The 46,898-nt window shown below is 34.0% G+C and carries 51 protein-coding genes and 16 pseudogenes; 10 read left to right on the top strand and 57 right to left on the bottom strand.

Features of this window, described 5'->3' with window-relative positions; all coding sequences use genetic code 11:
- Both U860_RS0125985 and U860_RS37065 read right to left on the bottom strand, forming a co-directional pair.
- Positions 1–195: pseudogene (locus tag U860_RS0125985) on the bottom strand (alveolysin); the annotation flags it as partial.
- Between the two features lie 49 nt (positions 196–244).
- Positions 245–428: pseudogene (locus U860_RS37065) on the bottom strand (hypothetical protein).
- 107 nt (positions 429–535) lie between these two features.
- Between U860_RS37065 and U860_RS34265 the strand changes: the two are divergent.
- Positions 536–806, top strand: a pseudogene (locus tag U860_RS34265) (DDE-type integrase/transposase/recombinase); the annotation flags it as partial.
- A 240-nt stretch (positions 807–1,046) separates the two neighbouring features.
- Here the strand turns inward: U860_RS34265 and U860_RS0125975 are convergent.
- Positions 1,047–1,799, bottom strand: a complete 753-nt coding sequence (locus U860_RS0125975; protein WP_025150813.1) for a DUF4362 domain-containing protein — start codon at positions 1,797–1,799, stop codon at positions 1,047–1,049.
- A 368-nt stretch (positions 1,800–2,167) separates the two neighbouring features.
- Here U860_RS0125975 and U860_RS0125970 point away from each other — a divergent pair.
- A pseudogene (locus tag U860_RS0125970) lies at positions 2,168–2,725 on the top strand (IS6 family transposase); the annotation flags it as partial.
- A gap of 263 nt (positions 2,726–2,988) precedes the next feature.
- Positions 2,989–3,168 carry a hypothetical protein gene (locus U860_RS0125965; RefSeq protein WP_025150812.1) on the top strand — a complete coding sequence of 60 codons (180 nt, stop codon included), beginning with the start codon at positions 2,989–2,991 and terminating at the stop codon, positions 3,166–3,168.
- A 134-nt stretch (positions 3,169–3,302) separates the two neighbouring features.
- On the opposite strand, the gene U860_RS0125960 is transcribed toward U860_RS0125965, so the two are convergent.
- A complete protein-coding gene (locus tag U860_RS0125960) occupies positions 3,303–3,566 on the bottom strand; it encodes a DUF3937 family protein (RefSeq protein ID WP_081806917.1) in 264 nt (87 codons plus the stop codon).
- A gap of 301 nt (positions 3,567–3,867) precedes the next feature.
- Here U860_RS0125960 and U860_RS0125955 point away from each other — a divergent pair, with 301 nt between their 5' ends.
- Positions 3,868–4,071, top strand: coding sequence for a DUF1657 domain-containing protein (locus U860_RS0125955; RefSeq protein ID WP_025150810.1), 204 nt, complete (start codon positions 3,868–3,870; stop codon positions 4,069–4,071).
- A gap of 413 nt (positions 4,072–4,484) precedes the next feature.
- On the opposite strand, the pseudogene U860_RS34260 reads toward U860_RS0125955, so the two are convergent.
- The 25 genes and pseudogenes from U860_RS34260 to U860_RS0125840 all read right to left on the bottom strand — a co-directional run.
- A pseudogene (locus U860_RS34260) lies at positions 4,485–4,882 on the bottom strand (phospholipase D-like domain-containing protein); the annotation flags it as partial.
- A complete protein-coding gene (locus U860_RS0125945) occupies positions 4,840–5,916 on the bottom strand; it encodes a P-loop NTPase (protein ID WP_025150808.1) in 1,077 nt (358 codons plus the stop codon). The gene U860_RS0125945 and the pseudogene U860_RS34260, both read right to left, overlap by 43 nt.
- Positions 5,917–5,936: 20 nt before the next feature.
- Entirely contained in the window at positions 5,937–6,425 is a 489-nt protein-coding gene (gene moaC, locus U860_RS0125940) for a cyclic pyranopterin monophosphate synthase MoaC (protein WP_025150807.1), read from the bottom strand.
- A 48-nt stretch (positions 6,426–6,473) separates the two neighbouring features.
- A complete protein-coding gene (moaD, locus tag U860_RS0125935) occupies positions 6,474–6,710 on the bottom strand; it encodes a molybdopterin converting factor subunit 1 (protein ID WP_025150806.1) in 237 nt (78 codons plus the stop codon).
- A gap of 4 nt (positions 6,711–6,714) precedes the next feature.
- On the bottom strand, positions 6,715–7,179 hold the full coding sequence (locus U860_RS0125930) for a molybdenum cofactor biosynthesis protein MoaE (protein ID WP_025150805.1): 465 nt from the start codon (positions 7,177–7,179) through the stop codon (positions 6,715–6,717).
- On the bottom strand, positions 7,160–8,473 hold the full coding sequence (gene glp / locus U860_RS0125925; RefSeq protein WP_025150804.1) for a gephyrin-like molybdotransferase Glp: 1,314 nt from the start codon (positions 8,471–8,473) through the stop codon (positions 7,160–7,162). Before glp ends, U860_RS0125930 begins: the two co-directional genes overlap by 20 nt.
- Positions 8,474–8,492: 19 nt before the next feature.
- Positions 8,493–9,509, bottom strand: coding sequence for a molybdopterin-synthase adenylyltransferase MoeB (locus tag U860_RS0125920; protein ID WP_025150803.1), 1,017 nt, complete (start codon positions 9,507–9,509; stop codon positions 8,493–8,495).
- A 43-nt stretch (positions 9,510–9,552) separates the two neighbouring features.
- A complete protein-coding gene (locus U860_RS0125915; protein ID WP_025150802.1) occupies positions 9,553–10,347 on the bottom strand; it encodes a formate/nitrite transporter family protein in 795 nt (264 codons plus the stop codon).
- Positions 10,348–10,554: 207 nt separating this feature from the next.
- Positions 10,555–11,571, bottom strand: coding sequence for a GTP 3',8-cyclase MoaA (gene moaA / locus U860_RS0125910; RefSeq protein WP_025150801.1), 1,017 nt, complete (start codon positions 11,569–11,571; stop codon positions 10,555–10,557).
- A 20-nt stretch (positions 11,572–11,591) separates the two neighbouring features.
- Positions 11,592–12,389, bottom strand: coding sequence for a formate dehydrogenase accessory sulfurtransferase FdhD (gene fdhD / locus U860_RS0125905; protein ID WP_025150800.1), 798 nt, complete (start codon positions 12,387–12,389; stop codon positions 11,592–11,594).
- 16 nt (positions 12,390–12,405) lie between these two features.
- Positions 12,406–12,750 carry a DUF2294 domain-containing protein gene (locus U860_RS0125900; protein WP_000041502.1) on the bottom strand — a complete coding sequence of 115 codons (345 nt, stop codon included), beginning with the start codon at positions 12,748–12,750 and terminating at the stop codon, positions 12,406–12,408.
- A gap of 175 nt (positions 12,751–12,925) precedes the next feature.
- Positions 12,926–13,408 carry a DUF1641 domain-containing protein gene (locus U860_RS0125895; RefSeq protein ID WP_025150799.1) on the bottom strand — a complete coding sequence of 161 codons (483 nt, stop codon included), beginning with the start codon at positions 13,406–13,408 and terminating at the stop codon, positions 12,926–12,928.
- Between the two features lie 15 nt (positions 13,409–13,423).
- Complete coding sequence (gene fdhF / locus U860_RS0125890) at positions 13,424–16,363, bottom strand: formate dehydrogenase subunit alpha (RefSeq protein WP_025150798.1); 2,940 nt, start codon at positions 16,361–16,363, stop codon at positions 13,424–13,426.
- Positions 16,332–16,524, bottom strand: a pseudogene (locus U860_RS0125885) (hypothetical protein). The gene fdhF and the pseudogene U860_RS0125885 overlap by 32 nt, the downstream one beginning before the upstream one ends.
- Positions 16,525–17,134: 610 nt before the next feature.
- The gene (locus U860_RS0125880) at positions 17,135–18,382 is read right to left on the bottom strand and encodes a DUF4153 domain-containing protein (protein WP_025150797.1); all 1,248 of its coding nucleotides are present in this window, start codon (positions 18,380–18,382) and stop codon (positions 17,135–17,137) included.
- Positions 18,383–18,429: 47 nt separating this feature from the next.
- Positions 18,430–18,560 (bottom strand): annotated as a pseudogene (locus U860_RS34250) (helix-turn-helix domain-containing protein).
- A gap of 11 nt (positions 18,561–18,571) precedes the next feature.
- Positions 18,572–19,054, bottom strand: coding sequence for a DUF2975 domain-containing protein (locus U860_RS0125875; RefSeq protein WP_025150796.1), 483 nt, complete (start codon positions 19,052–19,054; stop codon positions 18,572–18,574).
- 583 nt (positions 19,055–19,637) lie between these two features.
- A pseudogene (locus U860_RS34245) lies at positions 19,638–19,718 on the bottom strand (RNA chaperone Hfq); the annotation flags it as partial.
- 53 nt (positions 19,719–19,771) lie between these two features.
- The gene (locus U860_RS32025) at positions 19,772–20,248 is read right to left on the bottom strand and encodes an SMI1/KNR4 family protein (protein WP_240184495.1); all 477 of its coding nucleotides are present in this window, start codon (positions 20,246–20,248) and stop codon (positions 19,772–19,774) included.
- Positions 20,249–20,297: 49 nt separating this feature from the next.
- Entirely contained in the window at positions 20,298–20,465 is a 168-nt protein-coding gene (locus U860_RS35400; protein WP_115610357.1) for an HNH endonuclease, read from the bottom strand.
- Between the two features lie 632 nt (positions 20,466–21,097).
- Positions 21,098–21,553 carry an immunity protein YezG family protein gene (locus U860_RS0125860; RefSeq protein ID WP_025150795.1) on the bottom strand — a complete coding sequence of 152 codons (456 nt, stop codon included), beginning with the start codon at positions 21,551–21,553 and terminating at the stop codon, positions 21,098–21,100.
- 21 nt (positions 21,554–21,574) lie between these two features.
- Positions 21,575–21,928 carry a DNA/RNA non-specific endonuclease gene (locus U860_RS34240; RefSeq protein ID WP_240184497.1) on the bottom strand — a complete coding sequence of 118 codons (354 nt, stop codon included), beginning with the start codon at positions 21,926–21,928 and terminating at the stop codon, positions 21,575–21,577.
- 230 nt (positions 21,929–22,158) lie between these two features.
- Entirely contained in the window at positions 22,159–22,404 is a 246-nt protein-coding gene (locus tag U860_RS0125850) for a hypothetical protein (protein WP_025150794.1), read from the bottom strand.
- A 192-nt stretch (positions 22,405–22,596) separates the two neighbouring features.
- Positions 22,597–23,046: a glycohydrolase toxin TNT-related protein gene (locus U860_RS0125845; RefSeq protein WP_025150793.1), complete on the bottom strand. Its 450-nt coding sequence runs from the start codon at positions 23,044–23,046 to the stop codon at positions 22,597–22,599.
- 61 nt (positions 23,047–23,107) lie between these two features.
- A complete protein-coding gene (locus U860_RS0125840) occupies positions 23,108–23,359 on the bottom strand; it encodes a hypothetical protein (protein WP_025150792.1) in 252 nt (83 codons plus the stop codon).
- Positions 23,360–23,435: 76 nt separating this feature from the next.
- Here U860_RS0125840 and U860_RS0125835 point away from each other — a divergent pair.
- The 4 genes and pseudogenes from U860_RS0125835 to U860_RS0125815 form a co-directional block, all read left to right on the top strand.
- Positions 23,436–23,765, top strand: a pseudogene (locus U860_RS0125835) (MFS transporter); the annotation flags it as partial.
- 563 nt (positions 23,766–24,328) lie between these two features.
- Positions 24,329–26,032: a molecular chaperone HscC gene (locus tag U860_RS0125825; RefSeq protein ID WP_025150790.1), complete on the top strand. Its 1,704-nt coding sequence runs from the start codon at positions 24,329–24,331 to the stop codon at positions 26,030–26,032.
- Positions 26,029–27,327, top strand: a complete 1,299-nt coding sequence (locus U860_RS0125820) for a J domain-containing protein (protein WP_025150789.1) — start codon at positions 26,029–26,031, stop codon at positions 27,325–27,327. The genes U860_RS0125825 and U860_RS0125820 overlap by 4 nt, the downstream gene beginning before the upstream one ends.
- A 12-nt stretch (positions 27,328–27,339) precedes the next feature.
- Positions 27,340–28,020 (top strand): DUF1266 domain-containing protein, encoded by a 681-nt coding sequence (locus U860_RS0125815; RefSeq protein ID WP_025150788.1) that lies wholly within the window; start codon positions 27,340–27,342, stop codon positions 28,018–28,020.
- Positions 28,021–28,209: 189 nt separating this feature from the next.
- Here the strand turns inward: U860_RS0125815 and tnpB are convergent, their stop codons facing one another.
- Positions 28,210–29,331 carry an IS200/IS605 family element RNA-guided endonuclease TnpB gene (gene tnpB / locus U860_RS0125810; RefSeq protein WP_025150787.1) on the bottom strand — a complete coding sequence of 374 codons (1,122 nt, stop codon included), beginning with the start codon at positions 29,329–29,331 and terminating at the stop codon, positions 28,210–28,212.
- A 225-nt stretch (positions 29,332–29,556) separates the two neighbouring features.
- On the opposite strand from tnpB, the pseudogene U860_RS34235 reads away from it, so the two are divergent.
- Positions 29,557–29,840, top strand: a pseudogene (locus tag U860_RS34235) (DDE-type integrase/transposase/recombinase); the annotation flags it as partial.
- Here U860_RS34235 and U860_RS0125805 read toward each other — a convergent pair.
- The 22 genes and pseudogenes from U860_RS0125805 to U860_RS37055 form a co-directional block, all read right to left on the bottom strand.
- On the bottom strand, positions 29,788–30,114 hold the full coding sequence (locus U860_RS0125805; RefSeq protein ID WP_025150786.1) for a hypothetical protein: 327 nt from the start codon (positions 30,112–30,114) through the stop codon (positions 29,788–29,790). The pseudogene U860_RS34235 and the gene U860_RS0125805 overlap by 53 nt on opposite strands.
- A gap of 290 nt (positions 30,115–30,404) precedes the next feature.
- Positions 30,405–30,602: a hypothetical protein gene (locus tag U860_RS32495; protein ID WP_025150785.1), complete on the bottom strand. Its 198-nt coding sequence runs from the start codon at positions 30,600–30,602 to the stop codon at positions 30,405–30,407.
- Between the two features lie 370 nt (positions 30,603–30,972).
- Entirely contained in the window at positions 30,973–31,788 is an 816-nt protein-coding gene (locus U860_RS0125795; protein ID WP_205206368.1) for a hypothetical protein, read from the bottom strand.
- Positions 31,789–31,830: 42 nt separating this feature from the next.
- Positions 31,831–32,313: a hypothetical protein gene (locus U860_RS0125785; RefSeq protein WP_025150784.1), complete on the bottom strand. Its 483-nt coding sequence runs from the start codon at positions 32,311–32,313 to the stop codon at positions 31,831–31,833.
- A gap of 19 nt (positions 32,314–32,332) precedes the next feature.
- On the bottom strand, positions 32,333–32,554 hold the full coding sequence (locus U860_RS0125780) for a hypothetical protein (protein WP_025150783.1): 222 nt from the start codon (positions 32,552–32,554) through the stop codon (positions 32,333–32,335).
- A 101-nt stretch (positions 32,555–32,655) separates the two neighbouring features.
- Positions 32,656–33,471, bottom strand: a pseudogene (locus U860_RS32010) (DUF3952 domain-containing protein).
- A 602-nt stretch (positions 33,472–34,073) separates the two neighbouring features.
- Positions 34,074–34,544 carry a hypothetical protein gene (locus U860_RS0125770; RefSeq protein ID WP_025150782.1) on the bottom strand — a complete coding sequence of 157 codons (471 nt, stop codon included), beginning with the start codon at positions 34,542–34,544 and terminating at the stop codon, positions 34,074–34,076.
- 15 nt (positions 34,545–34,559) lie between these two features.
- Positions 34,560–34,739 carry a hypothetical protein gene (locus tag U860_RS0125765; protein WP_025150781.1) on the bottom strand — a complete coding sequence of 60 codons (180 nt, stop codon included), beginning with the start codon at positions 34,737–34,739 and terminating at the stop codon, positions 34,560–34,562.
- A complete protein-coding gene (locus U860_RS0125760; RefSeq protein ID WP_025150780.1) occupies positions 34,730–34,960 on the bottom strand; it encodes a hypothetical protein in 231 nt (76 codons plus the stop codon). Before U860_RS0125760 ends, U860_RS0125765 begins: the two co-directional genes overlap by 10 nt.
- Before the next feature lie 304 nt (positions 34,961–35,264).
- On the bottom strand, positions 35,265–35,735 hold the full coding sequence (locus tag U860_RS0125755) for an SMI1/KNR4 family protein (protein WP_025150779.1): 471 nt from the start codon (positions 35,733–35,735) through the stop codon (positions 35,265–35,267).
- Between the two features lie 912 nt (positions 35,736–36,647).
- The gene (gene imm48 / locus U860_RS0125745) at positions 36,648–37,049 is read right to left on the bottom strand and encodes an Imm48 family immunity protein (RefSeq protein WP_025150778.1); all 402 of its coding nucleotides are present in this window, start codon (positions 37,047–37,049) and stop codon (positions 36,648–36,650) included.
- Positions 37,050–37,065: 16 nt separating this feature from the next.
- Entirely contained in the window at positions 37,066–37,542 is a 477-nt protein-coding gene (locus tag U860_RS0125740; protein WP_025150777.1) for a hypothetical protein, read from the bottom strand.
- A gap of 13 nt (positions 37,543–37,555) precedes the next feature.
- A complete protein-coding gene (locus U860_RS32005) occupies positions 37,556–37,909 on the bottom strand; it encodes a type IV secretion protein Rhs (RefSeq protein ID WP_240184493.1) in 354 nt (117 codons plus the stop codon).
- Between the two features lie 487 nt (positions 37,910–38,396).
- Positions 38,397–38,852, bottom strand: a complete 456-nt coding sequence (locus U860_RS0125730) for an immunity protein YezG family protein (RefSeq protein WP_025150776.1) — start codon at positions 38,850–38,852, stop codon at positions 38,397–38,399.
- A complete protein-coding gene (locus U860_RS0125725; RefSeq protein WP_275887070.1) occupies positions 38,849–39,559 on the bottom strand; it encodes a DNA/RNA non-specific endonuclease in 711 nt (236 codons plus the stop codon). The genes U860_RS0125730 and U860_RS0125725 overlap by 4 nt, the downstream gene beginning before the upstream one ends.
- A gap of 270 nt (positions 39,560–39,829) precedes the next feature.
- On the bottom strand, positions 39,830–40,321 hold the full coding sequence (locus tag U860_RS0125720; protein ID WP_025150774.1) for an immunity protein YezG family protein: 492 nt from the start codon (positions 40,319–40,321) through the stop codon (positions 39,830–39,832).
- Between the two features lie 4 nt (positions 40,322–40,325).
- Positions 40,326–40,598, bottom strand: a pseudogene (locus tag U860_RS0125715) (DNA/RNA non-specific endonuclease); the annotation flags it as partial.
- A 29-nt stretch (positions 40,599–40,627) separates the two neighbouring features.
- A pseudogene (locus U860_RS37060) lies at positions 40,628–40,855 on the bottom strand (hypothetical protein).
- 222 nt (positions 40,856–41,077) lie between these two features.
- Entirely contained in the window at positions 41,078–41,560 is a 483-nt protein-coding gene (locus U860_RS0125710) for an antitoxin YezG family protein (protein WP_025150773.1), read from the bottom strand.
- Positions 41,553–42,227: a DNA/RNA non-specific endonuclease gene (locus U860_RS0125705; RefSeq protein ID WP_025150772.1), complete on the bottom strand. Its 675-nt coding sequence runs from the start codon at positions 42,225–42,227 to the stop codon at positions 41,553–41,555. The genes U860_RS0125710 and U860_RS0125705 overlap by 8 nt, the downstream gene beginning before the upstream one ends.
- Before the next feature lie 293 nt (positions 42,228–42,520).
- On the bottom strand, positions 42,521–43,171 hold the full coding sequence (locus U860_RS0125700) for an SMI1/KNR4 family protein (RefSeq protein ID WP_025150771.1): 651 nt from the start codon (positions 43,169–43,171) through the stop codon (positions 42,521–42,523).
- Positions 43,168–43,311, bottom strand: a pseudogene (locus tag U860_RS37055) (hypothetical protein); the annotation flags it as partial. The gene U860_RS0125700 and the pseudogene U860_RS37055, both read right to left, overlap by 4 nt.
- Between U860_RS37055 and U860_RS34215 the strand changes: the two are divergent.
- A pseudogene (locus tag U860_RS34215) lies at positions 43,305–43,394 on the top strand (IS3 family transposase); the annotation flags it as partial. The pseudogenes U860_RS37055 and U860_RS34215 overlap by 7 nt on opposite strands.
- Before the next feature lie 58 nt (positions 43,395–43,452).
- On the opposite strand, the gene cdiI reads toward U860_RS34215, so the two are convergent.
- From cdiI to U860_RS36075, 5 genes and pseudogenes are all read right to left on the bottom strand, one after another.
- On the bottom strand, positions 43,453–43,839 hold the full coding sequence (gene cdiI / locus U860_RS0125690) for a ribonuclease toxin immunity protein CdiI (RefSeq protein WP_025150770.1): 387 nt from the start codon (positions 43,837–43,839) through the stop codon (positions 43,453–43,455).
- 1 nt (position 43,840) lies between these two features.
- Positions 43,841–44,509 (bottom strand): CdiA family toxin C-terminal domain-containing protein, encoded by a 669-nt coding sequence (locus U860_RS0125685; RefSeq protein WP_240184491.1) that lies wholly within the window; start codon positions 44,507–44,509, stop codon positions 43,841–43,843.
- Between the two features lie 248 nt (positions 44,510–44,757).
- Entirely contained in the window at positions 44,758–45,153 is a 396-nt protein-coding gene (locus tag U860_RS0125680; protein WP_025150768.1) for a hypothetical protein, read from the bottom strand.
- A gap of 992 nt (positions 45,154–46,145) precedes the next feature.
- The gene (locus U860_RS0125675; protein WP_025150767.1) at positions 46,146–46,490 is read right to left on the bottom strand and encodes a hypothetical protein; all 345 of its coding nucleotides are present in this window, start codon (positions 46,488–46,490) and stop codon (positions 46,146–46,148) included.
- A gap of 45 nt (positions 46,491–46,535) precedes the next feature.
- Positions 46,536–46,898 (bottom strand): annotated as a pseudogene (locus tag U860_RS36075) (hypothetical protein); the annotation flags it as partial.

The following is a 46,898-nucleotide window of genomic DNA, read 5'->3' as shown; positions in this document are numbered from 1 at the left end:
AACCTCTTGATTATTATACTTTAGATTTGCTATACCAGTGTCAATGTTAATAGCTTTTTTTGTTGCATCAGCTGAATTACTTGTATGTGTTTCAGCGAAAGAAATAGAAGAATAATTAAAAGTGCATAAGCCAATTGATAAACATGCTAGTAATTTTATTCCTTTGTTATTTTTCTTAATTTTCAAAAAAATCAACCCATTCCTTTTTCGATATGATATTTTAAATGATTGCCAAATAATAAACTTACATAAATACTTTTAAAAGTTCTTGAACGAATGGAATTACTCCACCTACAAATTTCAAAACTGCCATTGCGATTTCCATATTATTCCCTCCTCTTTTCGTATTAAGATGTGGTAAATTTTAATACTTTCATTATAGTAATTACTTATATTTATAGCAATATATTTTATATGCAATATTGCATATAAGAATGTAGCAAGGGTTCTGGTGCAAAAATCCCAAGACTCTTGCAAATAATCTCCTAATCTTGGACATACTGATACTAGTACTCTAAAAAAGGATGTGATTGGTATGGAAAAGCAAAATCTATTCAACTGGAAACATTATCAACCGGATATTATTTTATTAACCGTGAGATGGTACCTACGGTACAACCTCAGTTTTCGTGATTTAGTCGAAATGATGGAAGAACGTGGGCTATCCCTTGCTCATACAACAATCATGCGATGGGTAATTAGATAAGCGCGTACGACGTCATCTTAAATCAGCCACTGATTCTTAGCGAGCCGATGAGACGTATGTGAAAGTCAAAGGTCAATGGATGTACCTATATCATGCTGTTGTTTGATTAAAAAAATGTTTTAGACTATAGAAAAAAGTATTAGACTATTAAAAAATAGTTGTAGACTGAAAATATGCTTTCTGTACTTGAAGAAGAATGTGTTGGACGACTGGTGGAGTTCGAAGGATTGCAGAGTATAAGAAAACCGCCTGTGATGGCGGTCAATTTTTAACGTAGTAATGGCGTTCATGTAATCATCTAAAAAGTGCATCTTAACGAGGCGCATTAAAATATGTTGTTTTAATTTAACGCTTTTATGATGTTATCTACAAATATTTTATCGATTTCATGTCCTTGGTTTGTTTGTTCTGAATCCATAATTATTCCTTGTGATTTCTCTTTGTCAATCCACAAATAGTATGTTTGAATTGTTCCACTTAAAAAGTGAACATTTACTTTGAAATTTGGCTTTTGTGTACTAGATGCATTTGAAGGTGTATCAAAGTTTGTAGTTTCGATAGCGCTTACGAATGCTCCAACATCAAATTGCTTTACGAATATGTAGGTCTTATCTCCCTCAACTTCAATAAATTCAACAGATTTATTTTCTATGGAGTTTACTCCTTCACCATCCTTCGCTGTATAATGAAGGATAATACCATCTTCTGACTGTGCGCAATCTCTTAGCATATATACTAGACCATGCGTTTCTTGTGGAGTAACTAGTTTATTACATATATCTTTTCTATAGTTAGATTTGTACTTGTAAGTAAAAGTGAATTTTTCGTCTTTATAAGTTACAGTTTGTAAAGTTGGCACTTTTGCTTCCTCGTCAGTTAAATAATTTTTAATTTGTATTTCATCATTTTTCTTATCTTTTACATTTTGAGAAAATATTTCAAATCGTTCTAGGTTTCTAGATTTTTCTTTGGGTATATGTATAATAATCTCATTTTTGTTCGCTACAGTTGATGATTTCTCACTGCCATCGCCACATGCAGATAAGGAAGCAAGTGATAAACATAATGCTCCAACAATTAATGTTTTCTTCAAATTGAGTTCCCCCCTAAAACATATTAGAAATTTAATTATAGCAATAATTCACTATATTTCCTAAAAAATTTAGCGCTTCGAATAGGTTATTTAGAATACATATTTCTATATCATGTGATGAATTTTAGTCCTTCTCTAGTAGGAACTGAATTTATGCCGTATATTTCATAATCGGTAGTAATTGTGAAATATACGGTTAGAACATGATTATTTTTTATAAAATTCTTAAAATTAATTAAAAAGAGAAACTCCATTTTGAACGAACTTTTTTCAAAATGGAGTTATTGTATTAATTCCATAGCAATTATTCAGTCTAATACTTTATTTTAATAAAAACTCTCTTTAAGAAATGAACTTTAGTAATCAGTCTACATCTTTATTTAATTAAATTAGAAAAATAAGAATTGAGAAATCTAATTAGACCAACGATATTTAGTCTAAAACATTTTTTAAAATGAACAGCTGTTGATTCAAAAGGAAATACAATTGATTTTCATTTAAGCAAAACAAGAGATCATAGGGCTGCAAAGCGTTTTTTCAAGAAAGCTTTGCAATCTTTTCATGTTTCAAAGCCCCGTGTGATTACAGTAGACAAAAGTCCGGCCTATCCTATAGCGATTGAAGAGTTGAAGACAGAGAAAAAGATACCTGTAGGCATCCAAATAAGGCAGATAAAATACCTTAATAACATTGTAGAGCAAGATCATCGTTTTATTAAAAAGAGAGTTCGTTCAATGTTGGGATTGAAATCTTTTCGTACAGCTAAATTTATTCTTTCAGGAATAGAAGCGATGCATATCATTAAAAAAGGCCAACTTATTTTACGGGACAAGTCTGTCCAAAATGAAATGAAGTTTATTCATCAACTATTCGGAATGGATGCAATCTTTGCACCAGAACCATTTAAGAGCAAAGGGGGTACATAACAGCGCAGATAAGGTTGAGGAAACATACAAGTATATAACTCTAGCTAAATGAGGGAAGCCCTGCAGGGGATGCAGGGCAGTACTAAGATCATCGAGTTGTTGAGTTTATAAGAATTTCTTGAACTGCAATAAGTTTAACATATAATTTTAAACAACTTTATATAAGGATGTTACGAATTCGTGAACAAAGACAAGCTTTTTTGCCGGAATATTCAGGAATCTAACGGTGTCCCCACCTAGCAAATGAGTTCCTGGATATTCCGATGCTCGAACCAACAAATTGTAATGATTTAGAAGGAAACAAGTACTTATGTAGATTTGAACATTATGAAGTGGATAGTCATTTTGAAGGTGAACCGCTAGAATGGAAGGTTCACATCATCGAATTAATGCCAATTATCCCTATCTATAAATGCTGGGGAAAAGGAATCAAAACAAAATGAAAAACCGCCCTATCTCTAGGACGGTTTGGAGAAAACACATTTAAAACGCTAACCACATTATACCAGGTTCTGGTGCAAAAATCCCAAGACTCTCCATGAAATTGCTAATTGAAGAAAATTGAAAAAAAACGTATTTAGATTGATGCGTCTTTTTGCGATGTCTCTTTTGTGAAATCATATAAAGCAAATGCACCTAAAATAACAAGTATGTCTTCAGGAACATCCAACAAAATAGCTTTCCAATTTTCTGGTATTACCCATTTAATACCTGCTGCTGTTTCAAGATATGTTTGAAAATAACCGATTGTAAAATCAATTACAGATAAACATACAAATAATATTAGACAAACTCGAATTAATTTATTATTTTTAAACATGTAACACCTCTCAAAATTCATTGGATGTTCCTACTTTTAGTTTGTTATATTTTTACATCCTTATATTTAATTTTAACACATAAAAATCAAAATAAATACAATATGTATATTTGCATATTGTATTGTTAAGAAATTACTGCAAATAAAAAAGCCCTGCATAGGGCTTTTCATTTTTTTGTTTTGGAGCTTTATAAAATTCTTAAGTTGGTGGCTGTGTGGCACTATCCCTCCCATAAAGATAACCAAAATTTAGAAATCATGTTTTTAGTAGAAAATAGCTAATCTAAATAGTGAATTTATAATTATAAGGAGGAATTTAATTATGACAGTAATTACTAAGCTTAAACAAACTATTTCTGGATTAAAAAGTGCTCAAGCATGTTTAGAAGGATTTGTTCTTGATACTGACAATCCGCAAGCAAAACAACTATATCAAAATGCAGCTCAGCAAGCGCAGACAATTATTGATTCTTTAGAACCACGTGTTCAGGAGGTTCAACAAGATGAGCCTCAGTATAATCAATAAAACGCAGTAACCTTCAGATTTTTTGCAGAGATCTTATCATAGTTAGATTTATATATCTGAGGTTCTTCCGTATGCCCATCAAGTTAAGAAATTAGTTGTTCCTCAAAATGAAAAAATCGAGCTAAATTCTCATAAATAACTGTAAAATAATAAAATTGTCGTTTTAGGGACACTTCAAAATACTAGCTTGATGGATATGTAAACAAAAGAAATCCCTCTAAACTAATTAGGAGGGTTTCTTTTGTGTTCAGCTTAGATACATTCCATGTAGAATCATTGAGATACACTAATTCATTACAATTCATGTTATTTTTTAAATACTCCAAAGTAAACTTTGAAATATTAGTTTACTTTCAAACCTTCATCAATCGGACTTTTACGGGCAGTTTACTTTCTACCTAACTCCTTTGCTTTTACAAATAATACTCAAACATTTTTGCAACCTTTTCTTTCATTTTTTCTTTTATTTTTTCTTTTATTTTTTCTTTTATAGATAATTGATTGACATCAGAGGATGTTACTCGCTTTGAATTTTGTAAGTCAACATTAATGACTGGCTTTATTTTAGAAATATAGACGGGGTCATGGATATAACAATTCATTTCTTCATTTAAATGAAATGAGCGCGAACCTTTTTATAACCATATACTTCCATCCCCTGTTTTAATGCTTTTCGGATATATGGATACGCTGCTTCTTTAACTAACAGTGCATCCGAATGAGGTGAGAACAGAATTTTGACACGAACTCCCCTCTTTCTTGCATCTACTAATGCGTTCCAAATAGTTCTGTCTTTTGGTATAAAATAAGGTCTTCCGCTAAAGAAGTAAAAATCTCCCCAACAAGCGAATCTTCGTCATATACACATGACCCATTATTCTCTTCACGCTTCGCAAACGGTATTTGGGCGATTACTTCTGTTTGCAGTTGTTCTGCTAACATTTCGCCGCCAACCTTGCCGAAGAGATAGTTTCTTGATCCGTCTTGTTCTTCGTAATATGCCATGTTTTCAACGATACCTAAAATATCGTGTTTCGTATGTTTTGCCATTACTCCTACTCTAGAAGCGACAAATGAAGCTACGTTATGAGGCGTCGTAACGATTATTTCCTTCGCTTGTGGAATCATCGCAGCGACATCAATTGCAACGTCCCCTGTTCCAGGTGGTAAATCTAGAAGAAGATAGTCTAGTTCTCCCCAGTGCGTATTCGCAAGGAAATTTTGAATCCATTTATTTAACATCGGTCCGCGCCACATAACTGGGTTGTTTCCTTCTGTAAAGAATCCCATCGACATAATTTTAACTCCGTGACTCACGACTGGAATTGCGGTTTGGTCGATCATTGTTGGCTTTTCATTCGTTTCCATCATAGCAGGGATGCTGAACCCGTATATATCCGCATCTAAAATCCCAACTTTTTTCCCCATGCGCGCTAACGCAGTAGCAAGGTTAATCGTCACAGTTGATTTTCCGACTCCCCCTTTTCCGCTCGTTACAGTAATAAAACGTACCCCTGAATCAGGACGTAACATACTAGGCATACCTGATTCTGTTCTAGCCTCTTTCTTTAAAGATGCTGTTAATGCCGCTCGTTCTTCTGGTGTCATCGAACCGAATGTTAAAGAAACTTTTGATGCCCCAATATTTCGAAGAGATTCTTCAATATCATGTTGAATTTTTGCTTTCAACGGACAACCTTGTATCGTTAAAACTACTTCTAGCCCAACCTCTGTACCATCAATTTGTATATTTCTTACCATGTTTAATTCCACAATACTTTTGTGTAACTCTGGATCTTCTACATGACTTAAAGCGTTCATAATTTGTTCATGAGTAATCATCATACACATTCCTTCCATTATAATCATTTCACTTTATGAAAAAAGTCTCCGCTTTTCCCACCCGTTTTTTGAACTAAATATGTTTCTTTCATAACCATCGTTTTATCAACAGCTTTGCACATATCGTAAAAAGTAAGGGCGGCGATTGATACGGCCGTTAATGCTTCCATTTCTACACCTGTTTTCCCACTGCATTTTACTGTAGCTCGTATGATCAACTCATAGCCATCGGTTTTCTTTTCATAATGAAACGTAAAGTCTGTTCCTTGGATTAATATCGGATGACACATAGGGATTATATCCGCTGTTTTTTTAGCACCGATTATGCCAGCAACTTGTGCTACCTGGAGCGGGTCACCTTTTTTCAATCCACCACTTTGAATTGCTTCAAATAGTTCATTTGATAAAGAAATTGTACTTTGCGCAACAGCTGTACGTGTTGAAATGTCTTTTTGAGAGATATCAACCATTTTGGCTCTTCCTTCTTCATTCCAGTGCGAAAATTCGCTCATAATGATCCTCCTTAATGTATAAAAGATGCGGTATTCAAATAAAAAGAATTAACCTCCACTTACGGGCGGGATAAACGCGACAGTATCTCCGGCTTTTACAATATCTTCGTCCATTACAAATTCTTCATTAATTGCTATCATAACTTTATCCAGCGATTGTAATTGATAGTTATCTTTCAGCCATTTTTTCAATTGATGAACATTCATCTCTCGTTTTTCTATTATTACTAGTCTCTCTGAGCCGACTTCTTCTCGTAAATTTGCGAACAGTAAAATTGTTATCATCTTCTCATTCTTCTTTCTTTGGTTTTCCTTCTGGATACGAAGTATTTTCGAGCTGATCTCCTATCCACTCCGTTCCATCTTCCCAAAATTCTTTTTTCCAAATTGGGACAATTCTCTTTATACGTTCCATTGCGTATTCATTCGCTTCGTACGCTACTTTACGATGTGGTGACGATACTGAAATGACAACAGCGATATCCATTATTTCTAAGCGTCCTATTCGGTGTGTGATTGCTACTTTTGTATCCGGCCACTGATTCTTAATTTCTTCTCCAATTTCAGTAAGCTTTTTTACTGCCATCGGTTTATATGCTTCATACTCAAGATGTAACGTTCGTTTTCCTTTCGTTAATTCTCTAACCGTTCCAATAAAAGTTGTAATTGCTCCCGCTTCTCGTCTTGCTATTTTATCCATTACTTCTTCAACTACAATCGGAATATCTACAATTTCAAATAGTGCTTGTCCCATCAAAACCTCTCCCCACTTTTCGGAATGTCCAAGGCCATTCACTACCTTCGTTATCTTCTAATAAGAGAACATCAACAAACATCCCTTTCTTATATCCTCTCGTACCACCTAGTAATACGATAAAAACATTTGATTCCGCTAATGAAGAAACGGAACTAGATTTATCAAATCCTGAAGGATAAGCTATGAGTTGTCCTTCGTTATACTGGAGCTTCGCTCGTATAAACCTTGTAAATGGATTCGGTTTTAGAAAGTCTTCTCCTAGTAATGCTTTTTCTCGTTTTACATGTGGTTTTTCGCTAAACATATACGCACGAATGCTAGGTTTTACGAATAACTCAAAACCTACATAGCAAGCAGAAGGATTTCCTGATAATCCGAATAATAATTTTCCGTTTAATTGAGCTACAGTCGTGACGCTTCCCGGCCGCATTGCAACTTTATTAAAAAGAACTGCTGCTCCTAATTTTTCGTATATCGCTGGCAAATAATCGTAATCTCCTATCGAGACACCACCAGTTGTAATTAACATATCAACTTCACTTAACGCTTTTTTCACTGCTTCGTAGCACGTATTCAAATCGTCGCTAAACTTCCCAAAGTATTTTACTCTTCCACCTGCTCTTCGAATTTGAGACGATATCATATACGTATTACTATTTCTAATTTTCCCAGGTTGTAGTTCTTCATTTACATCGAGAAGTTCACTCCCAGTCGCTAATAGTCCAATGACAGGCTTTTTCGCTACTGGCACTTCGCTATAACCGAATGTAGCAAGAAGAGCAGAAATACCTGGATTAATGTAACAACCCCTTTTTGCGAGAACGGTTTCTTTACTTGCATCTTCACCTTGAAAAGATATATTGTCCCCTTCTTTAAATGAGCGTTTCACTTCCATATAGCTTTTTCTGATATTCTCATATTGACGATGACGAGTCAGTTCTAGCATGACGACCGTGTTACATCCTTTCGGAATTTGTGCCCCTGTCATAATTCGAACTGCTTGAAATGCTCCTACTTCTGTAGGAAATACGGAACCTGCTCCAATTTCACCAATTACTTCAAATACAATTGGATTCTCACGACTAGCTCGTAAAGTATCTTCTGCCCTAATAGCAAATCCATCATATGGCGAGCGATCGAAGGAAGGAACATCGTGATCCGCTACTAAATCGTCTGCTAACGTACGTCCGTATGCTAATTTCAGTGGTACTAGTTCTTTTACACCACAATTAGCAAATCCCATTACTTTACGAACAGCCTCTTCAACTGTAATCGGCACCCTTCTTTCCATCATTACCAATTCCTTTCTATTAACCTAATAACCGATAGTATAGTTGTTTCGCTTTTTGAATTTCATTCGTTCCGTGAATGAATACACGACCATCTTGAAAAATGACGATGCGATACTCTTCTAATTGGCAAAAGAGCAAATACAGATTCCGATCTACTTTCCCGTGGTTCTTTAATACTTTTTCTAACTCGTCAAAGTTGTAATGACTATTATGCGCCGGTCTAATTTGAACTGTATTTCTTCCGCATAAAACAGCTATCTTCGTTTGATTTTCGTATGATAAATAAGGATAAGTTCTATTTGTTCCGCACGAAGGACAGTCTTCCGTTTTGATTTTTCCTCGTTTGATAGAATGATGTTGATTACTCCATATATCAAACATTAAAAATGTTTTCCTAACTGCTTCGTAATCTTCTACTAAAATTTTGAAAGCTTCCGCCACTTGATACGCTGCGACGATTTGAACGGCAGGACTAATAACTCCAACTGTGTCACACGTCGCCCCTGTAACAGGAACACTTTTCAACACACAATGTAAGCACGGTGTTTTCTTCGGAATAATTGTATAGCTCATGCCATAACCTCCGACACAAGAACCGTAAATCCAAGGGATATTGCGTTTTTGTGATAGGTCATTGATTACAAATCGAATATCAAAATTATCTGTGGCATCAATAATGACATCGACACCGTCCAATAAAGCTTCCATATTATCTACTCTTGCATCCATTACAAGAGCTTGAATTTGCACGTCTGAATTAATTTTTTTTAGACGATTCTGTGCTGCGATTGCTTTTGGCAACTTTTCTATCGCATCTTGTTCAGCGTAAAGCTGTTGCCGCTGTAAATTACTCCATTCTACGTAATCACGATCAATAATCGTTAATTTTCCGATCCCTGCACGTACAAAGCTTTCCGCACTTGCACTTCCCAATGCACCTGCCCCTACTATTAATACATGCTTATTTCTAATCATTTCTTGCCCCTTACTTCCAATAGGAGTGAACAACTGTTGTCGTGAATACCGCTCTATCATGAGATAGCCTTCCTTTCATTTAAAAAATCCGCTTCATATACTGTTATTTCTTCAATACATCTTTTTCGGTAGCACTTTGTTTCTGATAACAAGAAAAATAAGCGAATCCAACAAATCCAGCTCCTCCAATTACATTTCCGATAAAGACAGGAACAAAGTTTTTAGCAAGATCCATCCACGTAAGGTGCCCCGCAAAAATCACTGCTGAAATGACAAACATATTTGCTACTACTTGCTGAAATCCAATTACGACAAATGCCATAATCGGAATCCAAATTCCAACAATCTTTCCAATTAAATCGTTCGTTCCGTAAGCTAACCAAATTGCAAGACAAACGAGCCAGTTACAACCAATTGCTAAAATTAACGTTCTCCCGAAAGATTCATGTAACTTATCTTGAGCTATCGCTATCGTTTTACTTAAATAGGCTCCTTCAGTTAACCCGCCAAGATGACCGAAACAATACGCTACGAAAAGTGCACCTGCGAAGTTAGTTAAAGTGATCCAAACCCAATTGTTTAACACATGTTTCAATGAAATTTTCCGCGCATACAGTGCCATGGCCATTGACATCATATTTCCCGTAATTAATTCTCCTCCTGCTAAAACAACGAGCATAAGTCCAATAGGAAAAACTGCTCCACCTATAAAATTGACTAAACTTCCCCATTGCTCCGGTACATTACCTAAAACACGAATATTAAGTAAAAATCCTAACGAAATGAATGCTCCTCCTAAAAAACCAAGAATAAGCATCGCTGATAGCGGTTGCCCTATCTTTTGAACACCGGATTCAATCACAAGCGCCGCAATTTGTTCCGGTTTATGAAATGCCATAACCAATTCCTCCATTTTTCTCATCTAAAAAAAGCAACACCAAAAACCCTTAACATCGTAAGGATTTTGGAATGTTGCTTAATCTCTCTGCATATCTCTTACAGAAATATCAATCATCATTTTTACTATACTCATAGAAAGTGTACAAAACTTGTACATTTCCCACTATTTACTTTCAAAAAGAGATTCTACATTCATAGTAGTTTCTCAGCCACCGATATGCGACATTTCAATCTTCGGCATTGTTTTTTTATTCGTATCGCTTAATCGTTCATCTGAATAACGGTCTGAACGATTATTCCAAATGTCACGAATAACATTAGTAATCTCCTCATCTGTATATCCAGAACGAAGTAATTCTTTAAGATCGTTTCCTTTAGAAGCAAACAAACATGTATATAATTTTCCTTCTGCGGAAATACGTGCTCTTGTACAGGATGAACAGAACGAATCCGTTACAGATGAAATAATTCCTATTTCTTCATTACTACCGATATAGCGATAACGTGTCGCAACTTCACCAGGATAGTTCGCTTCAATACGTTCAAGCGGCATAACTTTATGAATCATCTCTAATATTTCTTGCTTAGAAACTACTTCGCCTAATTCCCAGCCGTTAAAATTTCCGACATCCATATATTCAATGAACCGAAGGATATGCTTATTCTCTTTAAAGTACTCTGCCATCTGAACGATGTCTTGTTCATTTTTCCCTTTTTGGACAACCATGTTCATTTTAATTTTCATTCCGGCTTCCGCGGCAGCCTGTATTCCTGCAAGAACCGTTTTCACTTTACTTCTATTCCCATTTAAATAAGAGAATCGCTCTTCATTTAAAGAATCTAAACTAACTGTCACACGAGATAAACCCACCTTATATAAATCAGGAGCAAATTTTTTAAGTAATGATCCATTTGTCGTTAAACCAATATCCTCTACTCCATCAATTTCGTTTAACCGCTGTATGAGTTCAGGTAAGTCTTTTCGAAGTAAAGGCTCTCCCCCAGTAATGCGTAACTTTCTTACACCTAAAGAAACGAAAATACGTGTAATCCTTTCAATTTCATCAAAAGATAAAATTTTATCATTAGACAAAAAAGAATAATCACGACCAAATATTTCTTCTGGCATACAATATCGACAGCGAAAATTACAGCGATCGGTAACAGAAATACGTAAATCCTTTAAAGGACGATCTAATTTGTCTAATGTAACAGATTTCATGATTATTGCCTCGTTTCTACTTATTTTATATTTATAATCCGCTCTGGATGCGTATATACATTTAAAGATTTATTACGAATGAAGCCTATGGTAGTAATCCCTAACTGTTCCGCTAGCTCTAATGCTAACTCAGTCGGAGCTGATTTTGACAATATTACTTCACAGCCAATTTTCGCAACTTTTAATAGAATTTCAGAAGAGATACGTCCGCTAAAAACAATAATTTTATCGCCAATCGAAATGTTATTTTTTAAGCAATAGCCGTAAATTTTATCTAAAGCGTTATGTCTTCCTATATCCATCCGGCTTAAAACAATTCCACTCACATCACATAAAGCTGCATTATGAACGCCGCCTGTATGTTGAAACGTAGACGCAGATTGCTGCATATCATTCATTAACCGAAAACAATCCTCGGCAGAGATTTTTACGCGAATATCATTCATTTCTTTCGCGGTCAGCGCATCGTTTGCGAAAACAAACCCCTGCCTACTCATTCCACAGCACGAAGTAATATAACGTTTGTTTTGCATGTCACGATAATAAGGATTAATTCTCGTTGTTTTTACATGTACATAGCCTTCTTTTTCTTGCACCCATATTTCATCAATATCTTCATACTTTTGGATAATGCCCTCAGAGGCCAAAAAGCCAATTACCATATCTTCAATATACTCCGGAGTACTAACCATTGTAACAAATTCCTGGCCGTTAATTTTAACCGTAACAGGAAACTCTGTTACAATGCTGTCCTCTATATGTTTAAATTCCCCTTGCTCATATTTAAAAGTTTCCCGTTCCACCTGAATCGATTTCACGATGAGCATCCTTCTCTCACGTTATATTTTTATCAAAGACAAAAACTGAAACTGCAATATCTTCATCTACTTTCATATCAGAAAACAGATGAACTAACTTCGCACCAACAAGTTCTTCTAAATGTTCATGAGGATTAGCCGCATACACTTCTTGAATCATTTTCGTTCGAGCCATATGAACCATTTCCGCCCCATCCATAGTTCCCGAAATGAATTTCTCTGTAGGTGTCAAATTCCCATAAAGTGTAGCAATCGCCATGTTTTCGGTAAATACAGTATGAATTCGTTCCGGCCCTTTCCCGAACAACTCTTTTCGAAGCTTTCGGATCATATCATTAAATTCATGTACCATTTTTGACATACTCTCATTCCTTCCCAGTTATTCCTTACTATCTTCTCAAATATTATTCCCTCACAATTATTTTAACAAAATGACCATTTCGTCTAAACTATTTAATAATGAGACGAAATGGATCATCTTTTACAATTATCTCAAGTACGCAAACAACCTATGAAATACTATTATTGTTGCTTATCTATTCTTCTTTTAACCCTTTACCCATACCTTTTAAGAAATGAAGACCAAATCCGATAGCACGATTAATATCTGGATCCTTCAGTACTTTCATAAGGTCTAATATTCCTACTTTTTTATTGCGTTGCAAATGCTGATTTCCTTCATCCATACCTGTTAATACACTACCTACAAGCTTTTTCGTAAGTTCCGGATCAAGTTCTGTTAATGCCCCTGCAGCGCCCATCATATTATTAATTAAATTTGTAACTGGTTCACGAGTGACTTGGCCTAGAACAATTTTTGCGATTGGTTCTTTCGCTTTCAGCATAGAATTTGCAGCTTCCAGCATCCCAATTTCATTTAGCTCACCTACTATATTAAACATTTGATTTAAAGCATCTTCATTATTTGCTAGCAGTTCTTTTAAATCTTCGAGTTTTTGTTGTTTGAGCTCTTCCTCAGTTAGCTCCTGCTTCTGGATCGCTTGAATAGGTGCTGCCATATTCTTTTCTCCTCCCTAGTTATCCGTTAAGTGTACGTATCCTGGACGAGCCCACTTACGATTTACCTCAATACCGTTTTGAGGATGACGCTTTTTATTACGTGGGTTCGTTTTTGGCATCGGATTTTCACCTTCTACTTGTAACACTTCCATACGTACTTTCGTTTGTTTATATGCAGGCGTGTTTGTACGTAAGTCAACGGCAGGACCTGTTAAGAAATTAATTGCCGAATCTTTATCCGTCGAGTTCATCGGTAAATAAAGTTCATTCGCTTTTACACGATCCGTTACAAGTGCACGTAATTTAAGTACTCCAAATGGAGAAACAAGGCGTACTAACGAACCAGTTTTCACTCCACGTTCTAGTGCAAGTTCTGGAGAAACTTCGACGAAAACACCTGGTACTTTCGATTGAATACCAGTTGATTTATTTGTCATGTTCCCTTCATGGAAATGTTCAAGCATACGACCGTTATTAATGTGAAGATCGTATTCTGCTGGGAATTCAGCAGGGCGTACCCAATCAGCTATCGCAAAACGAGCCTTTTTGTCCGGGAAGTTAAATCCATCTTTGAATAGAAGCGGCGTATTCGTACCATTAAAACTTCCCCAGTGGAAACTGTTCCACCCTTCAAGCACTTCATAGTTTGCGTGTGCAAATAGTGGTGATAAACTCGCCATTTCAGCAAAGATTTCACTTGGATGACTATAGTTCCAGTTTACGCCTAACTTATTAGCAATTGCCTGCACGATCCACCAGTCTGGTTTCGCATCTTCTAGCGCCGGAAGCACTTGATATAATCTTTGTATACGACGCTCTGTATTTGTAAAAGTACCTTCTTTCTCAAGAGATGGCGCTGCTGGTAATACTACATCAGCGTATTGAGCTGTTTTAGAAAGGAACACATCTTGAACGACAAAGAATTCAAGACTTGATAACACTTCATGTACGTGATTTGCGTTAGAGTCTACAAGAGCCATGTCCTCTCCAACAAGATACATAGCTTTCATTTTCCCTTCATCAATTGCCTGAAGCATTTCAATGTTATTAAGACCTGGTTTGTTATCAATTGTTACTCCGTAAGCTATTTCAAATTTCGCACGTTCTACATCGTCAGTAACGTGCTGATATCCTGGAAGCCAGCCTGGAAGTGTTCCCATATCACAAGCACCTTGTACGTTATTATGACCTCGAAGCGGATATGCACCAGCACCTGGACGGCGATAGTTTCCTGTTGCAAGAAGTAAGTTTGAAATCGCAGCGGAAGTATCTGAACCACCAGTATTTTGCGTTACACCCATTCCCCAAAGAATACACGTACCATCTGCATCACGAATCATTTCTGCCATTTTAACGAGCGTTTCTCTTGAAATGCCTGTAATCTCTTCTGCATATTCAAGCGTATATTCCGCGAGACTATCTTTGAAATCATCAAAGAAGTTTACATTCTCGTCAATGAACTGCTGATCGTGCCAACCTTGATCAATCATATATTTCGTAATAGCCATTAACCATACTTGGTCTGTTCCTTGCTTTGGACTAATAAAAATATCTGAACGCTCTGCCATTTCAGTTTTACGAAGATCTGCAACAATTAGTTTTTGACCGTGAAGTTTATGCGCACGTTTCACACGAGTTGCTAATACTGGGTGACCTTCTGTTGGATTACAACCGACGATAATAACAAGACCCGATTGTGCGATATCTTTAATCGTCCCTGCATCTCCGCCCATACCAATTGTACGGAACAATCCATCTGTCGCTGGTGATTGACAATAACGTGAACAATTATCAACGTTATTCGTTTCGAACACTTGACGCGCTAATTTTTGAATAACATAATTATCTTCATTTGTAATTTTAGAAGATGAAATAAAGCCGATAGAACCTTTACCGTACTCTTCTTTAATAGAGCCCAATTTATTCGCCACTACATTAAGCGCTTCTTCCCAAGTTGATTCAACGAACACTCCATTTTTACGAATTAAAGGTTTCGTAAGTCGTTTTTCAGAATTAACGAAATCCCAACCGAATTTTCCTTTTACACAAGTAGAAATTGCATTAACTGGTGCCTCAGAAGATGGTTGCACCTTTAAAATTTTACGCCCTTTCGTCCATACTTCAAATGAACAACCTACACCACAAAACGTACATACTGTTTTCGTCTTCTTCGTACGAGTGTCGCGCATCGCCGCTTCTACTTCTGACACAGCGAAAATACCGCTATATCCAGGTTCAACCTCTTTAATAAGATCAACCATAGGCCCCATAATATCCGGTTTTAACCCTGTCATAAATCCAGCTTCACCGAGCATCGATTTCTCCATTAATGCATTACAAGGACAAATTGTTACACATTGACCGCAGCTTACACATGAAGAATCGTTAATATCTACTCCTTCGTCCCAAATAACACGCGGGCGCTCTGCCTCCCAATCAATAGATAACGTTTCATTTACTTGTAAGTTTTGACACACCTCTACACATTGACCGCACGCGATACATTGATTCGGGTCATAGCGGTAAAATGGATGGGACATATCAACTTCGCCTGTATCAACTTTTGGTTCGTAAGGATATTTTTGATGCTCAATTTCCATTAATTCTGCCGTATTATGCAATTTACAATTCCCGTTATTGTTGTCACATACCGTACAGTAAAGTAAATGATTTTCCAATAAGCGGTCCATCCCCTCATGTTGTGCTGCCTTCGCACTAATAGAGGACAACTCGATATTCATACCATCCGTCACTACTGTAGAACACGATCGCACTAGCTTTCCATTCACTTCTACAATACAAGTATCACACGTTTGAATAGGATCCACTTCCGGCACGTAACAAATTTGTGGATGTTCAATTTCGTTCTCATTAATAATGCCTAGTATAGTTGAACCAGGCCCAGCACTATATTCTTTGCCGTCAATTGTAATATGAACCATGCTGTCGTTCATGGTTACTCCCCCTTTTTGAGAATAAAAAAAACTCCACCACGAAAATATACGCACCACATTTTTGGCACGTTATCATCATGGTGGAGTAGTTTATTAGCACATCTTGCTAAAATACCAATCCATTTATTCATAAATAAAATGATAGATTCATAACAGGTCATATCACGATTCCATCTTTAACACTGTAATTATAGCGTTAAATCGAAAAATACACAATATAATTATCATTAAAAAGGACAAAGCACATAATAATCTGTACCCTTTGTAAAAAAGTTAGGCAACATCAAGAAGATGATTTCTGTATCCTGGACTTATCCCCGTCAAGTAGACAACTGTAAAAAAGACTATGCAGCCATCGAAATTCGATATTCGATCGGAGCTCGATGATTGAGTCGTTTTTGGAATCGTTTGTAGTTATAATGATAGATGTATGTTTCAATTGCTTGAATCTGTTCATGCAATGTATTATCCTTTGAAAGGCGTAATTGCCTTTGACTACATGTTGAACGCCACTTATAGTAGCTAGAGCGATTTAACTGCGCAATGAAGACAAGCCAGGTTACTTTGTACCGAGAACGTAGTTCTTCAATAATCTCGTACTTAGCCGTTTGAGCAAGAACACCTCCTATAGATTTGGATACTGCTTTTTTAACTTTAGTAATGAAAATAAGCCGATATTATGCAACTCTGTATAAAAAGCTGCATAATATCGGCTCTAAGGATTTTATACGTTATAGAAGATTAGCTTTTCGTTACATTAACAGAGCCTTTCTAATTAAAAATTATAGGAAAAGTAAATGTAACGAAAGCTGCCCAAATTCCGTAGACCGGCAAATACTTAGTAACGGCATCTTGGATAGTTGAAGGTCCGGATTTGTTTTGTAGAAAACGCATATAGGAGAGCATAATCCCGATTAGATTTGCCCAAATAAGTATGTTTACTCCTAAAACAGCAATTCTATTAGGCGTAATCCCATAAGAAGAAAGTCTGAACACGATGGCTGACAAAGCCACACTGTCAATGATAAGCGCAAGAACAATTAAGGCAAAATTTATATAATCTGAAATGTTCTTTTTCTCGTCTGAGTCGCTCTCGGTAATGGAAAATATGGTAACAGCCAATACAACAAGGAGTATTCCGTTGAAGGCTATCAGGAAATTGCGGTCTAAGAATGGATTTTTTCCGACCCATATAACCGTTATAAGATAGACCAACAATGTGACCAGGACAAGAGGACTAAAAATTTTAGCTATATACGGTGTAATATTCTTAGCAAGTTTAAGATTCATTGATACCAGGTATGCAGCCACAATAGCGAGAGCGGCAGCACCAAATAAAATGACATTACTAAAATAGAAGTCTTCTATATCCAAGCCAATAAAGCTAAATAACTGCATGGTTAATGCTGCTAGTACTATTCCGCTAACTGCCATGCTTGCGTAGAGAATACAATATTCCAAATTAAATTTAATATAGGCCAATCTTGTACTGCCTTTTGAATATTCATTTCCTGTAAATGCAAGCCCTACCAATACCCATAAGAATATGGGAAGGTGTAAATAAGCAAGGATAATACTGTCTTTATAATTTAATGGCAGCATATTAAGATAAAACCCGGAAATTAGGAACAACGCTGCAAGGGAATAAATAACACTTTTTTTCGGAGTATTATTGTAAACAAAATAGGTAGCAATAAATGGAATTATACCAAAAACCAGGTTAATTGGAGCAATTGCTTCCTGTTCGACAAAATGGAAAATGATCCTGGTGCTTATCCCGGCCAGAATGGCTAAAATGGCCATGAATAAGAAACCTTTTTGAAGCAAGGAAGATTTTTCTGTGTTTGCCGTCTCCTTGAAATGCAATCTTTCATTCCAAACGGCAAGAACCTGAGAATCAGGATTTTGTTCCCATGCGTGTGAGAATGACTTTTTAAAAGTTTTCGGGTCTTTTCTATACATTCTCTCCAACTCATGAGGGTTAGTAATATTTTCAATAATCAAATTGTTGATGTCCATAGTTATACCTCTCCTGATAATTGTTGCATTAAGTTTTATTGATTTTTTTAACTATCTTCGTCACTTTTGTATTCTAAAATATCTCAGGCTGACATTCTAAAGCCTTACAAATTGCCTCTAAAGTGGATAATCGAATCACTTTTGCCTTTCCATTTTTCAATATAGAAAGGTTCGCCATTGTTATTCACCTCAGACCGTTAAATCATTTTCTGATTTGATATTAATTGCTTCTTGTAAAAGTTTTTGAAGAACAGCCGCAAAGACTGCGATAACCATCGAAGCAAAAGGAACAACCAATCCGACAAAGATAACTCCTGGTGCGTCGTCTACTTCCGGAAAGATATAGAAGAGAGACCACACTAGCACATGCAAAATACTGATTGTGATGGCACAGTATTTGATTTTCTTTAAAGCTTTTACAGATAAATCGGAGAAAGATTTATTTTTGTCAATATAGCGTAAGAGTTTGAAAGCCTGATACAAAGCAAAGTAAAAAGGTATCGCCGATGCATCAAAAGCGATGAAAACGAGATATTTTATAAAAGAAAACTCTGGAAGCAATTTTGCTGCAAGATTCGCCATCTCAGGTACCAAAAAGATGCACAGAGCAAGAACTGGGACTCCTAAAAGAATAACAGCTATTATTAAAAACAACGTTGTTACTTTTTCCATAAAAAGCCCCTCACTTATTTATTCTGATTTTGATTTTAATATATATTTTATCGTTTTACAATAAATTTTTATTAATTTGAATAACATTTTTATTGTATGTTTTTGTTTTAAGCAAAAATAAAAAGCATTCCTCATTCAAAGAAATGCTCTATAACTTTAAGCCATTAAATTTATAACTTGTACAGCTAACCTGCCAGTTAGCTTAAGTACGTTTCTTCACAATATGCTCTATATGCTTTAACAGAAATATTGAATTCTCTTATTAAGTGTTATTCCGCAAAATGGTCCGATTGCTGAATAAGAAAAAATCCTGCACATCAACACAGGATTTTGATCAAACTTTTTTACATATTATCAAACTTTGTTTTAAAGCCACAGATGGCAGTGTGGTGGTACGCCAAAGATAAGATCATACTCTCCGATCGTATCTCTTTTTTGTAGATTCTTGATACAAAAAAAGGAATCCTTATAATAAGGATTCTGCAACAGGAAATAACAAAAAATAAATAATAAAAAGAATTACTTATATTATAGTTTATATGGTAATAATATAATATCGGGAAATATTTACATACAGTATGTATTACGTAGCAATTGTAGAAATGACTTGTTTATAGACTAGCTGTTGCTTACCATGAACCATCATTAGAATGATAAATTTATCTATGGGATACTATTTAATCTTTTAATAGATCTTCGTCTAAAAAGAGTTCGATGTCATCTAAATTTACATTTTTTTCTTTCATGAATTGAAAATTTTAAAATAAATTCTTCAAAAGAGTTTGCTATAAGATAATAATATTCTTTTCCATCTTCGTCTATTGTTTCACCTTCATGATACCAATAATAAATTTTACCCCTGTATTTATCTTTTAAGCCTATACATATTAAATCTCCCCCGTCCGCATCTGCAATAGGCATTACAATACTTCCTAAAATATCCTTATAAGTTTGAATGATTGATTCAATTTCATAGGCATCATTAGTAATACCATAAAAGCCACCTATCGAGTCAAAACCATCCTCGGGGGTTACAGGGGTAACTTCAATTGCCTGATACATTCTATTATCTTTAATAAAACACCCTCCATATTCAAGCAAAAACTCTTTGTAGTCTAATGGTAAATCTACACCATATATTCGTTCAATTGTTTCGATTGGCTTATATGCATCTTCTTTTTTTGAGACTACCATTTTCGAATCAATTATTTCATTTAATACTTGCTTTATTATTTTGTTAATTTTATTTTCCTCCTCTTAAATCTGATGCTGAACCTATATGTGGTATATTAGCATGTAACTCTGTTGGAATTAACCCAATTTCAGTAGAACTTTTATGGTGAGGTGTTAACCCTCTTTCTTTTAACCAGGCCTTTCCTTGATTCTTTGATTTAAACCCCTTTAATTGCATAATTTTTCATACACTAAATTGAAATCATTATTAGAGCCATCTAACATACCTTCTTTAAATTTTATAGAATCTTTACTCCAAGGTGTGAAGTTAGGTCTACCATCAATAAATTCTACACCTTCACCATTCGTTTTACTTTTAACTTCAGTTTCATCAGACTACCATTTCCCATTACCTGGCTCACCTTTCCAGTGACCATCACTTCTCGGTAACCTTGTTCTAGGATTACCCGTACCCTTAGTGTACTTATAAAATTATAACGCTCTTTTCACTTTTCATGCTTAAACAAAAAAGCACTCGTCGTCTATCGTAGACAATCAAGTGCTTTAAGTTCATGCATTTTCTAGATTTTCACGGTTAGCTTTAAGCTTGTACGTTTTATCACGTCGCAAAAACAGTGTGACACCTTTCGCATATTGTGGTGACAAGTAATACCTTTAAAATACACGAACTTGTGTGCATTCGTTAGTTTACTATACATTACATGTCTTTGTAACCGCCGCACAATAAAATGTCATCTCGCCTAAGCTTGTACTTCGTTTTCTATTCTATCATTGCACATAGTACCCCATGATGGTACAACCACCATGAGCTGTCCATTCAACTTAGATATAACTATTACTGTAAACCTTTTAAAGGTTATTATTTTTCACTTCTTCAAACCACTCATCAGCAATATGATTCGCCGTTTTAACATCATTATTCGTATATACCAAATCACAATTGTATTCAGCTCTAAAGTTGCCACTTTGAACATTATAGATTAATTTCATCTCGGTCGGCATCTCTCTCTCATATTCTTTACATAATGCTTCTACTTTTTCAATATCTTCATTTATTATGTTCAATACCATGAGCATTCTGTTTGGAGACACATCGTATCTTTCGTCTCCATCCTTCAATACATCATTCACTTTATGACATTTTACGTACTTATTGTTAATTAAATAAAAGAACTTACTCGAAATAATATTTCCTTCACAAGAAGCATAAACATATAATTTATCCGCTCTATCCTCAATATATTCCATGCATATAGATATCATATCTGCTTGCAATTCACTAAATCTATCTTCAAATTCTTTCATATTACTTTTTCGCTCCTTAAATTAATTTTTAATAACTTTAGATGCAGGCTCACCTTCAATAAAATAATTAACTATAAATTTATCAGGGCGCACATTATTTCCATCATAAATTATTACAACATCAACCTTTACTTCTTTCGGAGGTGTTTTTTTCAAAGCTGCAGCCCATTCTTCTTCAATCTTCTTATATTTCTTCAAATTAACATCAGATAATTGCGAAATTAAATTGTCAATTTTAGGCGGGCCTCCAAATCTATCACCTGCTAAATGCCCTACATGGTCTTGTCCTTTTACTTTACCGGTTGTATTTTTACTATGTGATAATCTCTTCTCTCTTTCAGTTAACTGTAGCTTATCTGTTTCAAATTTTTCAATTCTTCCAAGACTATCGGTTTCATAAAAATGGTCAAACTCTCCTGTTTTATACCTAATATCAGGCTTTAATCTATTTTTTCTTCCGCTTGTTAACGATGGAAGGGGTATTGAGAAAAAACTTATAACCTTGATGATTTTGAAGACTAACTTAAAAAGCAGTAGCCTGAAATTAATTTCGGGTTATTGCTTTTTAACTATATTTTAAAAATAATTAATTCAACCTTTTATCTTCATGGCTTTAATATCTTTTCCAATCTTACTCGTTTAATAAAATCATCTAATGCCTCTTCTTCATTACCATAATGAGCAATTGAGGTTTCTACAATACTCGCTCTCTCATCAGTTACACAAACAACCCACTTATTATACTCTTTACAAATTAGAACCTCATCCGGATCCACATCCTTTTCATGAAACCAGTTATAATATTTTAATCCTTCTTCTGATAGGATTCGTTTTGCCTCATCTCTTGTCATATTAAAATTATCCTCCTTATTTTATTTGTTTCAATAATTTCAATCCTTCTAATTGTGCGACTGTTAAAGGAAGTTGTATTTTTGCTTCCCCTTTTATTGTCCCAAAACCTGGAGCTACCTCTCCAATTTGTGCTTTTAATTTGCTATAATCACCACAATAGTACTTTTGAATAGCAGCATCTACCTGTGCTTTTAGTGTAGGTCACTACAATTATCAATATAGGTTTTTATATTCGAGAAATCACTTACAACCTCATATTGATGGTATTTGCTCACATCTTCCAAATACGGAAAAGCGCTCTCGCCGTAACTATAAGGTTTTCCATTTACCACAGGTGATGTATACGTACCATTTGACGGCTCATATCGGTCAATAACTTCACCTATTTTTAGTGTATACTCATCCTTCATAACTTTCCCATCCTTATTTACAACATAGCCGCCGTTTGGTACTTGCCCCCAATCAATGTGTCCATCAGCCCTTAAGACATCAGAATTCTTTGGAATTTGTACTTCTTTTGGCCATTTCCCTGTTTTCTCCACTTCTTCTGCTAACTTACTGTCAATATTATTTAAGTAAGCATGTAATTCATCTGTCGTACAAGTTAATTGTTTTAATTCGGAACAAAAAATACCTAGCATTCATCATAAATTGATTTTATCGCTTTATGGTGAATGCTAGGTATTTTTCAGGAGAAAAACATTATTTTCTTCTCTCTCTTCGATTCTTTCGCATTATCAAATATTTTAATATCAATTCACAAGCATCATTTTCATTTTCAAAAGTATCTATAACATTCATTCCACCTCTCTCTAACGATTGATATACTTTCCATACTTTTTCTTCTTTTAATATACCTAATTCCAATTCACCAATAGATTTATCACCTAAGTTGTATTCATGTTCTTCTATTCCTAATTCATCCAATCTAGTTTTTAACTCACTAACATTCATTCTAAACCTCCTACTTATTTAATTTTTTTTATAAATCCAAATTCCTCCAAATATACAATGGACATTGGTAATTTCTATTGTATTCGTCATATCTATGGTTCTATTCTCTAGTTCATTTGCATTCATGTATGCACCATTACTTGATTCTTGCATTTGTACAATCGAGAAAGAAAAAACAGGAACAGCAATCGGGTTTTATAATTTAACACTCAATGTCGGGATGTCAATCGGTATTGCCTTTACAGCAGCAATGATGGACCATTCCGCAATGCGCCAAAGCTTCCTAGGAATTGCAAACAATGCGGACGTTTCCATGTTTAGCAATACCCTATTCATCCTCGTACTCATTGCCCTTTTCAGTTTATCTCTATACGGAATATTAGAAGGACGAGAAGCGACAAAATAGATATATTGTCTATTTGTTAACTAGTCATATAGAATAACGATTCTTTCATAATTAGAACCCTAAAACGAGAAGTTTAGGGTTCTTTTTTATAATTTATAAAATATAAGAGATGCTTTAGACTTGATGCTTCCGCCTAATTATGTAAGTACAAACTATACAATATGTAACTTCTAACCATTCTTACTTAATCTTCTTCTCTCTTTTTCTAACCGTCTAAAAATCACACATATAACACCGCCCGCCACTGTAAACAGAATGCCAGGCACCAATAATAAAAGTCCCCCTCCACTCATCCAAATTAACGCTATTCCTAAAATCAAACATATAATTCCAATTATCATCTGGCCTCTTTACCACCCTTTACATAAAATTTCACCATGTTTGTAAAAACATTCTGATAAATTTATACCTCTTTACTTATAACAAGCTCAATACTACTAAACTATCTGTTTCTCCCCCTTTCCTTCAAGGAATAAAACCCTACGATTCCATTTTTCTCCATCATACTATATGTTATTATAATAATATATAGTATGATGGAGAAAAAACGAGAGGAGATTATTATGGTAACGATTGGAATTGACCTAGGAACAACGAATAGTTTAGTAGCCTATTGGACGGATCATGGTGCAGCCCTTATCCCAAATGCATTTGGCGAATATCTTACACCATCTGTCATCAGCGTTGACGAGAGCGGTGAAGTTCTAGTCGGACGCATCGCCAAAGAACGGCTGATTACCCATCCGCACGTTACAGCATCAACGTTTAAGCGATTTATAGGAACAGAGAAAAAATACGAGTTAGGCATGTATACATTTTCTTCAGAAGAACTTTCATCTTTTATCATTCAATCTTTAAAACAAGATGCAGAAGCTTATTTAAACGAAGCGGTTACTGGTGCTGTCATTAGCGTACCTGCTTATTTCAACGATGCTCAGCGCAAAGCGACAAAACGAGCTGCTGAAATTGCTGGATTAAAAGTTGAACGTCTCATTAGTGAGCCAACGGCAGCTGCTATCGCTTACGGACTGTATCAGGAAGCGGCAGAGACAAAATTTCTTGTATTTGATTTAGGCGGCGGAACATTTGACGTGTCCATTTTGGAATTATTTGAAGGAGTGATGGATGTTAAATCGATCGCCGGCGATAATTATCTTGGAGGCGAAGACTTCACAAACGGTCTCATGTCCTTTTTTTTAGAGTCACACCAACTCGAATCCGATTCCCTTGACTCAAAAACGCTATCTTTAATTTATGCACAAGCAGAACGTTGCAAACTTACATTATGTAATGAGCCTGCCGCGATTATGAAAGTCGTTATTCATAATGAGACGTATGAAACTCGCATTAACAGAAGTGAATTTGAAAAATTAGTAACCCCGCTTCTCTTACGGCTTCGCTATCCGATTGAACGCGCACTTCGCGATGCGTCGCTAAACCCTAAGGATTTAGATGCTGTCATTCTAATCGGCGGGGCGACAAGGATGCCGCTTATCAAATCCGTCATTTCTAAAATGTTCGGACGCATGCCTCATGCAAATATTAATCCTGATGAAACGGTTGCTTTAGGTGCTGCGATTCAAGTTGCTTTAAAAGAACGAAACAAAGCACTTGAAGAAGTTATCTTAACGGATGTTTGTCCATATACATTAGGAACTAATGTTGTTCAAGCATTAGGAAATGGACAACAAGAATCCGGATACTTCTTCCCGATTATTGAACGAAATACACCGATTCCTGTAAGTCGAGTGGAACGACTTTATACTGTCAATGATAGACAACACTCCATACTTGTCGATGTTTATCAAGGAGAAAACCGCTTGGTTAAAAATAACTTAAAACTTGGCGAACTTAAAATTAAAGTCCCTCCTGCTCCTGCTGGACAAGAGGCGATTGACATTCGTTATACATATGACATAAATGGCATTCTCGAAGTCGAGGTAATAAGTACAACGACTGGAGAGAAAAAAAGAGCAATTATCCAACAAAATGCCGGAAATCTTACAGAAAAAGAAATTGAAGCTAGACTACTAGAATTGAAGGAAATTAAAATTCATCCACGAGACCGGTCCGAAAACCGATTGCTGCTCGCAAAAGGCGAACGGCTCTATGAAGAATTACTCGGTGACGAACGCCAGAAAGTCGCTATCTTGTTACAGCAATTTGAAAATGCACTCACAACGCAAAATGATAAAAAAGTGAAAGAAGCTGCTCATATATTAAAAGAGCATTTAGAGAATATTGAAAGGTGGGTCAGTCATTCATGAGCATTTGGGAAACGTTAGAAATTGAGCCTACCGATAATATTGCAGCTATTAAGAAGGCTTATGCAAAACTTCTAAAGATTTATCATCCCGAAGACGATCCGGAAGGATATCAGAGACTGAGAGAAGCATTTGATAAAGCGATAAAAAGCGCAAAACAAATGAAGACCGCACCTCCCTCTCAACTAGAAAAAACAGATGAAAACGAAGGGAATTCCTATATCCATCCTGTATCTCCTACATGGATGGATGGTGATGCTGAACTTACCGCTACTCTCGTTTCAGAACATCCCGTTCACGCATTTACGGAAAAAATCGAGACGCTGTATAACGATTACTTCGCACGAATCGAGCTGAAAAATTGGGAAGACTTATTAAGTTCCGATGTGATATGGGACGTAGAACATGCGGCAGTGATTCAAGATAGATTAATAGAATTTTTACAATATCATTACCATTTCCCCCGCTCGATTTGGGAACTTCTCGACAATGTATTTCGCTTTAGTGAGCAAAAAGAGGAGTTAGAGTTTGAATACGGTGAAGAAACGGTACAATTTTTGCTAGAGAGAATGAGTGGCGAGAAGGAAATGCGTTATGATATTTTCAAGAAAAGTGATGATTTAGATTTTGAAGCGTATTTTCATTTACGTGAAGAAGTCCAGCTCACACTTATGGATAATAACTTAGAAGCGGCAAAAAGTGCACTCGATTTTGCATACGAGCTTTATCAAGAAGATCCGGAACTTTTACGCATGCAGGGCATTTATTATTTGCGCATAGAAAGTAAAGAACGTGCGTTACAATCATTCAATGACATACTTGTCATTTGCCCGGATGACCCAGGTGGTTTACTTTATCGGGCCCAGATTTACTATGACCGCGGGCAATTTGCAGATGCTATCAAGGACTGTGAGCATCTACTTTCGATTGAGCCGGAGCATATGGACGCACAGTTCTTAATAGTGAAGTATTCGTTCGAATCAGGTGATATAGAAACTGCAACCACTAGGGTGTTGGATGTGGTAAAACATTATCCAGAGCGTGCAGAATTTTTTTCATATAGTGTTCGAATTCACACTGAAATTCCAGAAAAGAGGCAGAAACAAGAAATAAATACGAAGTTTATTATCGGCTATGCGCTATACCTTTTATTTCTATTTATTAGCCGCACCTGGGTTTATTTGATCTTTATGATTCTTATTGTTTTGACCCCACTACCATCTAAATATGCATTACTTCTCCTACTCCCACTTATTTGGGAAGCATGGAAATTCGTTAGGCTTAAAACATTAGCATAAGGAGGAGACAGAATGCCTGTTTTATATAAAAGAAAACGAGAGAAACAGCTCGAACTATATTTCCGCTGTCTGTCTTCCGTTTCTTTGAATTGTTTTTATCTTACAAACTACTTTACCCGATATGAATTCACCCTTATCAGAGACCGCTTTATTGGGAAACGTTTTTTGAAGAACGTGTTATGGGCATGGAAGATTGAAAATTCAAAGGAGTTAAAAGAGAAAATCATTTGGTTTTTAGAAGAAGGAACACGGCAGGAATTTAATCGTATACGCCATCAATTGACTCCTCTTTCCGAGGCAGCGCGAAAGCAATTATCGAAAGACCATCCTGACTATGAAAAACTTTATATCGCTAATTACGGATTACATATTTTGACGGATTCCGGAATTGCAGCGTTTGATTATGCATGGTGTATCTGTTTATGTCGGGTCGGTAGAAGACTCGGTTATTTATCAAAACGGGAAGCAAAGGACTTTATGATACAGGCTGCACAACTTTCACAACATTCTTATTCAGATTGGCACGAGTATTTTAACGCCTTTCGTATCGGCAGCCACTTTAACGCAAATGATATAGAATTCATAAATAAAGATAAGTATAATATTAATTACGTATCGCACTTGTTTGATTATAAAAAAACTCTATTGAGTGTTGTTCCATGGGAAAATAATCTACTTAAAGATTTAAGTTAAATCATGCTATGCTTCTTAACCAAATTAATAAAAAATCCCAGGAACTATGTTTTCCTGGGATTTTATTTACATATGAGGTATTTGATAAACTTAAGAGAATCCACTTCTAATAACTTGAACTACCCCCACTTTCACTTCGTTTAGAAGTGGGGGATTCCTAAGTAAAGAGTTCTGTCGAACTCTAATTTATTAGGCTATCTCCGCAGTCCTTGCGGTTAGAAGCCTTATCGCTTCATTCTTTAGATTGATACTTGCGTTAATATCCCTATCATGATGTGTACTACAAGAAGGGCAATCCCATTTACGTAGGTTTAGATTTTTAACGTCTTTGTTTTGATATCCACAACAAGAACATAATTGGCTTGAAGCAAATGTTTTCGATACGACAATGACTTGTTTGCCATACCACTTTGCTTTATATTCCAACATAGTTCGAAACTGTGACCATGATACCTCACTAATCGCTTTTGCTAACTTATGATTCTTTAACATATTCGATACTTGCAAATCCTCTATACCAATAACATCGTGGTTTTTGATGATTTCAGTTGAGATTTTGTCCAAGTAATCTTTTCTAGCATTTGCTATGTATTCATGAATTCTAGCTACTTTTACTCGTTGTTTATTCCAGCGAGAAGATCCTTTCATTCTTCTAGAAAGAACACGCTGTGCTTTTGCCAACTTCTCTTCTAACGATCGAAAAAACTTCGGGTTTTCATAGGGTGTTCCATCTGACAAAATGGCGAAATCTTTTAGTCCCACATCTATTCCAATGTAAGAATTTGTTTTCGGAAGTTCTTGCACTTCTGTTTCAACTAACAATGACACAAAGTATCTACCAGAAGGGTTCCGTCTAACTGTAGCATTTAAAATACGTCCCTTTACTTCACGACTTTTGGCAAATCGAACAAGACCTAGTTTTGGCAATTTCATTTTGTTTCCTACGACGGCAATGTTTTCATTTGTTTGTTTTGTGGTGTAAGATTGTACGTTGTTTTTCTTAGATTTGAAACGTGGGGCACTGTTTTGTTTTTTGAAAAAGCGTGTATAAGCATCCGCGAGGTTGCGAACAGACGACTGAATCGCAATACTATCCACTTCTTTTAGCCAAACAAATTCTTTCTTCATGGCAGGAAGTTTGGCAGAGCATGTACCATATGTCAAACCTTTTCCTGTTTCTTTGTATGCATGATCCCATAGAGATAGGAAGTGATTGAACACAAAACGAGAACAACCAATCGTTTTATTGATTAGGGTCGCTTGTGCTTTATTTGGATAGATACGAAATTTATATGCTTTATTGATTATCATTCATTTCACCTCCATTTCGATATGCTTCTATTATACAACAAACATATATTCGGTAGGTAGTGAAGTAACACTTTATGTATGTCGAACAATTAAGATGGCTTCCTGCCATCCCTTGTCCGAAGCCAATTCATCTCCCACCTACTCACTTCGCGTTCCTTGAGGAAGGAGTCTTCTTGGCTAAAATGATAAAAAAATGATTCTTGCAGGAAGAAGAGATTACATTGATTAAAAGAACAAGGTTTTTATAGACGTACAACTCATTGTACAGTCAAACATTTGAACAATCCCATTGAACAAGACCATAGACATGTAAAAAGGCGTTTTGCCAAATCCACAGGATTCAAAGCCTTCGTCATGCTTCACGTACCTTGAAAGGTATTGAAACCGTTCATACTCTATATAAACGAAAACGAAGTTTGCAACAGAACCAATTATTTTCTATTCCTTTACAATTAATTACTTTAACATTTCCCACAATTCATCCCCAATTCTCCCTAAAGGCTCATTAGCTTTAACACATTCATTAAAATCTGCCTTCCATATAAAGAAATCAGATAATCCTCCTCTTGGTGGATATAGATTATTATAAATTAATTTTATTTCATTTATAACATCATCAAAGTCTATATAATTATTATTTTGGCATTCATTTAAAATATTAATTACATATCTAACTTCAGATATCTGATAATCTATATCACCTTTCTTATTTCCCTCTAATATTACACCCAATTCACTAAAAAGTTTTTCTAATTTATCTATTACTAGCTTACTTGAACTCACTATCATACCTCCTATTTTATTGGTGTTTCACTTAAAGGCTCTACCCCATTAATCTTCCATGGTTCCGAAATAAAAATTTGATTACAATTTTCTACACCAAGGTAATGAACTCCTTGATATCCAACCGGCCGTTCATATATTGTAGTTCCTTTAGGAATTTTTATTGCGTATGTTGATTCTATTGGCGAAGTACCTGTCAGTACACCTGTTTTAGGATCTATCCATTGAGCTTTAATCGTAGAATCTATCCGTACTTTTGCAACTGATTCTGCTAGTTCTCTTGTAAACCACTATCCAAGCGCATTTTGTTCTTCTCCCGGAATTGTTAATCCTCCTTTTTTGCCTGAACGATATAAAGTTGTATCTTTATCCAAAATTTTCACATTATATTTGCCTGCTAGAAAGTTTGATACTGGATTTCCCCTCATTTCAGCTAAAGGCCCAGGATTCTCTATCATACTATGAGTATATTTAGCACCACTCTTCAAATTCAACCCATCAAAAAACGCTGCCGTTTTCTGCTCAAGCCACTAGTTATGTTCTACAGGTACATCCTAAGCTACTACTGGCCGCAGCTTGGGATCTAGATTTTCTGCAGTTATTTTTTATGTTGGTATATATCGTATCTATTTTTCTTGCTACATTCAAACACATTGTTATTACTCATCTCAATTTCTTTCACATAAAAATAGAACCAATGCTTCTTCCATTAGAAACATTGGTTCTATTCTTAGCTATAATATATAATTATTTTTTCTTTTCATTACATCTTTCATTTAGAGCAAAAATCATTTAAATGGCAGAATATTTTAAAACTTTTTAATTTCATTAACTTAAAATTACCTTTAATTTTATCTACTACTCTGCTCCGTGCATTCGTTGTAATATATTGTATAATTTAGTAGTACTCATCTTAACTTCACTATCATTAATTAAAAACCTCACATTTTTTATATTATTATCAATAGTTACTTTTATTATATTTTGCAAGCTACTCATATTCATATCTATTGCAATTTCATTTGTATTTCCTTGCTCTTTAGAATACTTTTTGCAATCTTTTTCACCAATAAAAACTTTAATATAATCTTTTTCTACCACTGGGACAAATTTATTTAGTATTATTTCTTCACCTATTGTATCCTTACTTGGAACAATCCACAACTTATCATCGCAGAATCTTACACTATTTAATACATTCATAATTGCATATTCACTTTTAGCTAATACTGGAGGTTGACCTTGTTTTACAAAACATTCATTTACCAAATCATATATGTTGCAGATTATGAAATCTCTTCCTTCATCAATAATGACTTGGTATATACCAGAGAACATTGCATAATAAGAACTTATTAGTAACTCTTGGAATTCAACTTTTTTTACTAAATATATGTCATTTCTCTTAAATTGGTAATACTCTGCATATTCCTTTGCTATTTTTTCTTCTGAAAAAAGCCACATTGTAGGCATGTTATTATTTAATCCAAAGAATATTTTCCCTTTATTATCTTTAACTTCTTCATCTGTTGTATTTCTACTAACTACAGTGTATATTTCTTTTAAACTGACTATAGATCTTAAAATTTCATTATATTTATTTAAATAATGTTCTGAGCTTTTTTCTATTCTATTTAATTCATTTATTTTTTCTTGTATAGATACACTACTCATTTTCATTTTTTCTCCTTTTAATACAATATAATTAAATATAATCTATTCTAAAAGGTTCTTTAAATAACTTCTTATATCCTTTTGTTCGATTCTAGTGACCTTTTCATCCATATTTTGAAATTTCAAAATAGGATCCTTAATTTCTATTAAAGCATCTACTTCCTCTATTGGAACCTCTTTTTTAAAAACAAATTGTTCCATCTTTTCAAATCCATAATTTCTAGCTTCTTTTTCATCACTTGTACCTAGCGTAATTTTATTTATTTCTAGTATAAACTTACCTATTGCCCATGGAACAAATTCTTTTTCCTTATATATTACTTTGTATTTCAATTTATAAGCCATCTCTACTTCATTAATATCAACCTCTTTTATATATATTACTTTTGAAACGAATCCTTGTTCAAATTTTAATTCTTTAAATCCATATTTTATGGATTCATTTGAATTACTTATAAGCTCTAGGTTATTATCCGATACATCTATTCTATACAAATTATTTTTATAAATAGCGTAGTCACTCATACTTTATTATACTTCCTTCCTAGTCAGTCATAACCCATCCGATTTTTTTATTAAATTCAAATTTTGTTGCTACATTGCCAGTTTCTGAATCTATAATATTCAATATATCTCCATCTTGGAAAGCTCTTGCATAACCCCTTTCATATGAAAATTCTGGTAATGCAATATTCTTACTTCCTGTAAACCCTCTTGCAGTAAATGGATAATTATCGCCATTAGCTTCCCACCTTGGGATCGTCAACTTTGATGGATCATTTTCTATATATTCAATAGCCCCATAAAACTTATCTGGCGCACCAATTGGTGTTGATACACCATTTACTCCATGATCTACTTTCCCAATTATTTATTATTTTTGTACCGTGCTTTATAATCTACATATTCTTTTTTTGCATCTTGATTATTACTTTTTTTGCTCTCAAAATATGTGTGTATCTGCGATAGATATTCTATTAACTTTCCTTCATCATTCCTCTTCGTATAATTCATAACAATACTTACTTCCAATATCTGCATTGGACCATTTGCGGAGTCAAGATGAAGCACAATTGTCGCCCCACCATATTCTTCATATTGTATTTTTAGCTTGTCATTAATAATATTTTGAAATTCTGATTCAGTTAAGCTATATCCAACTGTTTTAGGCTGATCAAATTTTTTTGTGTCATCACCTGACTTCATTTTTAATTTCCCTATTCCTTTTAAACGATCCACAATTAAGTTAACGTAAGAAACATCAAGATTGGAATCACTTTGTACCTACCCATTTTTATACATAATATTTGTACTATAAATGGTTTCATTTTTATAATTTTCATTTGTCTTTTTTTCATTTTTTTTATCTACATCAGTAGCAATTTCTTGTGTTGTATCGCCATATAAACTTTTATCTTTCGTATTATATACACCTTCCGTAGTTTGACGGATTGTTTTACTGTGCTCCCCATCTTCTTTTTGCTCGTACATACTGTATATACCTCTTTGTGTCACATGTGCATATCCATCATCACTCGCAGACATTACCCTCTTCATATCCCCTTCATCTAAAGCCTTTACAAATGGTTCATAGTCAATCTTCGTTTCTCCTAAACTACATCCACCTAATAAAGACGCGACTATCGTCATAATAATCATCCCCTTAACTTTCTTTTTCTTCATACCGTCACCTCGTTCGTTACTCTTGCATTTTTAGTTTGATTATGCTTCCTTTTACATAATAGTATACTTCATCTTTTCCTAAAGCTGGTTCGTTACTTTAAACATCGTTCCATCATAGTCAAGCCTAGCTCCTTCATAATTTTCAAACAGTATTTTTAACGAATTTACCGAAAGAATTCTCCTTCCTCAATCGTGTGAAGGGCGCTAGCCCAACGTTAGGTGGGATATGAATTTCGGTTTGGCATAGCCAAAAACTTTTGATAAACTAGCTATATGAAGTTCTTTGATAACTTGATATATGAGGTTGCAGGAAGAAAATAGAGTGCGAAAACCAAGCCATTCGGTTCCTGCGTAAAATATCAACCGTACCAAGAGAGCATCCAAGCGTTGGACATCTAGGGGTGGAACACCCCGAAGTAACGCTCAGGGAGACGAAAGGTTACTTTCGTCGTGGAACTGAGAAGCTCACCACTTTAAGCTTTGCTAAGTGGTGAGTAGTTCACAATCATTTCTATTTATCCAATTCCCTGGTATACCTAAAATCATCTTTGGTAAATCCATATTTTTATTCAGCTACTTCTCTAACTATCCAAAATGGCTTATCAAATAACTCCCTTAAAAATAAAATTGACTTTTTCTAAATATTGTTTTGGTTGTTTATCACTTATTTCTTTCAAAATATTGATTACTTCTGCTTTTTGAGAAGGTGTAACCTTTCTCAAAATATTAATAAATGGAACAATTAAATCATCTGTAGCTAAAAGACTTCTATAAAGCCTTTTAGCACAATATCTAGCCTGTGGTAAAATGTAACTCATTCCTTCAATTAATTCATATAACCCCTCTTCAATTCCATTCCGTTCAATAATATAAAAAATAGTTTCAATTAAATCACCAATAATTGAAGGTTCATCTATTTCATCATGAAAAACACTACACAAATCACCGATTACTGTATTATCAGCAGTTTGTGATATTTCATTTAAAATTTCTTCTAATACTTCTATACTATCCTCTTCATGATCCAAAAAACGCATCTTTTTTAAATTTGATATCATATTCTCTAAAGACATTATTTCCCTCCATAATTAAGGTTTCTTAAAAATTTTCAAACCATCCTCTTGATCATTCTTACGATAGTTTTTATAGTATTCAAAATACTCTCCGATTCTTTCCCTCGAGTCTTTATTGTATAAGCCGTCTTCTTTTAATATCCCTCGTAAATCATTTACATCAAACGCTAAAGCATCTCGTGATTTCAAAGACATATGTTTAAAATCTTCTGGTCTTGTTCTTGAACCCAACCCATAAGTAAAAGTCCGTCTATGTCTTCCCCCCTTCTCGGGTGTGGATGCTCTAAGTTGATAGCATAACTTTCATCTGTCTCAATACCATATTTATCATTCATATATTTATTAGATGGCATATGATGTCCTGTAATGTTGTCACCCTTTACTTCTGGAAGCTCCCCAAATTTACCATGGTTCAATTCATTCTCAAGGTATTAATGTATTTTCAATTATATAATACTAGTAATTTGTGTTAGCCTTATATTTTTTATAACTTTATAGCATGCCTATTAATTAAAAAGCACTTGTTGCCTCAAGTAGACAATCAAGTGCTTTCAGTTTATATGTTGTTCTAAAGTTTTAAGTCACTAGTCACTTTAAGTTCGTGCATACAATCATTTGATACTGATAATATGATATGTTTTGTATTCCATAACAAATAGTACACATTTTTTAGAGTTCCTTTAGCTAGTTTTAATCATGTGATTTGTCTAGATAGATGTATTAGTGAAGCATACCCATAAATTCATCGAAGGTATCTGCAACATGATAACTTACTAGTTCAAGTTCAGCAGAATTCTCATGATCCCACACACAAACTTTAGGGTTATTTCTTGATTCTCTAAAATCTAAACATAAAAAATCACCGGCAAATAATACAGCAATTGGTAATAAGGCTACTCCCAGTAAATCTCCATCATCCGTAAGTCTCTCATCTAGCTGAGTCCATGTTACATCAATATCAAACATACCTATTTCAATATTTTCTGTGGCTTCAAGAATACATAAAAACCTAATAACTGCATAGCTATGGTTATTGCACACAAAAGATTTCTTTTCTGGGGAACCACCATTATTAACTTTTATGAAATTCTTATAATCTATCGGTAGTTGAACTCTCCAAAATTCTTCTTTCCTTAATATTAAACTATCAGACGGTAACGGATAAATTATAGATTCTTTTTTTATTTCCATATTAATCCTCCATTTCAAATTATCTAAGCCCCTCTGGTAATGAACCGATCCCACCTTTTAACCTATAATATGCTCAGTTTCTTAAATTCCTTTTAAATGTGCCATGTTCAAATGAGTGGATCAATAATATTGAGAAGTTCTCTATGCGCTTCTCCAGAACCATCGAAGCCATGTCTTCCAAATCAGGTTAACAAACTCAACATCTTTCGTTAGTGTTCTCATTTCTGCTATATCTTCAGCTGTTATACCTCGATACTAAATATTATTCATGGTACCCACCGGGATAATAAATCCTATGTTCAATTCATTAAACCATTTTGCAAAGTCTTTACTTCTGGGCATAATCTTTGTGGTAAAGATTCTAGTCCTAGATTTTACTTTAATAAAGTTGTCCTTTACAAGTTTATTTATTTACTCATTTGATAATCTTTTTTCCTTCTGCTTCTTACTAGCAGAAATTTTTTCTGATACCAGGCTTCTTTCTACTTTTTAAATCTTACCAGCTTCAGGATACTAGTATTACCCATCCCCTTAAAATCTTTATTGTTATCAGATTCTTTCTCACACTGTTCCTTTATAATCAACAGGTGTATATATTTTAACTCCATTGACTCCTTGATTTAAGCTATTAGATGTAATCTTAGGTACACTTGCTCCCTTAAATGTACCTCTTTCATTTTAACAATAACAAAAAGCCAAAAGCGATAATGCTATTGACTCCCTTTAGTAAGACATGCTTCCGAATAAGTTCTCAAGAAACTTTCAATATAATAATTGGCTTTGAATTATCTCGACCGCTTTCTAGTTTAGCATGCCCATCATTTGCTTTAGCCATTTCACTTTGTTCTTTAAAAATCTTTTTCCTTTGCTCATAGAATCTAGTAAAATAGCACATACTATCTTAATTCAAATTTAGTTTGCTACTTTAACAACTTCAATAATATCATGAAAATCTCGTGATAATTCTTCATTTCTACCATTTTTATACATGAAATATCCTTCCAATCCTCTATGAATAATAGCAAACATAGTAGGATGGAAATTTTTATCTGTGGAATTAATAAGAAACTGGCTAAATTGAACAGCAGACTCTAAAGAATAATTTAGTTTTTCGTTTAAAATCTGAATCATAGCACCTTGTATGTCAACAGGTTTAATATTTTTTTCGTGTCCTAATCCATTAAACATTCCAAAAAGGTATGCACCTAAGATTTGCTTTTCTTGTTCATCATTGATGTCTATTTTAAAAACCTTATATATAGTAGTATTTATAATATTCATACATTCATTAAGGAAATCTTTATTTTCTTCCAAAAAACTTCACTCCTTATCATATAACTTTTATATTTCCTTTAGGATATTCTCCAGTCCACCCACATGGAATATAACCATTTATATATATTTTGTATAAACAATTATAAAATTCAGACTCGCATACTAAAGAATAACTTTTATATAGTGCGATATTCATTATATCAAATAAAATTTGACTTTTCATGTTTTCTAAAAGTTGTCCTTCACTAATCAGAACAGACAATTTTTCATCAACAATGGGAATAATTTCTTTTTTTATATCCATTGCTAAATTATTCCAATTTTCATTATACATTTCTTTATAATTCTTTGATAAATGTGAAGTAACATCTCCTATTCTATCTAAACAAAGGTTCTCCCACTTTAATTGATTAATACTTTTACTAGCCAATTTTAAAGTTGGTACTATCTCAAAATCAATTTCTAATTTTCTAGTGTGTGATAAAAAATCAATTCTACATAAAGACTTCACGACTTCATTTTCTAATCTCACTTTACTTCCTCCATCAAGGTTTTGGTTTTGGTAAATTAATTCTCCCCGGTATTCTAGGTACGAAATCATCAGCCAAAAGACCAGCATTTATTTGTTGCTTGATCGCTTCTGAAACTGCTTTGTTTACTTGTGCTTCTGATAACCCTGCATTAATTAAAGAATCTCTCAATGCATTGTTATAGTCTGTTAAATTAGGTTTAAGCCCTGCTAGATCTCCATTTTTCCTGTAAATATTCCAAAAATCTTCTAAACTTTTATGAGCATTGTAATGGGGGCTATCTATATTTTTAAATATATTTCCTTCCAATTTTACAGAAAGTCCGTCATTTCTTGGAATATAGTCTCTAAAAGCAGCATCTTGATTCAAATGATGTGCTTGACCTGAAATTTCTTTATTTTTCCTCAGATTTTTGTATGAATCAACTAAGATATCATCGAATTCATTAGCCCCACTGGCTCCCTTACCAATATTACCCGTACCCTTAGTGTACTTATAAAATTATAACGCTCGCTTCACTTTTCATGCTACAACGCAAAAAGCACTCGTTGCCATAAGTGACAATCAAGTGCTTTAAGTTCATCTGTTTTTAAGTAGCATAAATTTGTAAGTTTTATAGTAACAATATGACACCTTTTGTATGTCATTACAAGTACTACGTTAAAACTTACGAGCTTGTACGAGTTCATTACTATCATGTTCATTCCATGTGTTTATATTCGCCGCCCAATAAAATATCATCTCGCCTAAGCTCGTACTTCGTTTTTCTATCCTATCATTGCACACAGTACTCCATGATGGTACAACCACCATGAGTTATCCATTCAACTTAGATATAACTATTACTGTAAACCTTTTAAAGGTTATTATTTTTCACTTCCTCAAACCACTCATCAGCAATATGGCTAGCTGTTTTAACATCATCATCCGTATATACTAAATCATACTTATATTTAGCTTTAAAGTTGCCACTATGAACATCATATATTAATTTCATCTCCGTTGGCATGTCTCGTTCATATTCTTTGCATAATTCTTCAATTTTTTCAATATCTTCACATATGATACGCAATACCATAGACTGTCGTTTTGTGGACACATCGTATCTTTCATCTCCATCTTCCAATGCATCATTTACTTTATGACGTTTTACATACTTATTGTTAATGCAATAAAAGAAACCTCCCGAAATAATTCCTGCCTCACGTGAAGCATAAACATACACTTTATCGGCCCTATCTTCAACATATTCCATACATATAGATATCATATCTGCTTGCAAATCACTAAATTTATCTTCAAATTCTCTCATACTACTTTTACACTCCTTAAATTATTTTTAATAACTCGGAAGCCCGCCATACCATCAATAGAGTAATTAACTATAAATTTATCTGGGCGCATATCATTTCCAGAATAAATTATTTCAACATCAACTGTTACTTCTTTAGGGGGTTCTGATTTCAAAGCTTTAGCCCATTCTTCTTCAATCTTCTTATATTCCTTCAAATTAACGTCAGATAATTGCGAAATCAAATTATCAATTTTAGGTGATCCTCCAAATCTCTCACCTGCTAAATGCCCTGCATGGTCTTGTCCTTTTACTTTTCCTAGTGTATTTTTACTATGTGATAATCTCTTCTCTCTTTCAGTTAATTGTAACTTGTCTGTTTCAAATTTTTCAATTCTTCCAAGACTATCGGTTTCATAAAAATAGTCAAACTCTCCTGTTTTATACCTAATATCAGGTTTTAATCTATTTTTTCTTCCGTTTGTAAAGTGTTCTCCTGTTTTAACTAATGTTTTAACGCCACTTGCTCCAGCAGTACCATTTACTGTCCTATTTACCGTACCTTTACCAACAACACTCTCTTTCAACTTAGAAATCTTATTATGAATAATCCCTTTCGACTCGTCATGGCTCGCCTTCACCACGGCTTCCCAACTCGTGCCACGACGAAGCCCCATGCCCCCATCAACGGGTGCTAGAGATTTACCTAAAACGACATCTTTCGCGATATTGAATCCACCTGTTGTACCGTCTACTACCTTGGCAACTCCGCTTTTTATCGCATGATCCCAGTAATTTATTTTATCTACTGTTTTCCAGCCTTTTTGTTCTTAACTTTAACTTCTACTGTACAAAAATTGAATTATTAAAATAAGAAATGACTTTGCCACAAGATCAAAGTCATTTCTTAAATGTTTATTTACTAAAATTAAACTTTTCATCGTATAAACTACGATGTACCCCGATATGTGATAAAAGTTTTTTATAGCTTTTTGATATTAAGAATACTCCTCTTCATATTTTTGCATTCTTTCCATCAACTCTTTATCATTTTCATCTGTTAGTTCTCTTTTTAAATATTTGTACTCAAAGTATTCAATCCTATCTGAAGGTCCAAACTCTGAGTCGTTCCAATTGACATAATTAAAACGAACTTTTAATTTCCCTTCACCATTCCCAATCATTGTAACTGAAAACCAAGCCCCTTGTTGATTATCAATAAATACTTGTTGTAATTGAACTGTCAAATCAAATAATTCATGCAGAAGTTGATTATAAATTTTTCTATCAACATTATACATTCTAGGTATATAGTGTGAATATTTATATTCTTGTTTTTCATCTAAGGTTGTATAGAAAAAGTATACTCCTCCTTCCCCATCCTTCACCTCACCATTAAAGTAAAATTCTTCCCATTCAGCAGGTATCATCTCGTTTATCTTTTCAGCAATTTTAGGATAAAGTTCATTTAATTCATTTTCAAATGACATATTATTAACCTCCTGCTTTATTTAAAATTTCACGTATAATCGGTTTCTTCCCTTGAATTTGATATTCCACAAAGAACGAATTTGGTCTCAATGATTGCCCACTATATACTGGTTCAATCTTTACTGACACTTTTTTAAGAGGAGTTCCACCTAAAGCATCAGCCCACTCCTTCTCCATATTATACCATCCTTCACCAGAACGATTAATTTGTTTATTTTGGGCGACTAAATTATCAATATCACCAGAGCCTCTAAATATAGTTGCAATTAAATATCCGCTATATAATATTCACAACTTATTTTATTTCATTTATCAATCCGTATATACAATCTATATTTTATTTGTTTATCGGTTCTTAATATATCTATGAAAAAAGCACTTGTTGTCAAAGGTGACAATCAAGTGCTTTAAGTTCATATGTTTTTAAGTAACATTATATTTGTAAGTTTTATAATGAAAGTATGACACCTTTTATATGCCATAACAACTACTACGTTAAAACTTACGAGTTTGTACGAGTTCGTTAGTTTCATATACATTCCATGTGTTTATATTCATCACCCAGTAAAATGTCATCTCGCCTAAGCTCGTACCTCTTTTTCTATTCTATCATTGCATATAGTACTCCATGATGGTTGTACCATCATGGAGTGTATTCTTCAAAATATTCATTTCTTTTTCTATCCACTTCTCATATATGCTTATGCATGTTTACGTTAAACCACTACAAGCTTTTATCATATATGATATTGTACTCAATTTTTTGTATCTTCAAGATTTTTAAGATGCTTTTCTAAGTATTTTTTCCCTGAATTACTTTTAGGCATAAGACCAAGATGTTCATATTCCCAAATAATCATTCTCTCATGGGAATTTTCATCCGAAAGGTCATCATAATTAAAGTCAATATTAAACTTTCCTGTATTATCAAAAATCATAGTGAAATTTGTCCAAGCTTCTTGATCATTATCAATAAACTCTTTCTTCATTCTCTTAATACAATCTAACAAACGATACCACTTCTTAAAATATTCTTCTTCTGGGACATTAAAGAGTTCAAAAATATTATGACTGTAAATAGGAGTACTATTCTCTTCAGGGTAGTAATAAAAATATGACTCTTGAGTACCTTCCCCAACCTCACCATAAAGGTATACCTTAAACCACTTCTCTGGAATTGTATCAATTACAATCTCTGCTATTTCATTGTATAACTTACCTAATTTTACATCATTCATCTAATTTCCCTCCCGGTACATTATCAAAATTTTTCAATCTCCATCTATCTTCATCACCAATTTTATATCTAACAACAAAACTGTCTGGACGTTTTGAATTTCCACTATAATTCTGCGTTATTTTCACCCTAACTTCATCACCATCTTTAAGAGCGTTAGCCCATTCAATCTCTAGTTTCTTCCATTCGCCTCTATTTAAGTTACTGTTCATTGGAACTAAATTATCAATGTCACCAGAGCCTTTAAATATAGTTGCAATTAAATGTCCACCATCATCATCAACTAGACGATCATCTTCACACACTACTCTCTGAGCATAGTTATTTCGCTTACCATCACCTAATTGAAGACTACCCTCACAACTTGCAACACGCCCTTCACTATCTGTTGTATACGTATACCCTTCTTTGCTTGTATATTCAACATCTGGCTTTAATACCTTTTTACGCTTCTCTTTAGTAAACTGATCTCCATAGTCTACCTTAACAGGACTTTTTTCCGTACCCTTAACTCCACCACTCTCCAAATTCGAGATCCTACTCTGAATACTCGCCTTAGAGGCATCATGGGCTTCTTTTACGCTTTCACTGAAGTTCGTTCCAGATTTAATTACACTTCCATCTGGCAATATTTCTAGGCCTTTAACGAATGGGGATACGGTGTCCACACCTTTTGCTAATCTATTTTCAATTATATAATACTAGTAATTTCTATTAGCCTTAATTCATAAAAGTAATTTTTAAAATTATATAGCATGCCTATTAATTAAAAAGCACTTGTTGCCTTTAGTCGACAATCAAGTGCTCTAAATTCAAATAATATTTTCTAAGGGTTTAGTTTATTGATTATAGAGGACACCCACGGAACCAATAGCAATTTTTCAACAATATTATTTTGAATTAATAATTGTATTAAACGTTTCTTAATTCAAATATCCTCTATTTTAAGCCCTAAAATCAGTTAATCAGTACTAGATATTTTCAATATATCCCCTAATTCGCCTAACAGTTCTATGTTTTTTAAAGCCAACTCAACAGGTATGTCTTTCATTAACACGAATGGTAATTGTTTTAATCCTTTTAATAAGTCAAACAATCCTTTTTTGATGATAAATACCTCTTGAATCTTCTTTAAATCCATAGCCCCTCCTACTGGTGGACTTACCAATATAATATTACACAGTTTTTCCTTAAATACTTCCTGTTCTTCGTCCACACATTCAATATCTATCGCTCCGTCATTTATCCACTGTACAAAATTCTCACTTACTATGGTAGCATAATTCGGATCCATAATCCCCGAATCAACTTGTACTAACTCTGTTGCGTTTTCATTTGTAGCCATTAACAGCATTTTTCCTCCACCATTACTTCCTACAGTAACATAACCCTTTGCATATTCATGGACTTCATATGTTTTATTCATTTCATCTATTATATCCACTCCAAATATAACGATTCCATTATCGGACACAAAACCATTTGTATGCTTTAGTAATTGTTTATAAGCATTAGGGAGTATTAATCCCATTTCCTCTTCAACTTTTTTAATTTCATTTTCATCAACTGGAGAATATAATTCATAAGTCGACAATTTTTGAACATTTATCATTTGAATCCTCCTAATCCATCAAAATATCTATATGCTTCTCGCATTACTTTTTTTGCTACTTTTAAATCTACACCTGCTTCAATCATTTCTTTATAGCTAATATTAAATTCGTATATTATATCCGTACTAAAACCTTCATTACTATAAGCATGACCGAATTAAAACAAAATTAAAAGGAATGAGCCCTGTGCAATACAGAACGCATTCCTCATTAGCTGCTTAAAATATGTGTCTAGCTTTTTCGGTTCACTTCATTTATTCAGAAGTGCTTTTACTATTACTTATTTAATATTATATTTCTCTTTAATTTTCATCAACAACTCTTCAGCAATCGCTTTCTTTTCAGGATTTTTTCCTATATAAAATTCACATGCAGCACTTAAATACTGGTACAATTCATCATAACTCACAATATCGTAGTCATCATCACCATCGCCAGAGTAAAATAAAACTTTATTTTGTCCAAAATACTCCTCATCATCTTGTTCATATTCATCTGAATAAATTACTCCATTATATTCCCGACGCTCGCCATCTTTACTTTTAAAATCTTCTAGGTGTTGTAGAAAGTTACGTCCATTTACATATATGTTCAAAACATCAATAACTGCCTCTTTATTCAAATTTCTCTGTTTCATTATTTCAATAAATTCCTCATATACGCTCATATTAATCCACCCAATCTAATACTGGATAAGCATTCTCTATCTCTCCAGTTTCTGAATTCATAATACCTTCAAATTTTAAGTTTTTTCCATTATAGTCTGCTTGTCCTTGTATTTTTATCTTTTTTTGTTTTAATAATGGAATCTCTCTTTTATTATTTAAACCTTCTTCCATAGCCTTTTTGCTTAAAGCTATTATTTCATCATTTGAAATAATTTTCAGATCATACACTGTCTTTTTATACACTTTATCTCCATTAGGTATTACTTTGTATTCACCTGTCCCATTTTTCCCTGTATAATCCATTTTCTCATATTTTACTTTATATTCTATATCAAAAATTCCATTTATATCTGGATGTTCCTTTTTAACAACAGGTCCCAACTCATATTTGTTAGAGCTACTATTAAAATAATTTTCAAACTCATCATAATTATGTCCACCACTAATACCATTACGTTCAGTAAACTTTTCAACTGGTCCTGTTGTATGTTCAACATAGTAACCTTCTTTAAATTTAAGATTACCCGTACCCTTAGTGCCACTCTTAAAAGCCGAAAATAACTGTCTAAGTGTTTTTCTTTCCTCTACACTCCCAACGCCAGCTGCCGAAGGTTCAGGGGATAAATCCCGGATCTCAATATTTTTAATCTTCTCCCCAACATTCTTCATACTATCCGGCAACTTATTCATGAATGACATTTCGGAAAACGTTCATCATAAAAAAATTTCCTCTAATGTTATTTCCACTCATATTTGTTTGTCTGCATAATTCTTTTATATCTTAAAATCTTTTTCTCTGTTCAATGTTATCTAGACGCTTCCCTCTAAACAGCTAGATAACACAAAAAAGGACATATCCCTTTCGGAATTGTCCCTTTCACCTTGAGAATATTTCCCTCAAAATCTAGAAAAATAAACTATTGTTTTTGATTTAAAATATAATCAATTCTTGATTTATGACTAGCACTAGTCTCAATAATATTAAACGATTTCTGTTTTAAATTATCCTGATATATATTAAAATCTTTTTTTAATTCTTCTGATTCATTGTTTTCTATTTTTGAAATAGCCTCTCCAACATAAGACAATTTTTCATATAAAAAATCTGGAAGTTGTTTTCTTTTTATTCCTTCTAAAGCAAGATTAACAAGATACGAATACTTTATAAAATCATTGGTATTAATATTTTGCCAGTCTTCCTCAATGATTTTCCCACTCGCTTGAGTAACAGTTAAACCATCTTCATCTACATATTCATCCAAGTCTAATTGAACTGCTTCAATTATATATTCATAATTTATTGAGTTGCTCATTTATATCCAATCTCCCTTTTTATTATTTTAACGTGTTATTGGTAATAATATTCACCTTAATATTAGGGGATTTTTCCCTGAATTCAAATATTAAATTAGTACAACTTTGACAGCAATCTAGTTCAGAGAATAAATTTATCTCCCATTTTATATTGGGGTCTTTTATTTTAGAAGCGATATCTTCTAAAATTTTAGCTTCTGTGTCATTATACCTTGGGTGTACATCGTCCACATAATTCGTTAGAACTCTATCCTATTCTGACGCAGTAATTGAAAAATCATCTGCATAACCCAATGAATCGCTAGAATGTATTTGACTATGTGCTTTAAAAATCTTTTTTTATTCCTGAAATATCAACTTCTGCTGTTGCAACATTACCCCATCCTAGTTTATCTAATTTCCGGTTAATTATTTTTTTCTTTGAGTTAGATAAATTTAAATATTCATCAGATTTTTTATAATTATCTTTAAATTCATCTAAGTTGTTTCTAATGTTTTTTGATTCGATTACTTGTTATATCGTATATATGTATAAGGTAATGTTAAGGGAATACCAAGCAATGGTCAAACTTTTTAGAATTATACGAAATGATTACTATTCGTTGGATGAATTAACACCAAAAATCATAAAAAAGGGAAAAGCATCTCGTGGGAGGTCGAGATGCTTTAAGAAAAATAAATGCGAAAAATCTTATATAGATCGTAACATACTTTATGAACAAATGAAGGTACACTTTTTTGTGGAATTATATTATTTACGTTAGTAAAATACGAAATTACATTTCGTTTTAAAAATCAAATTAAAAAGCATCCTTGAAAAGAATGCTTAAAAAACTAGGTTACTTAAAAACTCTTTAATATCATAACCTTTTTTCTCTATTAATACTTAGCTTAATAAAATTGCTTTGTCTTTATTTAACTTTGAGGCTTCAACCATTATATGTTGTGAAATACCTCAAATGCTATATGCCAGGTCCACTATACTTATCTTCTAATAATCATCTCCTTCTTCAAATAATTCTTGGTATATAATCTCAAGAAAAGCTTTTTTATCTACTATATCACTTTCAAAAGGAAATGACATCTGATGAAATATCTTAATAGTAGTCTCAATGTTTTCGATTCCCATTACTATAACTTCTTTAGCCCTCTTAAAGGCTCCTTCAGAATAATCAGATTCCACACCTGGAACTATTAATCTACGAATAATATATTTTTGGTTCTTCTCATCATTGATATCTAGTGCATAAACACTGTTACTCTCTTCATCAGTCATATAGTTAATATCAATGTACTTTAATATACTACTTAACATATTAATATTTGCTTTTGCCATATCTATCTCCCTCATATTGGAAATGCTGTAATTGGTTGATTATTTCTAAAAAATACTTGACCAGTATATGATTGTCCATAATTTAAAGTGCCTTGCTGAGAGATGTGAATACTTCTCCTTCAACATATTAGTTCTAACTATATTTGGATTAGCTTCTCCTACCCCCTCTGCAGGAAGTTTCTCCCCAGATAACCGGTTTGCATTTTGCGCTTGCACCTTAGTTTCACTCTTAGCAACAGAAAATAACTCTCCACCAAGTGCGTTTCTTCCTCCTCCATTCCCAACACCAGCTAACAAAGGTTCAGGGAACAAATTCGGGATCTCAATATTTTTAATCTTCCCCCTAACATTCTTCATACTGTTCGGCAACTTATTCATGAATGCCGTTACTTCTTCCAACTTACCAAC

This window comes from Bacillus sp. H1a, from assembly GCF_000633475.1.
Lineage (GTDB): Bacteria > Bacillota > Bacilli > Bacillales > Bacillaceae_G > Bacillus_A > Bacillus_A paramycoides.
The sequence above is the reverse complement of the archived record's forward strand: the minus strand, read 5'-3'. Positions and strand labels throughout refer to the sequence as shown.

Coding starts and splice junctions, on each gene's coding strand:
- U860_RS0125930 (WP_025150805.1), bottom strand. CDS start 7,179: ATGGGACAAGCACTATTTGAAATTGTAGATATTCCGATTGTAGTTGAA.
- U860_RS0125700 (WP_025150771.1), bottom strand. CDS start 43,171: ATGATAAATGTTCAAAAATTGTCGACTTATGAATTATATTCTCCAGTT.
- U860_RS0125900 (WP_000041502.1), bottom strand. CDS start 12,750: ATGTCAAAAATGGTACATGAATTTAATGATATGATCCGAAAGCTTCGA.
- U860_RS0125875 (WP_025150796.1), bottom strand. CDS start 19,054: ATGGAAAAAGTAACAACGTTGTTTTTAATAATAGCTGTTATTCTTTTA.
- fdhF (WP_025150798.1), bottom strand. CDS start 16,363: ATGAACGACAGCATGGTTCATATTACAATTGACGGCAAAGAATATAGT.
- U860_RS0125675 (WP_025150767.1), bottom strand. CDS start 46,490: ATGGCAAAAGCAAATATTAATATGTTAAGTAGTATATTAAAGTACATT.
- U860_RS0125895 (WP_025150799.1), bottom strand. CDS start 13,408: ATGGCAGCACCTATTCAAGCGATCCAGAAGCAGGAGCTAACTGAGGAA.
- U860_RS0125850 (WP_025150794.1), bottom strand. CDS start 22,404: ATGACAAGAGATGAGGCAAAACGAATCCTATCAGAAGAAGGATTAAAA.
- U860_RS0125965 (WP_025150812.1), top strand. CDS start 2,989: ATGCTCGAACCAACAAATTGTAATGATTTAGAAGGAAACAAGTACTTA.
- U860_RS0125710 (WP_025150773.1), bottom strand. CDS start 41,560: ATGAATGATGTAAAATTAGGTAAGTTATACAATGAAATAGCAGAGATT.
- moaD (WP_025150806.1), bottom strand. CDS start 6,710: ATGATAACAATTTTACTGTTCGCAAATTTACGAGAAGAAGTCGGCTCA.
- U860_RS0125915 (WP_025150802.1), bottom strand. CDS start 10,347: ATGGCATTTCATAAACCGGAACAAATTGCGGCGCTTGTGATTGAATCC.
- U860_RS0125820 (WP_025150789.1), top strand. CDS start 26,029: ATGAGCATTTGGGAAACGTTAGAAATTGAGCCTACCGATAATATTGCA.
- U860_RS32025 (WP_240184495.1), bottom strand. CDS start 20,248: ATGGTAGTCTCAAAAAAAGAAGATGCATATAAGCCAATCGAAACAATT.
- U860_RS0125840 (WP_025150792.1), bottom strand. CDS start 23,359: ATGAATGTTAGTGAGTTAAAAACTAGATTGGATGAATTAGGAATAGAA.
- U860_RS0125960 (WP_081806917.1), bottom strand. CDS start 3,566: ATGAATTTTGAGAGGTGTTACATGTTTAAAAATAATAAATTAATTCGA.
- U860_RS0125770 (WP_025150782.1), bottom strand. CDS start 34,544: ATGTCTTTAGAGAATATGATATCAAATTTAAAAAAGATGCGTTTTTTG.
- U860_RS0125955 (WP_025150810.1), top strand. CDS start 3,868: ATGACAGTAATTACTAAGCTTAAACAAACTATTTCTGGATTAAAAAGT.
- U860_RS0125685 (WP_240184491.1), bottom strand. CDS start 44,509: ATGAAGAATGTTGGGGAGAAGATTAAAAATATTGAGATCCGGGATTTA.
- moaC (WP_025150807.1), bottom strand. CDS start 6,425: ATGAGCGAATTTTCGCACTGGAATGAAGAAGGAAGAGCCAAAATGGTT.
- U860_RS0125860 (WP_025150795.1), bottom strand. CDS start 21,553: ATGAAAGAATTTGAAGATAGATTTAGTGAATTGCAAGCAGATATGATA.
- cdiI (WP_025150770.1), bottom strand. CDS start 43,839: ATGAGCGTATATGAGGAATTTATTGAAATAATGAAACAGAGAAATTTG.
- U860_RS0125845 (WP_025150793.1), bottom strand. CDS start 23,046: ATGCTAGGTATTTTTTGTTCCGAATTAAAACAATTAACTTGTACGACA.
- moaA (WP_025150801.1), bottom strand. CDS start 11,571: ATGAAATCTGTTACATTAGACAAATTAGATCGTCCTTTAAAGGATTTA.
- U860_RS0125680 (WP_025150768.1), bottom strand. CDS start 45,153: ATGAGCAACTCAATAAATTATGAATATATAATTGAAGCAGTTCAATTA.
- U860_RS0125755 (WP_025150779.1), bottom strand. CDS start 35,735: ATGGAAATAAAAAAAGAATCTATAATTTATCCGTTACCGTCTGATAGT.
- U860_RS0125765 (WP_025150781.1), bottom strand. CDS start 34,739: ATGTCTTTGAAATCACGAGATGCTTTAGCGTTTGATGTAAATGATTTA.
- U860_RS0125945 (WP_025150808.1), bottom strand. CDS start 5,916: ATGATGATTACTCATGAACAAATTATGAACGCTTTAAGTCATGTAGAA.
- U860_RS0125825 (WP_025150790.1), top strand. CDS start 24,329: ATGGTAACGATTGGAATTGACCTAGGAACAACGAATAGTTTAGTAGCC.
- glp (WP_025150804.1), bottom strand. CDS start 8,473: ATGGAAAGAAGGGTGCCGATTACAGTTGAAGAGGCTGTTCGTAAAGTA.
- U860_RS0125795 (WP_205206368.1), bottom strand. CDS start 31,788: ATGAGTAGTGTATCTATACAAGAAAAAATAAATGAATTAAATAGAATA.
- U860_RS35400 (WP_115610357.1), bottom strand. CDS start 20,465: ATGCAATTAAAGGGGTTTAAATCAAAGAATCAAGGAAAGGCCTGGTTA.
- U860_RS0125880 (WP_025150797.1), bottom strand. CDS start 18,382: ATGGACATCAACAATTTGATTATTGAAAATATTACTAACCCTCATGAG.
- U860_RS0125785 (WP_025150784.1), bottom strand. CDS start 32,313: ATGAGTGACTACGCTATTTATAAAAATAATTTGTATAGAATAGATGTA.
- U860_RS0125730 (WP_025150776.1), bottom strand. CDS start 38,852: ATGAGAGAATTTGAAGATAAATTTAGTGATTTGCAAGCAGATATGATA.
- U860_RS0125920 (WP_025150803.1), bottom strand. CDS start 9,509: ATGATAGAGCGGTATTCACGACAACAGTTGTTCACTCCTATTGGAAGT.
- tnpB (WP_025150787.1), bottom strand. CDS start 29,331: ATGATAATCAATAAAGCATATAAATTTCGTATCTATCCAAATAAAGCA.
- U860_RS0125720 (WP_025150774.1), bottom strand. CDS start 40,321: ATGTCATTTGAAAATGAATTAAATGAACTTTATCCTAAAATTGCTGAA.
- U860_RS0125815 (WP_025150788.1), top strand. CDS start 27,340: ATGCCTGTTTTATATAAAAGAAAACGAGAGAAACAGCTCGAACTATAT.